Raw genomic sequence first — 56,819 nt, 5'->3', positions numbered from 1 at the left:
AAACAGTAGCAAGAACTTGGTGTCCATTTTCTAGTTCGACTTTAAACATTGCATTCGGCAAAGTTTCGACGACTGTACCTTCGACTTCAATCATATCTTCTTTTGCCACGCACAGTACCTCCTTGTACTTGTTTCGCGTTTTCACACGATAAAACGGCGGAAACTCCAGCTCCCACCTAGAAATTCTCAACTAACTTCGTTATTCATTTTGATGTCACAAAACTGTAGAAGTCGGACTGATATATTCTACCATATTTAGTTATGTTTTGGCAAGAGAAACTGAATACAACAACAGGGTTAAACTGCGGGCAATTGGAAATTAGTTTTCGTCAATGATTTTTTTCACATCAGAAAAAACAGTATCGATTTCGCGATTGCCATCGATTGTATGCATCAAGCCTTGTTCTTTATAGAAAGCCAAGATTGGTGCGCTACTTTCAATGTTGACTGCCAAACGATTTTTAACCGTTTCGGGCTTATCATCTTCTCTTTGGTAGAATTCATGTCCGCCACAGCGATCACAAGTGCCTTCAACTTTTGGCGGGTTGAATAATTTATGATACGTTGCGCCACATGTGCGACAGATGAATCGTCCAGCTAAACGCTCGATTAATACATCTTCTTCTACATGGATGTCAATGACAGCATCAATTTTTTTGTTTAATTCTTTAAGCATTGTATCTAATGCTTTTGCTTGATCCAGTGTACGTGGGAAACCATCTAATAGGAATCCTTTGTCTGTATCTGGTTCAGCAAGGCGTTCTTTAACAATTCCGTTTGTTACTTCGTCAGGAACCAGTTCACCTTTATCGATATAAGATTTCGCTTCTAGGCCCAAGGCAGTTTCATTTTTCATTGCTGCACGGAACATATCTCCAGTAGAAATATGTGGAATGCCATACGTATCAATGATTTTTTCTGCTTGGGTGCCTTTACCTGCTCCAGGTAATCCCATTAAAATGAGGTTCATATATTCTCCTCCTAATTTTAAAGACCGGCTTATGAAGCTAGCCATATGTGAGAATGGTGCTGAGGTAAAACCTCAACACTCGATTCTTACTTATTGATAAAGCCGACATATTGACGTTTCATCATTAATCCTTCTAATTGTTTCGTTGTTTCTAATGCAACCCCGATAACGATTAGTAAACTTGTTCCACCTAAACCGATTGATTGAGGTAAGTTCCAAACCATTTGCGCAATGATTGGAAGTAAAGCAACAAGTCCTAGGAAAATTGAGCCGACAACACTTAATCTCATTAACACGCCAGATACATATTCTTCTGTACCTTTACCTGGTCGCACGCTTGGAATGTAGCTTCCTTGTTTTTGTAAGTTTTCCGCTAATTTCTCAGGGTTTACTTGAACAAATGCATAGAAGAACGTAAACGCAACGATTAGGACAGTATAGATGATTGCCCCTGGAACTGTGTTATAACTGAAGATTTTTGTCATAATGTCATACCAATTTTCACCAGCGAATTTTGATGAGAAAGCTTGTAAAATGGCATTTGGTGTTGCAATTAACGAGCTGGCAAAGATAACTGGAATAACCCCAGCAGCATTTACTTTTAACGGTAAATAACTACTTGTTGGTGCACCAGAAACACGTTTTGTATATTGGATTGGAATCTTACGTTCTGCTTGTTGGAAGAACGTTACGACTGTAACAATCACCAAAATAGCAATAACTAAGATTGCAATGAAAATAACAGATTGCCAAATGCGAGAAGACTCGATATTGACGAAGTAATCTTCATAGATTTCTTTGACTGCTCCTGGCAAACGAGAAATAATCCCGGCAAAGATAATCATTGAAACACCATTTCCGATTCCTTTTTCTGTAATTTGTTCACCCATCCAAGTCACAAACATCGTCCCAGCAGTTAAAATAACTGCAATCATCACAAAGGTACCTAAGGTTGGATTGTTGACAATCCCAGTTTGACTTAAGCTATTAAAACCAGCAGTGATCCCCATCGACTGAGCCACACCCAAGACAATCGTTAGATATCTTGTAGCTTGATTTAATTTCTTACGCCCAACTTCCCCTTGTTTTGACCATTCTACAAATCTAGGTACAATATCCATTTGCAATAGTTGAATAATAATAGAGGCTGTAATGTATGGCGAAACCCCCATCGAGAAGATAGAGAAGTTTTGCATGGCACTACCACTCACCATATTCAACATATTCAAAAAGGGTAAGCTACTTAAATCAGACAATCCCTTTGCATTCACCCCGGGCACAGTAATGTGCGCACCTAGGCGAAATACAAACAAGATTAAAACTGTAAATAAGATTTTTGATCTAATGTCTTTGACTTTAAAGGCGTTCTTTAATAGCTTGAACAATTAGATCACCTCGATTGAACCACCAGCAGCTTCGATAGCTTCTTGTGCTGATTTCGAGAATTTAGCTGCTTTCACAGTTAATTTTTTCGTTAACTCACCATCTGCAAGAACTTTGATTCCCGCTTTTTCGTTTTTAACGATTCCTGCTTCTTTTAGGACAACAGGAGTTACTTCTGTTCCATCTTCAAAACGGTTTAAAGTATCTAAGTTCACAACAGCGTAATCTTTACGATTAATGTTTGTAAACCCACGTTTTGGTAAACGACGGAATAATGGAGTTTGACCCCCTTCAAATCCTAAACGAACACCACCGCCTGAACGGGCTTTTTGCCCTTTTTGTCCACGGCCAGCTGTTTTACCATTACCAGATGAAGTACCACGTCCAACACGGTTACGTACTTGGCGTGAGCCCTCAGCAGGTTTTAATTCATGAAGTTTCATAGGTTTGGCACCTCCTTAAGCAATCTTCTATTACAAATCTATAAATCTTAAACTTCTTCTACGTCCACTAAATGTGAAATAGTGTTAACCATACCTTTGATTGCTTCATTGGCAGGTTTTGTAACAGTACTATTCACTTTACCTAAACCTAACGCTTTAACTGTAGCACGTTGGTTTTGAGGACGTCCGATAACACTGCGTTTTAAAGTAATTTTTAATTCAGCCATTATTTTTGTCCTCCTTAACCGATAATTTCTTCTACAGATTTACCGCGAAGTGCTGCCACTTCTTCGGCACGTTTTAATTGTTTTAGACCTTCAACAGTTGCGCGAACAACGTTAATAGGTGTGTTTGAACCTAGTGATTTAGATGTAATATCTGCTACACCAGCTAATTCCAATACGGCACGAACTGGTCCACCAGCAGCTACCCCAGAACCTTCTACTGCAGGTTTCATAAGGATACGGCCGCCACCGAATACGCCAATTACTTCGTGCGGGATAGTAGAACCAACCATAGGCACTTCAACTAAGTTTTTCTTCGCGTCTTCGATTGCTTTACGGATAGCTTCAGGTACTTCTTGTGCTTTACCAGTACCGAAACCAACGTGTCCGTTTTTGTCACCGACAACAACTAAAGCTGCGAAACGTAAACGACGTCCACCTTTAACAACTTTTGTTACACGGTTGATCGCTACAACGCGGTCTTCTAATTCCAAATGTTTTGGATCAATATAAACCATGAATGGTGTTCCTCCTTCTCCTAAAATTCTAGTCCATTTTCACGAGCAGCTTCAGCTAAAGCTTGCACGCGGCCATGGTAAAGGTATCCACCACGGTCGAAGACTACTTTTTTGATGCCTTTTTCAGCGGCACGTTCAGCAACTAGTTTACCAACAGCTGCAGCTGTTTCTGTTTTTGTTCCACCTGAAATTTCTTTATCCAAGGCAGAGGCACTTGCTAGCGTCACACCCGCTACGTCATCAATGACTTGCGCGTAGATGTTTTTGTTAGAACGGAAAATGTTCAAGCGTGGGCACTCAGCAGTACCAGAGATTTTGTTACGTACACGACGATGTCTCTTTTGACGTGTTTTGTTTTTATCTGGTTTTGTAATCACAATTTTCACCTCTTTGATTTAATGTTTACTACTAATATTTCAAGCAGTCAGCAGATTACGGAAAAGAGAAGCTGGCAGACAAGACAAAAGCATTTTATTGGAAAAATCCCATAAAATGACAGTTGCTTGTTGTTGACTTCTGTTTTCTACACAGCTGTTATTATTTACCAGTTTTACCTTCTTTACGGCGTACAAATTCACCAACATAGCGAATCCCTTTGCCTTTATAAGGTTCTGGAGGACGAACGCCACGGATGTTAGCAGCTAATTCACCAACAACTTCTTTGTTGATGCCTTTAACGATAACTTGTGTGTTCGCAGGTACTTCAAATGTTACGCCTTCTGGTGCTGTCATTTCGACAGGATGAGAATAACCAACGTTTAAAGTTAATTTGTTGCCTTGTACTTGGGCACGGTATCCGACCCCGATAAGTTCAAGTGCTTTTTGGAAACCTTCAGAAACACCAACAACCATGTTGTTGAAGTTTGCACGAGTTGTTCCGTGGATTGTTTTCATTTCTTTTGAATCGTTTGGACGAGTGAATGTCACTTCGTTTCCTTCGATGTTCATTTTGATATCAGAAGAAAATTCGCGTGTTAATTCACCTTTAGGTCCTTTAACTGTAATGTTGTTTCCGTCTTGCTTGATTTCAACACCAGCAGGAAGAACAACAACTTTATTACCAATACGGCTCACTTAGAGACACCTCCTTGTGTATTTTTTAGAATTACCATACGTAGGCGATTACTTCGCCGCCGATATTTTTCGCTCTAGCTTCTTTGTCAGTAATTACACCCTCTGATGTAGAGATGATTGCAATTCCTAGACCGTTTAATACTTTTGGTACTTCGTCAGCTTTTACGTATGCACGTAAACCTGGTTTAGAAATACGTTTTAAGTTTGTGATAACACGTTCTTCGTTTTTACCATATTTTAGGAAAACACGGATTACGCCTTGTTTGTCATCTTCGATGTATTCTACGTCGCGGATAAATCCTTCACGTTTCAGGATTTCTGCGATATCACGTTTGATTTTTGAAGCAGGTACTTCTAAAGTTTCATGTTTAACCATGTTCGCATTACGAATGCGAGTTAGAAAATCTGCAATTGGATCTGTCATGACCATTGAACTATTTACCTCCTTTATGCGAGTTTACTTGTTTACCAGCTAGCTTTCTTCACGCCGGGAATTTGACCTTTATAGGCAAGTTCGCGGAAGCAAATACGGCAAAGATGAAATTTACGATAAACTGAATGTGGACGTCCACAACGTTCACAACGAGTATAAGCTTGTGTTGAATGTTTAGCAGGACGTTTGTTTTTAGCAATCATTGATTTTTTAGCCACGTAGTTCGCCTCCTTATATTATTTTTGGAATGGCATACCTAATTGTGCCAACAATTCGCGAGACTCTTCGTCAGTGTTCGCTGTTGTAACAATTACGATGTCCATACCGCGTACTTTATCTACTAAATCATAATCAACTTCTGGGAAGATTAATTGTTCTTTAATACCTAAAGTATAGTTACCACGACCATCGAAAGCTTTTTTGCTGACACCGTGGAAGTCACGTACACGAGGTAAAGAAACTGTTACTAATTTATCTAAAAATTCGTACATTCTTTCGCCGCGTAGCGTTACTTTCGCACCGATTGGCATTCCTTCACGTAAACGGAATCCAGCGATAGATTTTTTAGCTTTTGTGATAAGTGGTTTTTGACCAGTGATTAATGCTAATTCTTCAACAGCTTTGTCTAAGTTTTTAGCATTTGATACTGCATCACCCACACCCATGTTGATAACGATTTTATCAACTTTAGGTGTTTGCATAACTGAGCTGTAATTAAATTTTTCCACCAATGATGGTGTTACTTCTTTAATATATTTTTCTTTCAGGCGGTTCATTCAGTAAGCCCTCCTTCCGCAATTTTTATTTATCTAAAACTTCACCTGTTTTTTTAGAAACGCGGACTTTTTTGCCGTCGACTTCTTTAAACGCAACTTTAGTAGCTTCTCCGTTTGAAGGATCAATCACCATTACATTAGAAACATGAATTGGCGCTTCCACTTCAAGGATTCCACCTTGTGGGGCTGCTTGGTTTGGTTTTTGGTGTTTTTTAACGACGTTGACACCTTCAACGATAACTTTATCTTGTTTAGGAAACGCTGCTAAGACAACGCCTTCTTTGTTTTTATCTTTACCAGTGATAACTTTTACTTTATCGCCTTTTTTAACAAACATTACTGTTTCGCACCTCCTTTAACGTGGGCTCGAGATTATAATACTTCTGGTGCTAGAGAAACGATCTTCATGAAGTTGTTTTCACGTAATTCACGTGCAACTGGTCCGAAGATACGTGTTCCGCGTGGGCTTTTATCGTCACGGATAATTACCGCAGCATTTTCATCAAATTTGATGTAAGAACCGTCAGCACGACGAGCGCCAGATTTTGTACGAACGATAACGGCTTTAACTACTTCACCTTTTTTAACAACCCCACCTGGCGTTGCTTGTTTGACAGTAGCAACAATAACGTCACCGATGTTAGCAGTTTTACGACCAGATCCGCCTAGGACTTTGATCGTTAAAATTTCACGTGCGCCAGAATTGTCAGCGACTCTTAAACGACTTTCTTGTTGGATCACGATGTGTATCCCCCTTTCAGATTTTGTGCTTCAATCTATTAGGAAATTCTCGTTTTATTAGATAATAACTGCTTCTTCGACTACCTCTAGTAAACGGAAACGTTTTGTAGCTGATAATGGACGAGTTTCCATGATTTTTACGATGTCTCCAACTTTCGCTGTGTTGTTTTCATCATGCGCTTTATATTTTTTAGAATATTTCATACGTTTGCCATAGATAGGGTGGTTTTTCTTTGTTTCAACGACAACTGTGATTGTTTTATCCATTTTGTCTGATACCACGCGACCTTGGTAAACTTTACGTTGATTTCTTTCTTCAGTCATACGCGTTTGGCCTCCTTCCACTATTAGTTAGCTTGTTCACGCAATACTGTTTTGATGCGTGCAATCGATTGACGTACTTCTTTAATACGTGCAGTGTTTTCTAATTGACCTGTTGCTAATTGGAATCTTAAGTTGAACAATTCTTCTTTTAATTGTTTTTCTTTATCTAGCATTTCGGCAGTGGTTAATTCTCTGATTTCTTTAACCTTCATTCGATTCACCACCCATTTCCTCACGTTTTACGATCTTAGTTTTTACCGGCAATTTGTGAGATGCAAGACGAAGAGCTTCACGAGCTACTTCTTCAGGAACGCCTGCGATTTCAAACATGATTTTACCACGTTTAACTGGTGATACCCAGCCTTCTGGTGCCCCTTTACCTTTACCCATACGTACGCCGATAGCTTTACTTGTGTAAGACTTGTGAGGGAAAATTTTAATCCATACTTTCCCGCCACGTTTCATGTAACGAGTCATTGCAATACGGGCTGCTTCGATTTGACGGTTAGTAATCCAGTGAGATTCAGTTGCTTGTAAACCCCATTCACCAAATGCTACTTCTTTTCCGCCTTTAGCTTCACCGCGCATTTTTCCGCGGAATTCACGACGGTGTTTTACACGTTTAGGTACTAACATGATTATTTCCCTCCTTTCTCAGTGTTTTTTTTCGTTGGAAGAATTTCTCCACGATAGATCCACACTTTAACTCCTAGTTTTCCGTAAGTAGTGTCCGCTTCTTCCCATGCGTAATCAATGTCCGCACGTAATGTGTGAAGTGGTACAGTTCCTTCAGAGTATCCTTCTGAACGAGCGATATCCGCACCGTTTAGACGACCTGATACTTGAGTTTTGATTCCTTTAGCGCCAGCACGCATTGCGCGTTGGATAGCTTGTTTTTGAGCACGACGGAAAGCAACACGGTTTTCTAATTGACGTGCAATTCCTTCGCCTACTAATTTTGCATCTAAATCTGGTTTTTTGATTTCAACGATGTTGATGTGAACTCGTTTGCCAGTTAATTTGTTTAATTCTTTTCTTAGGTTTTCGACTTCAGATCCGCCTTTACCGATAACCATACCTGGTTTAGCTGTGTGAATTGAAATGTTAACACGGTTTGCAGCGCGTTCGATTTCAATTGTAGATACAGCAGCATCAGCAAGTTTTGTTGCGATAAATTTACGGATTCTTAAATCTTCGTGTAAGAATTCAGCATACTCTTTTTCAGCATACCATTTCGCATCCCAGTCGCGGATGATGCCTACACGCATTCCAATTGGATGTACTTTTTGACCCACTGATTGTCCCTCCTCTTAAATGTTTAAGCTCTGTTTTCATAAAGAAAACAGCCTATTTCATGAGACTTATTTCTCTGTTACAACTACTGTGATGTGACTAGTACGTTTGTTGATTGGTGAAGCTGAACCTTTTGCACGAGGACGGAAACGTTTCATTGTTGGTCCTTCGTTAACAAATGCTTCAGATACGACTAAGCTTTCAACGTCTAAGTCAAAGTTGTTTTCTGCGTTAGCAACTGCTGACATTAAAACTTTTTCAATGATTCCAGCAGACTTGTTCGGTGTGAATTTCAAGATTGAAATTGCATCCGCAACGCTTTTCCCTCTGATAAGATCGATTACTAAACGTGCTTTACGAGGTGAAGTGCGAACTGTTTTTGCAGTTGCTTTAGCTGATGTAATTTGTTCTGACATTTGCATATCCTCCCCTCAAAATTAGCGTTTAGTTTTTTTATCGTCAGCAACGTGGCCACGATAAGTTCTAGTTGGTGCAAATTCACCTAATTTATGTCCTACCATGTCTTCTTGAATGTAAACAGGGACATGTTTCCGTCCATCATATACAGCGATTGTGAAACCTACGAATGATGGAAAAATTGTAGAGCGGCGAGACCAAGTTTTAATTACTTTTTTCTTTTCGGCACCTTGTTGTGCTTCGACCTTTTTCATCAAATGATCATCGACGAAAGGTCCTTTTTTTAAACTACGACCCATGGTGAACCTCCTCTCAAAATGTACGACACATGGTCAAAAAAATTATTTAGTACGACGACGAACGATAAGTTTGTCTGATTTAGCTTTTTTATTACGTGTTTTGTATCCAATTGCTGGTTGACCCCATGGAGATACTGGCGCTTTACGTCCAATTGGTGTTTTACCTTCACCACCACCGTGTGGGTGATCGTTAGGGTTCATTACGCTACCACGAACAGTTGGGCGTTTACGCATCCAACGAGAGCGGCCAGCTTTACCAATGTTGATTAATTCGTGTTGTTCGTTACCAACTGAACCGATTGTTGCACGGCAAGTTGCTAAGATCATACGAACTTCGCCAGAGTTTAAGCGGATTAATACGTATTTGCCTTCTTTACCAAGTACTTGCGCGCTTGTTCCAGCTGAACGAATTAATTGTCCACCTTTACCAGGTTTCATTTCAATGTTGTGGATAACTGTACCAACTGGAATGTTTTCCAATGGTAATGCGTTACCTACTTTAATATCTGCTTCTGGACCAGATACTAGGCGCATGCCTACTTCTAATCCTTTTGGTGCTAAGATGTATGCCTTAACCCCGTCTTCGTAATGAACTAACGCGATGTTAGCAGAACGGTTTGGATCGTACTCGATCGTTTTAACAACCGCTGCGACGTTATCTTTATTACGTTTGAAGTCAATCACACGGTATTGACGTTTGTGACCGCCACCTTGGTGACGAACCGTAATGCGACCGTTGTTGTTACGACCGGCATTGTTTTTTAATGGCTGTAACAATGATTTTTCTGGTGTTGAAGTTGTGATTTCAGCGAAATCAGAACTTGTCATGTTACGACGGCCATTTGTGGTAGGTTTGTACTTTTTAATCGCCACGTCTTATTTCCCTCCTACGTTGATATTGTTCAGGACTGCTTATTCAGCAGCTTCGAATAATTGAATTTCTTTTGAATCTTCAGTTAATGTAACGATCGCTTTGCGACGTTTTTTTGTATAACCTGCATATTTACCCATGCGTTTGAATTTTGGACGCACGTTTAAGATGTTTACGTTTGCTACTTTAACATCGAATGCTGATTCAACAGCTTGTTTTACTAAAGTTTTGTTTGCGCGAGTGTCCACTTCGAAAGTATATTTCTTTTCGTCCATAGCTAACATGGATTTTTCAGTGATCACTGGGCGTTTGATTACGTCTAGTAATTCCATTATGCAAGCACCTCCTCAATTTGAGTAAGAGCTGTTTGTGTTGCCAAGACTTTGTTAGCTGACACAACATCTAACACACTAACGTTATCAGAAGTTACTACAGAAACGTTTGGTAAGTTACGAGCTGATAAAGCTGCAAAGTCGTTACCATTTTCTAAAACAACTAATACTTTAGTATCGATAGACAAGTTAGCAAGAACTTGTTTGAATTCTTTTGTTTTTGGTGCATCGAAGCTTAAACCTTCTACTGCTACCAAGTTATTTTCAGCAACTTTGTCTGATAATACAGATTTCATTGCTAAGCGACGAACTTTTTTAGGAAGTTTGTAGCTGTATGAACGCGGTGTTGGTCCAAAGACTACGCCACCTCCACGCCATTGTGGTGAACGGATTGAACCTTGACGAGCACGACCAGTTCCTTTTTGACGCCATGGTTTGCGGCCACCGCCACGAACAGCGCTACGGTTTTTAACTGCGTGTGTTCCTTGTCTTAATGAAGCACGTTGCATGATGATTGCATCATAGACAACACTTTCATTAGGTTCGATTCCGAAGATTTCTTCATTTAAAGTGATTTCACCGTTTTGAGTTCCATCTTGTTTGAATAATGCTACATTCGGCATTCCTTAGTTCCTCCTTTCCCTACACTTATTTAGCTTTCACAGCTGATTTGATTGTGATTAAAGATTTTTTCGCTCCAGGAATGTTTCCTTTGATTAAGATAACATTTCTTTCTACGTCCACTTTAACAACTTCAAGGTTTTGAATTGTTACGCGGTCGCCACCCATACGGCCGGCTAGTCGTTTATTTTTAAATACACGGTTAGGCGCTACTGGACCCATTGACCCAGGACGACGGTGATAACGAGAACCATGAGACATAGGTCCGCGGCTTTGGCCGTGACGTTTGATTGCCCCTTGGAATCCTTTACCTTTCGTAGTACCTGTAACATCAACAACGTCTCCTGCTTGGAAAACATCTACTTTGATTTCTTTACCTACTTCATATTCTCCTAGCTCAACATTCTTGAATTCTTTAATGAAGCGCTTAGGAGCCGTGTTTGCTTTTGCAACATGACCTTTCGCAGGTTTGTTTGATAAAACTTCACGTTTGTCTTGGTAACCAACTTGGATAGCTTCGTATCCGTCAGTTTCAACAGTTTTTACTTGTAAAACTACGTTTGGCGTAGCTTCAACTACTGTTACTGGAATTAATTCACCAGACTCAGTAAAGATTTGTGTCATTCCCACTTTTTTCCCTAAGATTCCTTTGGTCATGAGTACACCTCCATCTTAATTTTATAGTTTGATTTCAATATTAACACCAGACGGTAAGTCAAGCTTCATTAGAGCGTCAACTGTTTTTGGTGTTGGGTTCACAATGTCAATTAGACGTTTGTGAGTACGCATTTCGAATTGTTCGCGAGAATCTTTGTATTTATGAGTCGCACGAATAACTGTGTAAAGTGAGCGTTCTGTTGGTAATGGAATCGGACCTGATACGTCAGCTCCAGTTCTTTTTGCTGTTTCCACAATTTTATCCGCTGATTGATCTAAAATACGGTGTTCATACGCTTTTAAACGGATACGAATTTTTTGTTTTGCCATCTTGTTCCCTCCTTCGCCTATTTTAAAAGTAGACATAGCTCCACGAAAATTTATCCGGCATGCTCGTTCATGGCAAAGCGTCCGAGCGTGTCGCAACCTCTCGCTTCACAGCCGGCAAATCAAATCGTTGATCTACCAATGCTTTTTACACTCCTGTAAACAGCACCTTTTTGATTATACTATGAAAGGATAGTGTTAGCAAGGATTTTCTGCGTTTTTTTGAAAGAATTTTTTCTTGTTTTGAAAAGCATTTGTTTTGTTTTTCAATTCTTTTCATTCTATTTTTATAAAAAAAGAATTTGAGATTCCTTTTTTACCAGAATCTCAAATTCTTTCTTTTTTATTCTATTAACCAATCCGGCGCATTGGAATATCATTGTTATCTGGATGAACCAATAAATATTGAATAACATCAATATTGCTTGCTTGGAATGAGGCTGCACATGCTTGCAAATATAAGTCCCACATTCGATAGAAGCGCTCGCCTTTTTCGTCAACAATTTCTGCTTCTATATTATGGAAGTTTTTTGTCCAATGTTCCAACGTCAATTGATAATCTCTGCGCAAACTTTCCAAGTCAATCACTTGCAAGTCGTTTTCTGTCATATGGCCGACTAGCTCAGTGACACCAGGAATATAGCCACCTGGGAAAATATAACGATTAATCCAAGCATTTTTAGCCCCACCTTGTTGGCGACTGATCCCATGAATCAACGCCGTACCTTTAGGCGCTAAATTTCGTTGAACGACGTCAAAATATTCATGTAGATTTTCTGCACCGACATGTTCAAACATCCCAACACTCGTAATATGGTCAAAAGACTCTCCTTTTAAATCACGATAATCCATCAATTTGACAGTCATTCGATCTTGCAGGCCTTCTTTTTCTATAATATGGCGAATATGATGAAATTGCTCTTCACTTAATGTAATCCCAGTTGCTTTGGCTCCATATTCTTTCACCGCAGTTAAAATTAACGTGCCCCAGCCGCAGCCAATATCCAGTAAAGTGTCGCCCTCTTTGATAAACAATTTATCTAAAATATGATGCACTTTATTCACTTGCGCTTGTTCTAATGTATCTTCAGGCGTTTTAAAATAAGCACATGAATACGTCATTGTTTGGTCAAGCCATTTTTTGTAAAAATCATTTCCTAGATCGTAATGGCTGTGAATATCCTCTTGCGAACGTTTTTTTGAATGACTTTCTTTAGGAAGCCATTTAATAAATTTAGCATTGTGTAAAAAGCTATCCTTTTGGTTATACACATCATAAATCAGCGCTTGGATATCGCCTTCGATTTCAATTTTGCGATCCATGTAGGCTTCCCCTAAAGTTAACGAAGCGTTATTCAGTAAATCCTTCACAGGAATTTTTTCATTGAATACAATTTTAAAAACCGGATCCCCCGACCCTTGCCCATACTCTTTGACAGTACCATCCCAGTATGTGACTTGTGTCTTTTTTGAAAAAGACCATTTAAACAGTTGACTGTACGTTTCTTTTTCTAACATTGCATTCCCTCCATTAAATACCATTTGAAGCCAAAACAAAAAGGAGTAGCTTTCGGTAGTTCGTCAAAACAAACACCACAGTCCGTTCTAAACTGAAGCACAGAAAAGTTAACACCCCTTCTATGTTCCGCTTCTTTTTTTGCAATTACAGTTCTATTCTACTCCTCTTTTAAAAATTTGAACATTCTTTTAACGTAATACCTACTATTGTTATTCTTTATCACAAAAAAACTAGAGCCAGTCCTTGACAGACTCCTCTAGTTCTAAACATTATGCTTTCTTACGCATCCGTTGTTCCGCATGGGTGTATGCACCATGCCACACGTGCCCCACATAAGGATTAACTTGAATACCGTGTTTAATCGCCGCTGCTACAAATTTTTTTGCTAAAGTTACTGCTTCTAACACCGAATAACCTTTCGCCAAGCCAGCTGTGATTGCCGCTGAAAAAGTACAACCTGCACCATGATTATAATCAGTAGGATATAATTCATTTTCCAAAAGATGCGCGGTGTGACCATCGTAAAACAAGTCCAGTGCTTTTTCACCAGCTAAGCGATGTCCCCCTTTAACCACGACATGTTTGGCTCCCATTTGTACAATTCGTTTTGCCGCTTCTTCCATCTCCGCCACGGAAGAAATTTCGCCTAAACCAGATAAGATGCCCGCTTCAATTAAATTAGGCGTAGCAACTAATGCTAATGGCAGTAAATCGTTTTTTAGGCCTTCCACTGTTATTCTTTATCACAAAAAAACTAGAGCCAGTCCTTGACAGACTCCTCTAGTTCTAAACATTATGCTTTCTTACGCATCCGTTGTTCCGCATGGGTGTATGCACCATGCCACACGTGCCCCACATAAGGATTAACTTGAATACCGTGTTTAATCGCCGCTGCTACAAATTTTTTTGCTAAAGTTACTGCTTCTAACACCGAATAACCTTTCGCCAAGCCAGCTGTGATTGCCGCTGAAAAAGTACAACCTGCACCATGATTATAATCAGTAGGATATAATTCATTTTCCAAAAGATGCGCGGTGTGACCATCGTAAAACAAGTCCAGTGCTTTTTCACCAGCTAAGCGATGTCCCCCTTTAACCACGACATGTTTGGCTCCCATTTGTACAATTCGTTTTGCCGCTTCTTCCATCTCCGCCACGGAAGAAATTTCGCCTAAACCAGATAAGATGCCCGCTTCAATTAAATTAGGCGTAGCAACTAATGCTAATGGCAGTAAATCGTTTTTTAGGCCTTCCACACTTTTGGGTTGCAGAATTTGTGCCGTTCCCTTACAAGCAATGACTGGGTCAATCACGACTTTTTGAATTTTTTCTTGTTTAATGTATTTGCTAGCCATTTTAATATTTTGTTCATTGCCCATCATCCCTGTTTTCAAGGCCGCTACTGGACCGCCTGCAAAAACCGAAATCAATTGTTTTTCTAAGAGCGTTTCTGGCAATTCAGTTACTTCATGTGACCAGCCTGTCGTAGGATCCATCGTCACAATCGAGGTTAAACTTGAAAATCCAAAAACTCCATACTCTTCAAATGTTTTTAAATCTGCTTGAATCCCTGCCCCTCCAGTTGAATCGGAGCCTGCAATCGTCAATACTTTTTCCATTAAATCACCTAACCTTTTTCTCCAAGTATACGGAAGAAACAAGTCTGCTAAAACAGCCAATTGGCTTATTTTTTAGCCAGCCAATTCCTAAACAAAAAAAAGACCAGAGAATAAATTCTCTGGTCTTACGTCCGAATACCCCAGTTTTTCACGCTGGTTAAAACTATAGTTAAAAAGTTAATTATTTAACGATTTCAGTAACAACGCCTGAACCTACAGTACGTCCGCCTTCACGAATAGAGAAACGAGTTCCGTCTTCGATAGCGATTGGGTGAATTAATTCAACGTCCATAGCAACGTTATCACCAGGCATTACCATTTCAGTACCTTCTGGCAATTCTACAACACCAGTAACGTCTGTTGTACGGAAGTAGAATTGAGGACGGTAGTTAGTGAAGAATGGAGTGTGACGTCCGCCTTCTTCTTTTGATAATACGTATACTTCAGCTTTGAATTTTGTGTGTGGAGTGATTGTAGCTGGTTTAGCTAATACTTGTCCACGTTCGATATCTTCACGTGCTACACCACGTAATAAAGCACCGATGTTGTCGCCTGCTTCAGCGTAGTCTAATAATTTACGGAACATTTCAACACCTGTAACAGTTGTTTTAGATGTTTCGTCTTTAATACCAACGATTTCAACTTCGTCACCAACGCGAACTTCACCACGTTCAACACGGCCTGTAGCAACAGTACCACGTCCAGTGATTGAGAATACGTCTTCGACTGGCATCATGAATGGTTTGTCAGTATCACGTTCTGGAGTTGGGATATATTCGTCAACTGCAGCCATTAATTCTAAGATTTTTTCTTCATAAGACTCGTCGCCTTCTAAAGCTTTCAAAGCAGAACCTGCGATAACTGGAACATCATCGCCTGGGAAATCGTATTCTGATAATAAGTCACGAACTTCCATTTCTACTAATTCTAATAATTCTTCGTCATCAACCATATCCATTTTGTTTAAGAATACAACGATGTATGGTACACCAACGTTACGTGATAATAAGATATGTTCACGTGTTTGAGGCATAGGACCATCAGCAGCAGAAACTACTAAGATAGCTCCGTCCATTTGAGCAGCACCAGTGATCATGTTTTTAACGTAGTCCGCGTGTCCTGGGCAGTCAACGTGTGCATAGTGACGAGTTTCAGTTTCATATTCGATATGAGAAGTGTTGATTGTGATTCCACGTTCTTTTTCTTCTGGAGCGTTATCGATAGAATCGTAGCTTTGTGCTTCCCCGCCACCGTGTTTTGATAATACAGTAGCAATTGCAGCTGTTAATGTAGTTTTACCATGGTCAACGTGTCCGATAGTACCAATGTTAACATGGGATTTAGAACGGTCAAATTTTTCTTTTGCCATTTTGAATGTTCCTCCTAAAAATATAAATTTTATTGTTTGTTTTATATGTGATAGACGTTACTAAAAATCGTCTGATCATCATAAGCTATTTTACACGAAATCTTGAAAAAAGGATAGTTCTAAAAACAAACCTTTTATTCTCAAGGAAAATTATGCGTTGCCGCCGTTTTTCTTGATGATTTCTTCTTGAACAGACTTAGGTACGTCTTCATAGTGGTCAAATACCATCATAAATGTACCGCGTCCTTGTGTTGCTGAACGTAATGTTGTAGCATAACCAAACATTTCAGCTAAAGGTACCATCGCATTAACGATTTGAGAGTTACCGTGTGCTTCCATACCTTCAACACGTCCACGACGACTTGTTACGTGTCCCATGATATCACCTAAGTAATCTTCAGGAACAGTAATTGTAACTTTCATCATTGGTTCTAAAATAACTGGGTTTGCATTTTTAGCCGCAGCTTTCAATGCCATAGAAGCAGCTACACGGAAGGCCGTTTCATTTGAATCGACATCGTGGTATGAACCATCGTAAAGTTTTGCTTTGATATCAACTAATGGATAACCAGCAAGAACACCGTTGTTCATAGAGTCTTCTAACCCTTTTTCAACTGCTGGGATGTATTCACGAGGAACCACACCACCGACAATTGCGTTTTCAAACTCGAAGCCTTTACCTTCTTCATTTGGTGTAAATTCAACCCATACGTGACCGTATTGTCCTTTACCACCAGACTGACGAACGAATTTACCTTCTGCTTTAGTCGCAGCACGGAATGTTTCGCGGTAAGATACTTGAGGAGCACCTACGTTAGCTTCAACTTTGAATTCACGTTTCATACGGTCTACTAAAACGTCTAAGTGCAATTCACCCATACCAGAGATAACTGTTTCACCAGTTTCAACGTTTGTTTCAACGCGGAATGATGGATCTTCTTCAGCAAGTTTTTGTAGAGCCACGCCCATTTTATCTTGGTCAGCTTTTGATTTAGGTTCAACAGCGACTTGGATAACTGGATCAGGGAATTCAATAGATTCAAGAATAACTGGTGCATCTAATGCACATAATGTATCACCAGTTGTTGTGTCTTTTAGACCAACAGCAGCAGCGATATCACCAGAGTACACTTTGTCAATTTCTTGACGAGTGTTGGCGTGCATTTGTAGGATACGACCGATACGTTCTTTTTTGCCTTTTGAAGCGTTCAATACGTATGAACCACTTTCAAGGACACCAGAATAAACACGGAAGAAAGTTAAACGACCTACGAATGGGTCAGTCATAACTTTAAATGCTAATGAAGCGAAAGGTGCTTCGTCATCAGCTGGACGAGTTGTTTCTTCGTCTGTTTTAGTATCGATCCCTTTGATAGCATCGATATCTAATGGAGATGGTAAGTAATCAAGAACAGCGTCCAACATTAATTGAACCCCTTTATTCTTGAATGCTGAACCAGCTAATACAGGGAAGAACTCAACGTTGATTGTTGCTTGACGGATACCAGCGACTAATTCTTCTTCAGTGATTTCTTCACCTTCAAGATATTTCATCATTAAGTCTTCGTCAGTTTCAGCAACAGCTTCAACTAATTTTTCGCGCCATTCTTGCGCTTTTTCTAAATAATCTTCAGGAATATCAGTTTCTTGAATATCTGTTCCCAAATCATTTGTGTAGATTTCAGCTTTCATTTTAATCAAGTCAATGATTCCAGTGAAGTCTTCTTCAGCTCCGATTGGAATTTGAATTGGATGAGCGTTTGCTTGTAAACGATCATGTAATGATTCTACTGAATAGAAGAAGTCCGCACCGATTTTATCCATTTTGTTACAGAATACAATACGAGGAACTTTATATTCAGTCGCTTGACGCCAAACAGTTTCTGTTTGAGGTTCTACACCTGATTGAGAGTCAAGAACTGTTACCGCACCATCTAATACGCGTAGAGAACGTTGTACTTCAATTGTGAAGTCCACGTGTCCTGGAGTATCGATGATATTTACACGGTAGCCTTTCCACTGTGCAGTTGTCGCAGCGGATGTAATCGTGATACCACGTTCTTGTTCTTGTTCCATCCAGTCCATTTGTGAAGCACCTTCATGGGTTTCACCGATTTTATGGATTTTACCAGTGTAGTACAAGATACGCTCAGTTGTTGTTGTTTTACCAGCATCAACGTGGGCCATGATACCAATGTTACGAGTTTTTTCAAGTGAAAATTCTCTTGCCATTTTGTATGTTTACTCCTCTCTTTATTTAAATCGATTGTAAATTGACTTTCTGCTGCCACTTTACGCGACAGACAGAGAGGATCTTACCAACGATAATGAGCAAATGCGCGGTTTGCGTCTGCCATTTTGTGTGTGTCTTCGCGTTTTTTAACAGAAGCGCCAGTGTTGTTAGCAGCATCCATGATTTCTTTCGCTAGACGTTCTTCCATTGTGTGTTCACCACGTAGACGTGCGTAGTTAACTACCCAACGTAAACCTAAAGTTGTACGACGTTCTGGACGAACTTCAACTGGTACTTGGTAGTTAGAACCCCCAACACGACGTGCTTTAACTTCAAGAACAGGCATAACGTTTTTCATTGCTTGTTCAAAAACTTCCAATGGATCGTTACCTGTAGATTCTTTGATGATATCAAATGAATTATAGATAATGTTAGCAGCAATCCCGCGTTTACCGTCAACCATTACACGGTTGATTAAGCGAGTTACTAATTTTGAGTTATAAATTGGATCTGGTAAAACATCACGTTTTGCAACAGGACCTTTACGAGGCATCCGTAACTCCTCCTTCCGAAATATGATTTTTCAAGTTGTTATTGTCTTATTATAATTAAGCTTTAGGACGTTTTGTACCGTATTTAGAGCGGCTTTGTTTACGGTCGTTAACACCGGCAGTATCAAGCGCACCACGAACGATATGGTAACGTACCCCTGGTAAGTCTTTTACACGTCCACCACGTAATAATACCACGCTGTGTTCTTGTAAGTTGTGACCGATACCTGGGATATAAGCTGTAACTTCGATTAAGTTTGACAAACGAACACGGGCATATTTACGTAAAGCTGAGTTCGGTTTTTTAGGTGTCATCGTACCCACACGTGTACAAACTCCACGTTTTTGCGGAGAGTTAACGTTTGTTTGAGTTTTCTTAAAACTGTTATATCCTTTGTTTAAGGCTGGTGAATCAGATTTTTCTACTTTAGATTTACGAGGTTTACGTACTAATTGGTTAATTGTAGGCATTCCTTGTTCTCCTCCTTCCTTACTTCGCTTCTAGTTCCACACATCCAGGTGGTTCTTTTTTCGCGATAAAAAATAATGCAATCTCTGCACTCTTTATCAAATATGCTTTGATAGACAGTCAGCACGTCCCTATAAGGAACCTGTAGATAAAGCACCTTTGTTAGGATACCACGATAAGTATCAGCTGTCAACCCTCTTCTTTCGCCTTTCGAAAAAAAGCTTTTCCTTCTATTTAAACGCACTTTTCCTTTAAAAATTTTTATGACTTTTTCAAAAACTTTCTATCTTTTTTAGTTAATTAACGGTACAATATCTTTGACTATTGAAGGGGGCGGAAAACAGCGATGAATCTGAAACAAATGGTAGGAATCGAAGCTGCAAAATATGTAGAAGACGGCATGATTGTCGGTTTGGGTACTGGCTCAACAGCAAAATTTATGGTAGACGAAATTGGTCGTCGCGTAAAAGAAGAAGGATTGTCAATCGTAGGGGTTACTACTTCAAAAGAAACAGAGAAACAAGCCTTGGCCTTGGGCATTCCTTTAAAAAGTATTGATGAGGTTCCGTATGTGGATCTTACGATTGATGGCGCCGATGAAATCAGCGCTGATTTTCAAGGAATCAAAGGCGGTGGCGCTGCCTTACTTTTTGAAAAAATTGTGGCCACTTATTCAAAGAAATGTATTTGGATTGTGGATAAATCAAAAATGGTGGACGATTTAGGAGCTTTCCCACTTCCAGTTGAGGTTGTTCCTTATGGCAGCCGCCAACTAGTGCATTTATTTGAAGAAAAAGGCTATCACCCAACACTTCGTTTAAACGCTGCTGGCGAAACATTAATAACAGATGGAGGCCACCATATCATCGATTTGCATTTAGAAAAAATTACAGATCCAGAAGCTTTAGGTTCTTATTTAGACAACTTGGTTGGCGTCGTTGAACACGGCTTATTTTTAAATATGGTTTCTATGGTAATCGTCGGTTATGAAGCTGGACCGAAAACCTTACATGTTCCCGCACGTTAAGAATGTGTGAAAAAAGATTATTTATATAGGAAGGATAATATATGAAACGAATTGGTTATGCACGCACAACTATTATTGAAGAAGATTTAAAAAATCAACTAACCACTCTCCAATCGTTTGGTTGTGATGATATTTTCCAAGAGACATTTGATCCTCAAGCGGAGATCAGTGTCTTAGACGAAGTCGAAAAACTTCTTTCTGCTGGGGATACACTTATTGTTTGTAAATTGCACCATTTAGGTAAAACAACCCGCCAATTAACAGACTTTATGAAAATGTTAAAGGAAAAACAAGTTGATTTTGTCAGCATTTCAGAAGGAATTGATACTCACCTTCCAACAGGTGAAGCCTATTTCCAATTAATGGAGAGCTTATCTGCGATGGAATGTGCACTAATTAAAGAACGAACACTCGTCGGGCTCCACAAAGCTCGTGAAAACGGAAAAGTAGGTGGACGTCCAAAAATTGATGGACGCACCGTCCGCAAAATCCGTGCATTATATTATGAAAACAAAGAAACAATCCAATTTATTTCTAATAAGTGCGGCGTTTCGGTGGGCACTTGTTATAAGTACATCAATTTACCTGAGACAGATGTCGAGCGGCTGTATTCCTAAGAATAAAAAAGAAGTCCTTCAGATGGGGCTTCTTTTTTGATTCGATTTCACTCTAATTTTTCAGCAACTTTCACGTTTTTTTACTATTTTCCATTGGAAATCTTGCGCAAAACGGTGTACAATAAACGTGGAAATCTTATTTTCAGAAAACTAAACTCAAAGGAGAGCTTATACATGCCAAAATTAGTTTTTTCTCGTCATGGACTTAGCGAATGGAATGCCTTAAACCAATTTACTGGATGGGCTGACGTAGATTTAGCACCTGAAGGTGTTGAAGAAGCAAAAGAAGGCGGCCGTAAAATTAAAGAAGCAGGCATCGAATTCGACGTTGCTTATACTTCTGTTTTAACTCGTGCCATCAAAACTTGTAACTATTTACTAGAATACTCAGATCAATTATGGGTACCTCAAATCAAATCTTGGCGCTTAAACGAACGTCACTATGGTAAATTACAAGGACTAAACAAAAAAGAAACTGCTGAAAAATACGGAGACGAACAAGTCCACATCTGGCGTCGTTCTTACGATACTCTTCCTCCATTAATGGAAGCAACAGATGAAGGTTCTGCAGCAAACGACCGTCGTTATGCAATGTTAGACCAACGCGATATTCCTGGTGGCGAAAACTTGAAAGTTACTTTGGAACGTGCATTACCATTCTGGCAAGATGAAATTGCGCCAGCTTTAAAAGACAACAAAACTGTCTTAGTAGCGGCTCATGGTAATTCATTACGTGCTTTAGCTAAACACATCGAAGGCATTTCTGATGAAGATATTATGGATCTTGAAATCCCAACAGGTAAACCATTAGTTTATGAATTAAACGATGATTTAACTGTGAAAGAAAAATACTACTTATAAGAACTTGTTTCTTATTAACAAAAGCGGTTTGCCTTGGCAAACCGCTTTTTTATGGATTAAATAAATTGACTTTCGGTTAAACAATCTTTATAAATCGCTACTATATCCGCTGCATCCAATGGTACATAAGCCTTTTCGGCAATTGCACTATGGGCCACAGCTTGTTGTGCCATTTCTTCAAATTTATCTGCTTCGATGCCAACTTCTGGTAATGTCATTGGAATGCCACAAGCCACAAAGTAATCATATAATGCTTGAATACCTTTTTTCGCTGCTACTTCCTCTTCTTGTTCGACTATTCCCCAAACATTTCGAGCAAATTGCGCAAACTTGCCTACGGTTTGTTCAGACAAAACGTAATTCATCCAACGAGGCGTTAAAATTGCTAAGCCAATCCCATGCGTAATGTCATAAAACGCACTTAATTCATGTTCCATTGGGTGACAAGACCAAACACCTTGTTTGCCGCGCCCTGTTAAACCATTTAAGGCTAAACTACTTGCCCACATTAAATTAGCACGTGCATCATAATCTTCTGGATTTTCTAAAGCAATAGGACAATTTTTGATAACCGTTCGCATTAAGCCTTCTGACACAAAATCTTGGACGTCCGTGCCTGTCGAAATACTAAAATAGTTTTCAATCAAATGACTGAAAATATCCGCTGAGCCAGCTGCTGTTTGATTTTGAGGAACCGTAAAAGTATTCGTTGGATCCAAGAACGAAACTTTTGGAATCATATTCGGACCACCAAAGCCTAATTTTTGATTGGTTTCTAAGTTAGAAATGACAGCACCTGCGTTCATTTCACTACCTGTCGCTGCTAAAGTCAAGATGGTCACGATTGGTAAAGCAGGACCTGTATACCCTTTTCTGGCTGCAATGACTGTCCAGATATCTTCTTCCGAATAAAAGCCCGCAGCTATTGCTTTGGAACAGTCAATGGTTGAACCACCGCCAACTGCTAAAATAACATCGACTTGGTTTTCTTTACACAACTCAATTCCTTTTCTAACGGTTTCAATGCGCGGGTTTGGTTCGACACCGCTCAACTCAATCAATGTATGCCCGTTTTTTTGGGCCAAATCAGTAATTTGTTGGTACAAGCCATTACGTTTGATACTACCGCCACCATAAACAAGTAAGACATTTTTGCCAAATTGATCTAACACAGCAGGTAATTCGTCTAAACGATCTTTCCCAAAACGGATGTCTGTTGGTACATAAAAATTAAAGTTTTCCATTCTTTCATCCTCCATTCAATGCTCTTACGCATTTATCATACTATTTTTTCAAAAATCCGCCAATCAAAAAGCCGAGCAAATGACAGTTGCTTTCACAACGATCGCTTGACCCAGCTTTTGATTCTTTTTTATAACGAATCGCTTGTTTTGATTAACAAATAAAGAAAATAAGGTGCACCGATGATCGCAACAATAATCCCTGCAGGCATTTCTCCATTGCCAGGCAATAGCCGACCAATCGTATCACTAACCAATAAAAGCAAACTCCCAAACAACGCCGCCAATGGCAATACCTGTTTTTGTTGCGTAAAACCACATTTGCGAGCAATATGTGGCGCAAGTAAACCTAAAAAATTAATTCCCCCTGTAACGGAAATCGCTGATGCCGCCAGCATCACCGCTAACAGCAACGAAACGATTCGTTCTTTTTTCACAGCAATACCTACAGAAATAGCTGTTTCGTCCCCCAATTGTAAAATATCCAACAGACGATGACGCTTCATCGCAAAAAAGAACCCGATGACTAGCCAAGGCAACAAAGCGCCCACAAAGAACCAATTACTGCCCCAGATACTGCCTGCTTGCCACATTGTAACAAAACGGTACTTTTCAGTGTCAATTTTTGATGTAATTAATAAGGTGAGTGCTGAAATACCCGTACTCAAAATGACACCCGCTAAGACCATTCGAACTGGCGTCAATCCTAAACGATGATGATACGCGATTACCAAAATCCCAACAGCCGCTAGCAAGCCGCCAACTAAGGCCACGAGCGGAAGTGCAAACGTCGTGATACTTGTCGTCTCAATAAAACTAATAAACAAAATCACTGCCAAACCCGCACCCGCATTAATGCCTAAAATCCCAGTATCTGCTAACGGATTCCGAGTAATCCCTTGAAGAATAGCGCCGCTTAAGCCTAAAGCTGCGCCCGCTAGGACCGCAAGCACAATCCGTGGTAACCGAAAATCCCAAACTAACAGTTGTTTGGCCTGACTTCCCTGTCCCAAAAGAAGGGCTTTTAAATCCATGACGGAAACAGATAATTCCCCTTGCGTTAAACTGATACAAGCAGTTAGGATAATCCCAACTATTAAGATAGCCACCCAACGGGACACTTTTTTCTGTGTCATCCTAGTTGCCCTCCTTTACGAAATAAATAAAGAAAGAATGGGATGCCAATTAAGGCCGTGATAATCCCAAATGGTGTTTCAAAAGGCGGATTCACCATTCGAGCGATTAAATCTGCCACCAAAACAAGGAGTGCACCGCCTAACGCTGAGAACGGAATCAAGCGACGGTAATTTTCTCCAGAAACTGTTCGCATCACATGAGGCACCACCAAACCAACAAAACTGACCGAGCCAACCAGCGCCACAGACAATCCTGATAAAAGCAAAATCGTTATACTGGCAAACAACCGAATACGCTGCGGATTTCGCCCCAAACCAATTGTTGCATCATCGCCAAACCGTAAAATAGTCACCGACGGACTAATCAGAACTGCTAATGCAAATGCGCCCAGAAAGATAGGAACGACTATTTTTAATTGTGCCCAAGAAATAACGCTGACACCGCCAAGAAACCAAAACGTTAACTCTTGACTCAAATTGAACTGAATGGCTAAGAATTGACTAAATGATAAAAAAAGGGCACTAATACCAGCTCCCACCAAGGTCAGACGCATGGGGCTTGCTCCTCGAATTGAATGATTAGAAAGATAATAAATCAGTGCCACACTCACGCCAGCACCAAGAAAAGAAACAACTAAAAGCCACCAATAACTTGCCTGAGGGAGGAAAGCAAAAACAAGCGCTAAGCCCAAGCCAGCCCCAGCATTGATACCCAGCAAGCCAGAATCTGCCAATGGGTTTTGCGTAATCCCTTGCGCTAACGCCCCACTCACCGCTAAACTTGCCCCCACAAAAGCGGCCCCTAAAATCCGCGGCAACCGAACCGTTTGGATGACTTGATGCGCTTGATTGGTCGCATCGAAGTGCGTAAATGATTCAATAATCGTTTGAATCGAAACCGACGTCGCACCAAACATCAGCGACAGAAGCATTGTCCCCAGTAGCAAAAAAAGACAGACAAGTAACACTTGCCATTGGTGTCTATAAAATCCGCTTATGCCTTTCATCCATCCAGCTCCATTTCCATCAACTCATAAGAAAGCACTAGTGGCCGCTGTGTCTGACTATGGTAACTAATTTCTGCTTGAATAGCGAAAACATCTGCTAAGCCAGTAACAGTAATCACTTCTTGCGGTGTTCCTTCATTGATAATCTTTCCCTCTTTCATCGCAATCACGCGATCAGAAAAACGAGAAGCTAAATTAATATCATGAATCGTCATCACGATAGTTTTTTGATGTTCTTGATTAATTCGTTTTAACACATTTAAAATTTCTAGCTGATGCGCTGGATCCAAATAGGTGGTCGGTTCATCTAAAATTAAAATATCTGTATCCTGCACTAGCGCCATAGCAATCCAAACCCGTTGACGTTGTCCACCTGATAAAATTGCCACAGACTCTCTAGCTAACTCAGTTAAGCCTGTTAATTCTAATGCCCATTGTATGTACTCTTGATCTTCTGTGGTGACACTTTTCCAGCCCGATTGATATGGATACCGCCCAAAAGAGACGAGGTCAAAAACAGATAAATCGATTGTATTTTCTGGCGTTTGTGATAAGATCGCTAGTTCTTGCGCCACTTCTTTTGAAGAAAAATGTTGAAGTTCTTGGTTCTTAATGAACACCTTGCCTTTCTCAGCTGGCAAAATACGCGCAAGTGTTTTTAACAAGGTCGATTTGCCACAACCATTTGGTCCAATAATACTTGTAATAGTTCCCGCTTCAAATGAACAGTTCAGCGCTTCACTAATCACTTGACGACCATATCCTGTAGTTAAGTCCTCTGCCTCTAAATAATTCATAACCATTCCTCTTTAATTTTTCTGTCGTTATTTTACATTTATTGAGAATCGTTCTCACTCATTGTTCCTTGATTATAAAAGACCCTTCCTTAAAAAGCAATGTTTCTTCCAATCAAAAAAACGAATTATCTAAAAAATGCAACTTATTTGCTCAAAAAAGCAAGCGATGATTGACAAACGGTCGTTTTTAACTGATAATGAGAATCGTTATCAACTAAAAATAAAGGAGTTACACAATGAAACTTTTAAAAAAGACGGTCCTAATTGGTACAACCCTTCTTCTTGGTTCATTCTTACTCGCAGCTTGTGGTAATACGAATAAAGAAGCCAACAACGCTGACAAAACACATGAAGTAACAGATACCTTAGGCAATAAAGTAACCGTCCCCGCGAAACCCAAACGGATTATTGCGAGTTATTTAGAAGATTATCTAGTTGCATTAGGAGAAAAACCAGTGGCACAATGGACAGTTGGACAAGGCAGTATTCAAGATTATTTAGCGAAAGAATTGAAAGATGTCCCCACTATTTCCTATGACTTGCCATATGAAGCGGTTCTAAAATTTGAACCTGACTTATTATTAATCAGTTCATCTGCTCTAGTTGAAGGCGGTAAATACAAAGAATACAGTAAAATTGCGCCAACTTATGTAGTCAAAAACGGCGAAAATGTCACCTGGCGTGATCAATTGGAAGATATTGCCACTGTTTTAGATAAAAAAGAACAAGCGAAAAAAGTGTTAGAAGATTATGATACCTTAACCAAAGGCGTCCAAGAAGACCTTGGCAAAAAAGATGCTGGCAAATCTGCGGCAGTCTTATGGGTAACCAACAACCAAGTCTTTATGGTTAGCGATAATCGCTCAAGCGGAACCGTGCTCTATCAGGACTTAGGCCTCCAAGTTCCAAAATTAGTGGAAGAAATTTCTAAAAACGCTACTGCGGATTGGAATCAAGTTTCTTTAGAAAAATTAGCTGAGCTTGACGCAGACCACATTTTCCTTGTAAACAGCGATGAATCAGCACCTCTTTTCCAAGAAGCAATTTGGAAGAACTTACCTGCTGTGAAAAATAACCAAGTTCATACCTATGATAAAAAAAGTAGTTGGTTATACAACGGACCTATTGCGAATACTCAAATTGTTGAAGATGTAAAAAAAGCGCTCTTAAATTAAAAAAAATGCTTGGATGATTGTTTTCATCCAAGCATTTTTTTAATTAGCAATTGCCGTTTCTAAGCCAACTTCAATCATTTCATTAAACGTCGTTTGGCGTTCTTCTGCCGTTGTTTCTTCGCCTGTCACCAAGCTATCACTCACCGTCATAATCGCCAATGCTTCTACATCAAATTTTGCTGCTAAATAATATAACATTGCCGCTTCCATTTCAATCGCTAATACCCCGTATCGACCTAAACGAAAGACATCATCTAAGCTATCTTTGTAAAAAACATCATCTGACAATACGTTACCAACATGGGTAGTAAAGCCTTTTGCTTTAGCAATTTCGTAAGATTTGAGTAAAAGATCAAAGCTCGCAATTTGTGGAAAATCATATTTAGGAAAATCATTGCGAATCGCGGAAGAAGGTGTCGCTGCTGCTTGTGCGATAACTAATTCACGAACATTGACTTTTTCTGAAATAGAACCACACGTACCAACACGAATTAACTTCTTCACATCGTAAGAGTTAATTAACTCATGGGCATAAATACCTGCTGAAGGCATCCCCATCCCTGTTCCTTGGACCGAAACACGCTGTCCCTTATACGTTCCTGTGTAACCTAACATCCCACGAACTTGATTATAGCAGACAGGATTCTCTAAAAAAGTTTCCGCAATATATTTTGCTCGGAGGGGATCCCCTGGTAGTAAAATTTTATCGGCAATTTCACCTGGTTTTGCTTCGATATGCACACTCATTCTGGTTTACTCCTTTTTTTATAAAGCTGCTAGTGTTGCTTTCACTAACTCTTTGAATTGTCCTTTAACGCGTTCAGTTGTTTCAACTACTTCTGCATGATTTAAACTACTTTGCATACCAGCTGCTAAATTCGTAATACAAGAGATGCCTAGTACTTTCATGCCACTATGCACAGCTACAATGACCTCCGAAACAGTTGACATGCCAACTGCATCCGCACCCATCGTCCGTGACATCCGAATTTCTGCAGGCGTTTCATATGTCGGGCCAGAAAAGCCCATATACACGCCTTCTTTTAAATCAATATTTTGTTCCGCAGCCACTTTTTTTGCCACTTCCCGATATTCTTGCGTGTAAGCATGACTCATATCTGGAAAACGCGGCCCGATTTCTTCATCATTTTCACCAATTAACGGATTATCGCCTGTAAAATTAATGTGGTCATTGATTAACATCAAATTCCCCGGTGTATATGTTTCATTTACGCCACCAGCTGCGTTGGTTACAATCATTGAATGAATGCCTAAAGCAGCCATCACACGAACGGGATAAGTGACCGTTTGCATCGAATGTCCTTCATAATAATGAAAACGTCCTTGCATCGCCAAAACTTTTTTTCCAGAAAGCGTTCCGTAAACTAATTGTCCAGCATGTCCAACGACTGTTGAAACAGAAAAATGGGGAATTTCAGAGAAAGGAATAGCAATCGCATCGGTTATTTCATTAGCTAATTCACCTAACCCAGAACCTAAGATTAGACCGAAGTCTGCTTGTTGCACCCCTTTTTCTTTCAAAAACTCAGTTGTTTCGTTTAAATGGTTCGTTAACGTTGTCATGTGTTGCCTCCTCGAATTATTGTAATTGATTTAAAAAGCTTTGACCGTTTTCCGTTGCAGGAACTTCAAAGTTTTCAGCAATCGTTGCTGAAATATCTGAATAAAATCCTTGTGGCAAGCTGCCTTGTTTTGTCATTTTTTTACTATAAGCCAATAAAGGTACATATTCACGTGTGTGGTCTGTTCCTGGGAAAGTTGGGTCATTCCCGTGATCTGCTGTAATTAAAAGCAAATCATCTTCGGCCATAGCTGCCATAATCTCTGGCAAACGACCATCAAAATCTTCGATGGCTTTTGCATAGCCCTTTACATCACGACGGTGGCCATACAGCGCATCGAAATCCACTAAGTTAGTAAAACTTAAACCTGTGAAATCTTTGTTCATGACCGTTAATAATTGATCCACCCCATCCATATTGCTCTTCGTGCGGATAGCTTCAGTAATTCCTTGTCCATTAAAGATGTCGTTAATTTTCCCAACAGCGATCACATCATTGCCGTTTTCTTTCAACGAATCTAAAACAGTATGGCCAAAAGGATCTAAAGCATAGTCATGACGGTTACTGGTTCGAGTGAAATTACCTGGTTCACCAACATACGGGCGAGCGATAATCCGACCAATCATATAAGGTTCGTCTTTCGTAATGTCACGAACATATTGACAAATTTTATACAATTCTTCTAATGGAATAATGTCTTCATGCGCCGCAATTTGTAAAACAGGGTCCGCTGAAGTATAAACGATTAAATCCCCTGTTTTCATTTGATGTTCGCCGTAATCATCAATGACTGCTGTCCCGCTATATGGTTTGTTACAAACAACTTTTCGCCCAGAAAAATCTTCAATTTGTTTCAGTAATTCTTCAGGAAAGCCGTTTGGGAATACTCGAAAAGGTTTTTTGATGTTCAAGCCCATAATTTCCCAGTGACCGGTCATAGTATCTTTTCCAACAGAAATTTCTTCTAATTTGGTGGCATAGCCATCGTGGTCTGCCACTGCTTTGACACCTGTTAAAGGAGCAATAGTTCCCAATCCAAGTTTTTCTAAATGAGGAATGGTTAGTCCCGCTTCTTTGGCAATATGACCCAGTGTATCACTGCCGACATCTCCAAATTTTTCAGCATCTGGTGCTTCACCAATACCGACTGAATCTAGTACGATTAAATGAACACGTTTAAACACACTTGCTTCCTCCTCTAAGGTCGTAAATACGTCAAGAATGACAATTATTTTACGCTAGCCTTTTAAATAGTCTCGAGAATCAAACAGAATAATCTATTTATTCTCAGCTCTTCAATTATACCATGAATCCGCTATTATTGCCTGAAAGAGCATTAAAATTTTCACTGATTCCTTCGATTTTAGCAGGGCTTAAAAATTGAAAGAAAAAAAGTCTCCCACCGTAATTAGGAAACTTTTTTATTGTTTTTTTCGAATAGCCTGCTCTTTAAAAAGAACACGACTCTTTATACAATCGAAACTTTTAACACTCCAAGCGGTCTCCCTCTTTTGGCACATTTAAATACCAGATAACCGCTTCTGATAAAATCACACCAATGCCAATGGGCGGATAAAAATAAATACCGATATATCCGATTGCGAAAAGACAAAGATGAATGATTTTTGTTGCCTTACTATAAGATTTCGATTTTCTTAACTTAGCTGCACCTTGTGGATCTTTCACTACATTGTCTTCATAAATGATCCTTGTTAGCAAGAAGTAGGCAAAATCCCAAACCGTATACACAACAAGATAAAAATAAACAGGTGCCCGCATCCACCAAAATTCACTCACCCAAGCAGTTGCTACCGGAATGAAGGCCATGGAGAATAACCAAAAATTATTTGCCCAAAACGCTTTTTTAGAAAACCAATGAGTTACGGACATTATGTAATGATGATTGTACCAAGCGATACAGATAAAAATAAAACTGACAATAAACGATAAAAAATATGGGATATTTTCTATCAAACCTGCCAAAACACCCACTTGAGGAGTCTTAATTTCTAAAATCATGATGGTCATGATGATGGCAATGACTGCATCACTAAATGCTTCTACACGTGTTTTATTCATTGAACGTCCTCCACTTTTCCTATTCTTACTACAAACAAAAGTATAGCAGAAAAACCAACGATTTTTGAAAAAAAAGCTGCTAGACTTGTTGGTTTTTTTCAAAATTTCGACACTTCCTTCGAATTGTAAAAAACAGCCAAAAGAAAAAAGAAAAGTTACCTTTATCAACTCGCTTTTTTGCAGTGAAGCAGTACCTAATGTCGCTTGTGTTCAACTGATTATCCTAAGAAAAGAAATGGCCCCCCGTCGCTTTGACGGAGGGCCTATTTCTTTTCTTATTTCGTTTTGACGTAATTTTTCCCGTTCGCTTTTGGTCCCGATGATTTTCCGAAGAACACAACTAGGACTAAAATGGTCAATACGTATGGTGCTGCTTGTAGATAAACTTTTGGAATTTCTGAAATAATTGGTAAGTTTTCCCCAGCAATACTTAAGTTTTGTGCAAAACCAAAGAATAAGGCTGCGCCCATTGCCCCAAGTGGATTCCATTTACCAAAGATCATTGCGGCCATTGAAATAAACCCTTGTCCTGCAATTGTGGTAATCCCAAAACGACCCGCAATACTTTGAGCAAAGACAGCTCCGCCCATACCACCTAAGAAGCCGGATAGCAAGACGCCAGAATAACGCATTAAGTAGACATTAATTCCCAATGTATCTGCCGCTTGTGGATGTTCTCCCACAGAACGTAACCGTAAGCCAAAACGTGTTTTATAAATGACAAACCAAGCTAAAATCGCAATCAAAATTGCTACGAAAGCTGGCAAAGAGGTTTTTGCAAAGAATAGTTCACCAATCACTGGAATTTTTGACAATCCTGGGAAAGAAAAATAACCAAATGATTGTGTAATCATATCTGTTTGTCCTTTTTGATAAATAACTTTTACTAGGAAAACCCCTAGCGCCGGTGCCATCAAGTTAATGACAGTACCACTGATAATATGATCTGCTCGTAAGTTAATAGTTGCAACGGCATGTAAGAGAGAAAAGACAATCCCGACAACGCCTCCTACTAAACAAGCAATCCATGGTGTCGCCGCGCCAAATGTATCAGCAAACGTCAAGTTAAAAACGACCGAACTGAAAGCGCCCATTACCATAATACCTTCCAAACCAACGTTAACCACACCACTTCGTTCTGAGAACGTTCCGCCTAATGCTGTCAAGATGAGCGGAGTTGCATACACTAATGTTTGCGTGATGATTGAGGAAATTGTTGCTAAATCCATTAGATGTCTCCCCCCTCTTGATTGTTTTTGTCTGGCGCCGCTTCAATTGTTTCTACAATCGCTACTTCTTTTTTACTACCAGACGCTTTCGCTAACAAGAAACGAATTAAATAACTAATTCCCACAAAGAAAATAATTGCTGCAATAACAACATCAACTAATTCGGTTGGTACACCAGCTATCAACGGCATTCCTTGTCCACCAAGTTTTAACATTCCAAACAGTAATGCGGAAAGTAAAATCCCGATTGAGCTACCTGCTCCTAATAGAGACACGGCCATACCATCGAACCCAATGCTCAACGATGTGTTTTGAATAAAGAAGTTTTGGAAAGTCCCCAATCCTTGGACCGCACCACCTAAACCAGCCAGCGTTCCTGAAATCATCATGGATAAAATAATCGTTCGCTTGCTGCTCATTCCAGCATATTCAGAAGCAAATGGGTTTAACCCCACCGACCGAATTTCAAAACCAAGCGTTGTTTTTTTCATCAAGAACCACACAAGAATAAGGAAAATGAAGGCCAAGAAAATGCCGATGTTCAAACGAGAGCCATCACTGATACTTGTTAAAAACGGTGAGCGTAATGATGCATTCGCACCAATCATTTTGGTAATCCCTTTATTCGCCATAATACTTGGTTTCATGACATTATTAGCAATATGATTTCCTGTGTATAATAAAATATAATTCAACATAATCGTAACAATAACTTCACTCGTCCCAAAATAGGCACGCAAGAAACCTGGAATGGCTGCTGCTAAAGCTCCTGCAACTGCCCCAACAATAATCGCCACCGGCAACGCAATCATCCGGGGGGCATCAGGCATGGATAAAGCGACCCAAATACTAGCCACCCAACCACATAAGGCTTGTCCAGAAAGCCCGATATTAAAGAATCCAGCCGAATTTGCCACCGAGAATCCTAAAGCGGTAAAAATCAACGGTGCTGCGGTGACAAAAATCTCACCAATACTTTTCTTTCCTTGGAAAGCTGTTTCAAACATCGCTTGATACCCAGCCACTGGGTCATAGCCAAAGATAACCATAATAATTGCCCCTAAGAGGAAACCCATAATAACAGATAACACAGGGACTAAAATATTTCTTATTTTTTCAGAACGATTATTCAACAGTTTCACCTGCCTCTACTTTTGATAACTCAGCACGGGCTTCTTCCAATGAGTAGCCAGCCATTAACAAGCCCAATTCATTTTCTGTCGTTTCTTTCGGATCAACAATTCCGACGATTTCCCCCGCATGAATAACAGCGATACGATCAGAAACGTTTAAAATTTCGTCTAATTCAAAACTTACTAATAAAACAGCTTTATTTTTATCTCTTTGTTCAATTAGTCGACGATGAATGTATTCAATAGCTCCGACATCTAAACCGCGTGTTGGTTGAGAAACAATCAACAAATCTGGATCGCGGTCAACTTCTCGGGCAATAATCGCTTTTTGCTGATTCCCACCTGAAAGCGCCCGAGCTGGTACTAATTCATTAGGAGTCCGTACATCATATTCTTCAATTAATTCACGGGCATGTTTGTTAATCATTCGATAGTTTAAAATACCTGTTGAACTGTATGGTTTTTGGTAATACGTTTGTAGGCCAATATTTTCAGCCAATGTCATCTCTAATACCAAACCATATTTATGTCGGTCTTCAGGAACGTGGGCGACACCCATTTCCGTAATTTCCCTAGGTTTGCGATTAGTAATCTCTTTTTCATTCAAATGAATGGAGCCTTTTTCGACTTTCGTTAATCCTGCTAAGGCTTGGATTAATTCTGTTTGTCCATTGCCATCAATCCCCGCAATTCCAACAACTTCCCCTGCTCGGACATCTAAGCTAAGATTTTTCACCGCATCTAAGCCGCGGCTTTCTTTCACTACTAAATCTTTAATTGATAAAATTGTTTCTTTCGGTTGCGCTGGTTTTTTCTCTGTTTTGAAAGAAACAGAACGGCCCACCATCATATCGGCTAACTGTTGCGAAGAAACGTCTTTCACATTGACGGTGCCAATACTTTGCCCCCGGCGAATGACCGTACAACGGTCCGCCACTTTTTTAATTTCATCTAACTTATGTGTAATTAAAATGATCGATTTGCCTTCATCGGTTAGTTCTTTCAAAATAATCATTAATTCATCAATTTCTTGTGGCGTTAATACTGCGGTTGGTTCGTCAAAAATTAAAACGTTCGCCCCGCGATATAAGGTCTTTAAAATTTCAACCCGTTGTTGCATACCCACAGAAATGTCGCGAATATAGGCATTGGGATTTACATCCAACCCGTATTGCTTAGACACTTCTTCAATCTCTTTTTTCGCTTTTTTCCGGTCTAAAATACCGCCATGGGTAGGTTCACTACCTAAGATAATATTTTCAGTCACAGTAAAGGCTTCAACTAACATAAAATGCTGATGGACCATTCCGATTCCTAAACGATTGGCTGCAGTAGGACTTGTAATGTTGACTTTTTCGCCATTCATATAAATCTCACCTGAGGTCGGTTCCAATAGCCCTGATAAGATATTCATCAAGGTCGACTTGCCTGCACCATTTTCACCTAGCAGTGCGTGGATTTCACCAGGTTTTACTTGTAAATCAATTTGGTCGTTGGCTTTGAACGTCCCAAATTCTTTGGTGATTTTACGCATCTCAATTACGTTTTCTTCTTGAGACAAGGTCTATTCACTTCCTAACAAAATTATATTGGCAATACTTTAGAGGGTAATTTTGACCCTTAACTAAGTAGTTGAAGAACCTCAACTATTTAGTTAAAAATCCAAACATCATAAAGGGTTTCCTTGGCAGCCGTCGCTGCCAAGGACCACTTTATTTTTAGAAGGAACAATAATGAGCCCTTCTTTTTTCATTTAGGAGCTTAAATTATTCTGGTTTTTCTGGGACTTTTACGTCACCTGAGATTACTTTATCTTTTGCTGTTTTAACAGCTTCTTTTGTTTTGTCGTTTAAATAGCCGTCTGTTAAGTCAACGCCACCATCTTTTAATCCATAAACTAAATGTTCGCCACCAGGGAATTTGTCTTCTAACGCACGGTTGGCAATATCTTGAACCGCTGTGCCGACACCTTTAAGCGTTGAAGTTAACGTGAAGTTGTCTTCTTTGCCGTCTTTTGTTTTGTACTTGCCATCAGCATCTTGATCGCGGTCAACGCCGATTACCCAAACTTTGTCGCCAGAACCTGATTCATTCAAGTCTTTTGCTTCTTGGAAGACTCCTTGTCCAGTCGCACCAGAAGCATGGAAGATGATATCAACGCCGTTTTGGTACATTGCAGCAGCTAAAGCTTTCCCTTTGGCAGGATCAGCAAATGAAGCCGCATATTTTGTATCAACAGTAATTTCTTTACCTAATTCTTTCGCAGCATCAGCCACACCTTTTTCAAAACCAGCTTGGAAACGGTCAATTACGACCCCTTCTTCACCACCAACAAAACCGACTTTGTTCGTTTTTGTTTCGTTTGCAGCAGCAACACCGGCTAAGTAAGCTGCTTCATTATCTCTAAATGTTGCAGAAACGACATTCTTTTTGCCATCGATTTGATCATCGATTAAAACAAAGTTTGTATCAGGGTTGGCATCTGCTGCAGAAGAAATTGCATCTTTTAGCAAGTAGCCAATACCAAAGATTGTGTTGAATTTACTTGATACCGCTTGGTCAATATTTGTTGTATAGTCAGCTGCATCATTCGATTGAATATATGCATACCCTTTTGAACCTTCTGGTAAATCATGTTCTTTACCCCAAGCTTGCAATCCTTCCCAAGAAGATTGGTTGAACGACTTGTCATCCACGCCGCCTGTATCTGTAATGATTACAGCACTATGCGCTGCATCCCCTTTGCCACCGCCGCTTTCAGCGGTTTTCCCTTTGCCACCACCACATGCTGCAAGTGAAACTGATAAACCTAATGCAATCAAACTAAAACCGAATAATTTTGCTTTTTTCATTTCTGTAAAGCCTCCTAAAAATAGTTTAATGTATTTAAACAACTAAGTTGTTTCTAAGGTTGGTCTGGGACTTTTACGTCACCAGAGATGATTTGTTCTTTGGCTTCTTTAACTGCCGTTTTGGCTTGATCGCTTAGGGCTTCTGTTGTTAAATCAACACCGCCATCTTTCAATCCATAAGTTAAATGTTCGCCGCCAGGGAATTTATCTTCTAATGCAAGATCAGAGATTTTTTTCACAGCAATATTTACACCTTTAATGGTTGAAGCTAACGTTAAGTTATCATCCTTGCCATCTTTGGTTGTATATTTACCGTCTTCGTTTTGGTCACGGTCAACACCAATCACCCAAACTTTATCTTTTGAACCTGTTTCATTTAGCGCTTTGGCTTCTTGGAAGATTCCTTGTCCTGTAGTCGCCGCTGCGTGATAAATAATGTCGGCACCTGCTTGATACATAGAAGAAGCTAAGGCCCGTCCTTTTGAAGCGTCTGCAAATGTCCCTGCATAAGTAGACGTAATTTGAATATCTTTGCCTAATTTTTTGCCAGCGTCTGCTACACCTTTTTCAAAACCAGCTTGGAAACGGCCAATAACAGGTCCTTCAACCCCGCCGATAAATCCTACTTTGTTGGTTTTCGTAGTGTTAGCTGCTGCCACACCTGCTAAATACGCAGATTCATTATCTCTAAATGTTGCAGAAGCGACGTTGTTTTTCCCATTAACTGTATCGTCGATTAGAACGAAATTCGTTTCTGGGTTGGCGTCCGCTGCATCTACTACTGCATTTTTTAGTAAATAGCCAATGCCAAAAATCGTTTTAAATTGACTTGAAATGGCTTGGTCAATGTTTGATGTATAATCAGATGCTTCATTTGATTGAATATACGCATACCCTTGAGGTCCTTCTGGAAGTTTGTGCTCTTTGCCCCACTCTTGCATTCCTTCCCACGCAGATTGGTTAAAAGATTTGTCATCAATGCCGGCTGTATCTGTGACCATTACGACACTATGTTGTGGATCACCTTTTGTGTTGGCGTTCTTTTTGCTATTGCCACCACATGCAGCTAACCCAATGGTTAAGGCAACTGCCGCCAATCCTAGACCTAAAAATTTTGCTTGTTTCACTTTCCGAAAAGCCCCCTACTATTTTATCTATTATTTCATTCGCATTTATGCTATTGAAATCTACTTTGAGCCCAACGAAACCTTATGTCCTTTTTTTAAAAATCTTTATCTGTAAATGAATAGGGCAATAATGCCTCAACTGTCATTGTTTTAGTCGCGCCATCTTTACCAACTAGCGTGACTGGCATTTGTGGATCAAAGAATTCAGCCATTACTTGACGACAAGCGCCACATGGAGAAATGGGTGCCTCTGTATTACCTGCTACAACTAAATGTTGGAAGGTCCGTTCATCTTCTGAAATGGCTTTAAAAATCGCCGTTCTTTCTGCACAATTTGTTAAACCAAAGGAGGCATTTTCAATGTTGACTCCTTGATACATTTTCCCGTCTGCAGTCACTAAGCAAGCGCCCACAGGAAAGTTAGAATACGGTACATAGGCGTGTGCCAATGCTTCTACGGCACAATCAAGCCATTCTTGTTTTACTGTCATCTTTTTCGCCACACCTTCGTTTAATTTGAAATACGAATTAATACCCTTCGCCAGTTGCGCCAGAAACAATTGCTACACCCGTACTTGCACCGATACGTGTTGCCCCCGCTTCAATCATTGCTAGCGCTTCTTCTGCATTATGCACGCCACCAGAAGCCTTAACGCCCATGTCAGGACCAACTGTCTCACGCATTAAACGAATATCTGCTACTTTAGCGCCGCCTGTTGAGAAGCCAGTAGATGTTTTAACGAAATCGGCACCTGCTTCTTTGGCTAATTCACAAGCTTTAACTTTTTCTTCGTCTGTTAATAATGCTGTTTCAATAATCACTTTGACTAACGCTTTTCCTTTGGCTGCATCTACTACGCCTTGAATGTCTTGACGTACGTGATCGTATTGTTGTGATTTTAATGCACCAATATTAATCACCATATCCACTTCATTCGCACCATTTTTAATCGCATCAGCTGCTTCGTATGCTTTAACTTCTGGTGTATTTGCCCCCAAAGGAAAGCCAATAACGGTACACACAGCGACGTCGGTATCTGCTAATTGCTCGCTAGCAAAAGCGACCCAACAAGGATTGATACATACAGAGAAGAAGTTGTACTCCTTAGCTTCATCAATAATTTTTTGGACAGCGGCTTCTGTCGCTTCTGGTTTCAAAATAGTGTGGTCAATCATGCGGTTTAATTCCATGATGAGAATTCCTCTTTTCTTTTTGTTTTATTCCGTAATAATATCGTGAATCAAAATAGGCTCTTCGCCGGTTGGTCCAATTTCAATGTTTTTATAAAGCAATTGTTCGACTTCTGTCACGTCTTCACGATTGGCATAAATAGTTAGTAATGATTCGCCTTTTTCAACTGGGCTCCCTACTTTTTTGTGAAGTTTCAAGCCAACTGCAAAATCAATCGTATCTTCTTTCGTAGCACGACCAGCGCCCAGCAACATTGCGGCAACACCAATTTCATTGGCAACGATTTTTTGTACCACGCCTGTTTCTTTGGCAGGTAAATCAAATTGATAAGTTGCGGTTAATAATTTTTCTGGCTGGTCAACAACGGAACTGTCGCCGCCTTGATTTTCAATCATTTCTTTAAATTTTGCGAGTGCTCGACCGCTTGTTAATGCTTCTTCTAATAAAGCCCTTGCTTCGTCTAACGTCTCGGCTTTTTTAGCTAAAACGACCATCTGACTTCCTAAGACATAGCACATCTCCACTAAATCTTCTGGTCCATTTCCTTGCAAGGTCTCGATTGCTTCAACGATTTCTAAACTGTTTCCGATGGCCTCCCCTAAAGGTTGTGACATGTCTGAAATCACTGCCATCGTTTGGCGATTTGCCAGTTTCCCAATGCGAACCATTGTTTCCGCTAATCGACGAGCACTTGCTAGGTCTTTCATAAAGGCCCCTTCACCAGTAGTCACGTCTAAGACAATCGCATCTGCCCCTGCGGCAATTTTTTTACTCATAATGGAACTTGCAATTAATGGAATTGAGTCAACAGTGGCGGTCACATCACGTAACGCATAAAGTTTTTTGTCTGCTGGTGCTAGATCACCTGACTGACCAATTACTGCCACTTTTGTATCGTTCACCAATTGAATAAAACGTTCTTCTGTCAATTCAACTTTAAAACCAGGAATCGCTTCTAATTTATCCAACGTACCGCCCGTGTAGCCTAAGCCACGACCAGACATTTTTGCTACATTGACCCCGACACTAGCAACTAATGGCGCTAAAATAAGCGTCGTAGTGTCGCCTACGCCACCTGTAGAATGCTTGTCGACTTTGATTCCTTCTATAGAAGAAAGATCCACAATTTCGCCTGAATGGACCATTGCTAACGTCATTTGTGTAATTTCTTCGTCTGTCATATCTTGGTAAAAAACAGCCATTAAAAAGGCACTTACCTGATAATCTGGAATTGAACCATCTGTGTATCCGTTGATAATAAATTGAATTTCTTCGCTTGTTAGTTGATGCCCGTCACGTTTCTTTTCAATAATGTCTACCATTCTCATGAATTCGTTCCCTCCGATTTCCCGATAATGTATTATACAACAAAATCGTTCAGCTTTAAACCATTTAGTAAACCAGTTTACTATTATTTTTTTCTTGTGAAAACGCAAACAACACGAACATTCTATTTCTAAGCTGTTTTTTAAATCGGTTTTGTGCTTTTTCTAGCAATAAACGTTGCATCAAAAACTTTATTTGGAACTTTCCCTGTTGGATCTGCAATAGCTTCCACCAAAAATTTTGCTGCATAATAGCCAATATCAAAACTCGGCTGATAGACGGTTGTTAAACTCGGCACCAAATATTCGGAAATTTCCAAGCCATCAAAACCAACCACCGAAATATCGTCAGGAATTTTCTTGCCCGCTTCTTCAATGGCTTGATAAGCTCCCATCGCCATTTCATCATTGCCACAAAAAATTGCTGTGATTTCTTCATTTTTCAAAACTTCTTTTGCCGCAGCATAGCCGCCATGCAAGTTCAATTCCCCAGCACAAACATAATGCGGACGAAAAGGTAAATTGTTGTCCTGTAACGCATGCTGATACGCCGTCACTCGTTCCGTTAAACGATAATAGCCGGCACTTTCACGCAACATGCCAATATGCTGATGACCTTGTTGGATCAAATGATGGACCGCTTGATAAGCACCTTCGTACTCTTTAACGATTAGTCGTCCGCTATCTCGTGGATTAATCCCACGATCGACAAGAATGACAGGAATCGGATGTTCTCGTCGGTCTTTTAAAATATGATTTTCTGGCAAAACATTCGGCGTGGCAAAAATAATGCCATCCACCGACCGATGAATCAGCTCGCTAACATATTGCATCGCTTGTTCGGAATCATGCTTTGAATTGCATAACAAAATCATGTAGCCTAACGAATTTAAATATGTTTCCACACCTTCAATCACTTTTGAGAAAAAGAAATCCGTCACATCTGGCACAATCATACCAATGGTTTTGGAATGACGGTTGATTACATTCGAAGCAAAGTAATCTGGCTTGTAATGATTTTCAGCGACTACCGCCAACACCTTGTTACGGGTTTTTTCACTGAAACGACTCCCTTTATTATTCAGAATTTGTGAGACGGTTGTGACAGAAACACCAGCCATATCAGCAATTTCTTTAATCGTTAGTTTCATCGCGCCCCTCCCAACGTCTCCTTTTGCATTGACAGACATTTGTAGACATGTTACAGTCTTCAAAATACTTATCGAATCTTTTACATTTTAACAAAAAAAAGACAAAAGAAATAGACTAAAAAGATTAAAAAACAAAAGAAAATGGAGGCTATTTTTTTCATGGAAGAATCCCGTGTCCGTCAATTACCAAAAATCGAGCTGCACTGTCACTTAGATGGGTCGATTCGACCAACCACTTTACGCACCATTGCTGAAAAACAAAACATTCCATTACCCCAAGACGAACAAGCCTTGAAAGAGTTAGTGGTTGCCCCTGAAAAATGCACCGATTTGAATGATTATTTAACTCGGTTTGACTTCGTGCTCACCTGTCTACAAACAGCTGAAGCTTTGCAAGCAGCGGCGTATGACGTGATTAGCCAAGCTGCCGAAGATGGCGTGGCATACATAGAGGTGCGTTTTGCGCCTTCCCAACATACAGAAAAAGGCTTACGGTTACCTGAAATCGTGACTGCTGTTTTAACTGGCTTAAAACAAGGCGAAGAAGATTTTGGTGTAAAAAGCAATGCACTGTTATGCGGCATGCGGCATGATCAACAACAAGCCATAGAAAAAATCGTTCACTTAGCGCATGATTTCAGAGAGACAGGCGTTGTCGGCTTTGATTTAGCTGGCAATGAAGTCGATTTTCCTCCCTACACATTTGAAGACGTATTAGCTTTAGCCAACCAATTGTCAATTCCATTAACACTCCACGCTGGGGAATGCGGCTGTGGCAAAAATGTCGCTGATGCTGTCACTTTAGGTGCTACTCGGATTGGCCACGGTATTGCTTTGAAAGATACACCCGAATACTTGGCGCTCTTAAAAGAAAAAAAGGTTCTTTTAGAAATGTGTCCAACTAGCAACTTCCAAACAGGCACCGTCAAAACATTGGCTGAATACCCTTTTCAACAATTTATAGAGGCTGGCTTAGCCGTCTGCATCAATACCGATAATCGCACTGTTTCAGATACTACGTTAACGAAAGAATTCATGAAATTGGCCACTTGGTATCAATTAAGTTATGACGAAATGAAGCAACTCACTAAAAATGCGCTTGCAGGTGCTTTTTTATCGCCAGACGAAAAAAAACTGTTGAACCAAAAAATTGATCAAGCATATCTATTCTAAAAAAGAACCTCCACTAAAGTGGAGGTTCTTTTTTACTCTGCTTCTTTAACACTTCGTAAAATATAATAGCCTTTGTCTTTTGTCACAATTTCAACATTGCCAAATACTTCAGCCATTTTCTTTTCTGCACTAGGTGCACCTTGTTTCTTTTGAATAACTACCGTTAGTGTGCCACCAACTTTCAACAACGGAAAAGCCCCTGTTAAAATGCCATGGACAACTTTTTTGCCTGCACGAATGGGCGGATTGCTAACAATCGCCGCGTAGGTCGTTTCGTTTAAGGTTTCATACACATTGGAAGAATGGATATCCACAGTAGTAATTTGGTTGCGTTGGGCGTTCATTTGAGCTAGCCCAACTGCCCGTTGGTTGACATCCACCATTTCCACCAGTCGACCAGTCGCCGCTGCTAAGGACAACCCAATTGGTCCATAGCCACAACCAACATCTAACAAACGGCCTGCTGGTAAATTTTCCCATTCAAAGGCATCAATCAACACACGAGAACCATAATCCACTGTTCCTCTTGAGAAGACCCCACTATCGGTCGTAAACTGAAAGGTCCGACCACGTAATGGAAAAGACCAGCTTTCTAAATCATGTGCTAATTCTGGATTTTCTGTATAATAATGATTCGCCATTTTGTTCTTCCTATCTATGCTTGTTTTGGTTTTAGTCTACCTTTTATTTCTCGAACAATCAAGGCACCTAATAATTCATAGCCCACTTGTGAAAAATGCAAACCATCCGCTTGTAAAAATTCATCCGTTCCGGGATAAACAGTCATTGCTTTATACAAATCAATAACTGGTAGGTTATGTGCCGCTCCGACTTCTTGTGCAACCTTGACCAATTCCTTGATACGCGTTTGTGGCCGTTCTGGACGTCTGCCACTATCCGCATATGGTGGCGTAATTAAAATCACCTTTTCTGAACCAATTTCGTGAATCATTGTTTCAAGGTTTTCTCTAAACGTGGCTACTGTTATATTTCGATCCAGTGACGCATCATTGGCGCCAAAGAAAATCACCACTTCATCAGGTTTCTCAATTAGTACTTCTTTATTTAATCGTTTTAAACCATCCTCTGTTGTATCGCCAGGCATTCCAGCATTAATAACAGCCACTTCTTCTAGACCCATCGCAGCAATATCCCGTTTCACTAAGTCAACAAGAACAGGTGAGACGGCTTCGTCTAAATAACCAGCAGTAATGCTATCACCAAATAATACAATTTTTCTCATGGCTTTTCCCCTCTTTTCTAACAGTTTTCTCTTTTCATGATACCATTTTCATCATAAATTGGCGAAGAAGGGAATTCTTTTGTAAAATCCTGTGTTTCCCTTGTGAAATTATGGTAAAATGTACAAAGATTGAACAGGGTTTGGTGGAGGAACAATGGACGATAAAATGAATTACTACCCAATTTCCAGAGAAGAATGGCATGGGTTTTATCATGACGGCAAAGCACCGTTAACCGAAGCAGAATTGGATAACATTAAAAGTGTGAACGACCAAATTTCACTAAAAGATGTACAAGAAATTTATGTACCCTTAACGCATCTTATTCATTTATACATGAAAGAATTTGAATCGCTAACACTTAGCAAAGGATTATTCCTACATGAATATGTCTCTGTACCACCATTCATCATTGGAATTGCCGGCAGTGTCGCCGTTGGTAAAAGCACCACCGCTCGTCTTTTGCAAAGAATTCTGGCCCGAACGTTTAAACGAAGAAACGTTCAACTCATTACAACGGATGGATTTTTGTATCCCAATAAAGTGTTAGAAGAACAAGGAATGATGGACCGAAAAGGGTTTCCTGAAAGTTATGACATGGAGAAGCTAATTAATTTCTTAAACGAAGTCAAAAGCGGCAAAGACGAAATTAAAGCACCCGTCTATTCTCACAGTGTCTACGATGTTATCGAAGGCGAATATGAGTTGATTCAACAACCAGATATTTTGATTGTTGAAGGCATTAACACATTACAGTTACCCGCCAATCAACAAATTTATGTGAGTGATTTTTTTGATTTTTCTATTTTTGTGGATGCCGATCCAGCCTTAATTGAAAAATGGTACCTAGAACGTTTTGGGGCCTTATTAGATACGGCTTTCTTAGATCCTAATAATTATTATTACCAATATGCAATTGGCAAACGAGAAGATGCTTTCGCCATGGCACGGAATGTTTGGAAAACCGTGAACTTACCGAACTTGGAGGAATATATCTTGCCAACGCGCGGACGTGCGGACATTATTTTGCATAAAACGGAAAATCATTTGATTGACCAAATCTATCTACGTAAATATTAAGGGTTGACGAGCTAAGAAATATCCTGTATCTTTTGTAGAAATATCCTTGAAAATTTTCAGCAGAATGCATGACTTTCAAGGAGTAAAATGTTTTAATAAGTATAGCTAGACAAAGAAGAGTACGGAACAAAAGTGAACCACTTTTTAATCGCCTGATTCTCGGCTGTTTAAAAGTAGCCCCTGCGGAATTAAGCCAAAATTTTCTAAAAATCGTAAAACAATTTTTGAAAATCCTTTCTTAATTCTTGGTGCTGACCACTTTTTAACCGCCTTTTCTTTAGATAAATTTAAATGGATAAGGGGTAATAGACGTGACTAACGTTGCCGATTTGACATCTGTCGAAAAAATTATTGTTTTAGACTTTGGTAGTCAGTTTAACCAATTGATTACTCGTCGTATTCGTGAATTTGGCGTATTCTCTGAGTTATTAAGCCACCGAACTACGGCAGAAGAAATTCGCAAAATCGCGCCTAAAGGAATCATCTTCTCAGGTGGACCAAACAGCGTGTATGACAAAGATGCTTTTAGCATTGATCCAGAAATTTATGAGTTAGGAATTCCCATTCTTGGCATCTGCTACGGTATGCAATTAATGACTCATAACTTAGGCGGAAAAGTAGAACCTGCCGCAAACCGTGAATACGGAAAAGCAGAATTAGAAATCCTTGGTGATGCGACATTATTCCAAGGAACACCTGCGAAACAAACCGTTTGGATGAGCCACGGTGATTTAGTAACAGAAATCGCTCCTGGATTCGAAAAAGTTGGGACAAGCAATGATTGTCCAATCGCTTCTATCGAAGATGCCAACCGCAAATTCTACGGCGTACAATTTCACCCAGAAGTTCGTCATTCAGAATATGGTAACGACTTATTACGTCACTTTGCTTTTGATGTTTGTGGCTGTACTGGTGACTGGAGCATGGAAAACTTCATCGATATGGAAGTCGCTAAAATCCGTGAACAAGTAGGCGATAAAAAAGTCTTACTTGGTTTATCAGGTGGCGTTGACTCAAGTGTTGTCGGCGTACTTTTACAAAAAGCCATTGGCGACCAATTAACTTGTATCTTCGTTGACCATGGATTATTACGTAAAGGTGAAGCAGAGCAAGTAATGGAAAGTTTAGGCGGTAAATTTGGCTTAAACATTATTAAAGTAGATGCGAAAGAACGCTTCTTAAGCAAATTAGCAGGCGTTTCTGACCCTGAACAAAAACGTAAAATCATCGGTAACGAATTTGTGTATGTTTTTGATGACGAAGCAACTAAACTTGCTGGGGAAGAAGGCGTTTCATTCCTAGCACAAGGAACTCTTTACACAGACGTCATCGAATCTGGTACAGAAACTGCGCAAACAATTAAATCACATCACAACGTTGGTGGTCTTCCTGAAGACATGCAATTTGAATTAATTGAACCTTTAAATACATTATTCAAAGACGAAGTTCGTGCCTTAGGAACTGAACTTGGCATGCCTGATGCAATCGTTTGGCGCCAACCATTCCCAGGACCAGGATTAGGTATTCGTGTGCTTGGTGAAATTACAGAAGATAAATTACAAATCGTTCGTGATTCAGATGCTATCCTACGTGAAGAAATCGCAGCAGCTGGCTTAGATCGTGACATTTGGCAGTACTTTACTGTCTTACCTGGCATCCGCTCAGTAGGCGTTATGGGCGATGGCCGTACCTACGATTACACAGTCGGTATCCGTGCTGTGACTTCTATCGACGGCATGACCGCTGACTTTGCCCGTATCCCTTGGGATGTTTTACAAAAAATCTCTGTGCGCATCGTGAACGAAGTTGCACATGTAAACCGTATCGTGTACGATATTACTTCAAAACCACCTGCAACTGTGGAGTGGGAATAACAATCAACCCGCTAGAAAACCTATTTTATAGGTGTTTCTAGCGGGTTTTCTTTTGTGTTATCACACTTTCCTCCCACCATTCTCCGTTTTTCCTTTGCTCCACCGCCCTCAAAGTCCTATAATTTAATCATAAGAATAGTGGCTATTAATAAAATTCATCAATTAAAAGGAAGCGATTTCAACATGTCAAAAGCAACTTTTCTTAAGTATGGTTTTGTTGTCCTCTTCATAGGAATTTTTTTACTTCGTGCCCAAAAATTTATTTCTGAGCCCCTTTCGTACCTTTTTTCGGGTATTCTTTTGCTTATTGTTGCGTATTTAATACTCGTGAAAAAAATGAACTTTTTCTCAAGTTTGCTCACTGTTACCGATCAACCTTCTTCTACCCAACAACGATTGGGTCAAATCTCTGGTTTTGTCAGTTTATTGATTGGTTTACTTCTGGTAATTCTTAGCTTCATTTTCTTTCTCCAACTTTGATTCCCCCTTGACTCTCCCTTCACTCTTGGCTATGATTACCTTAGCAAGTACAATGGTGTACTATGAACAGTCGAGCAACGGCGCTCAAAAAGATTGGCTTTCGTGCATTCTTTTTGAGGGCTTTTTATTTTTAGAAAGTAGGGAAATTGAATGGAAAAAATGTACCGCAGTCCGTATGAAGCGTACCCGTATCTATCTTCTAAACCAGAAGATTTACGATGTGATTTTGAATTAATGACTGATGAATTGGCCTCGATGACAGGTCTTCTACGAGGATATGTGCAACAATTAGACGTCCCTGAACAGCCTGCACTAACAGAAGAACTAGCCAAAATTTGCGAGTTAATCTACCATGTCAATCCAACGACCCGAACAAAATTAACAGTCACAGAGGAAGAAATAGCCTGGCTTTTGGAACGTGTCAATGCTATGAATGAACTGACATACGAAGAAAATCGTCCTTTTGTTTTACCGATGGGCACAATCTGTTCCTCTTATGCACACATTTTAAGAGCCAAAGCCAAAGATATTGTTCGTTTGCTTTATCGCATGGACTATGGTGGTAAAAAAATTGATCCGCAGCTGTATGATGTAGTCAACTTACTCTCAGGTTACTTTTTCATGTTAGCTTTGTACCTAAATCAGCTCGAAAATGGTGAAGAAGTTCCCTTTGTTTCTCGCAACTATTCTATTTAATTTGGAGGAAGATGATGAATTCATTACCAATACTTGAAAAAGCAGTGGGCGCGATCACCCTGCTTTCCGAAGAAAAACAAAATGCCGAATATGAAGGCTTTTTATGTCAAGTTAATGAATCGCAACAACTTATCCGCAGTCGCTTAGCCAAAAAAACGCCGAAAAAAGAAGGCTATTTTGTAGCCTTCTGGGAAAAAAATCAACAAAATCAGAACGAAGCCTTTGATGCAACGGAAGCCCCTGAAATGTTAGCAATTGTCATTGACGATCAGGAAAAGCAAGGTCTCTTTCTTCTGCCGAAAGAATGTTTAATCCAACAAAAAATTCTCAAAACGCATCAACAAAAAGGCAAAATGGCGGCCCGTTTTTATCCTTCTTGGTGCCAAAACCTTAATCAAACCGCCAAAAAAACACAAAAATGGCAATTAACTTACTTTACTGATTTATCTAAATACTAAAAACGTCAGTTGGCTTCTGAAGCCAGCTGACGTTTGTTTATTTTACTGTTTAGCCAATTGGTGGCGTACCTTCTGCGTTCCCAGCAATCGCTTCGATTTGAATCTGGGCACCTTTTGGTAAATCCGTCACACCAATCACTCTTCTGGCAGGCGTGCCTTCAGGGAAGTACGTTTGGTAGACGTCATCTACTGCCGCCAGCTCTTCAATCTCTTTCACAAAAATATTCACTTTCACCAGATCAGCTAAGCTGTGATCCACACTTTCAATAATCGCTTTGATGTTTTCTAAGCATTGCGTCGTTTGTTCCTTGATTCCGCCAGCGACTAACGCATTTGTTTTAGGGTCCAATGGTAGCTGAGCTGATAGATGGTTGTAATGAGAAAAAGCAACAGTTTGTGTCGAAAATGGACACTTCGGTGCGTGATCTGTATTATTTGCTTCAATAATTAATCCATGTCGATCTTCAATCGCTTGTGGTGGCGTACCATCCCCATGAGAAACCACCGCTTCTACTTGCACCGCCGCGCCCATTGGTAAATCAGCAACAGCAATCACTGTTCGTGCTGGCATGTAATTGACCGTACGCGCAATTCCTGAATCCGGGAAAAAAGCGGCATATACTTGATTGACAGCTTCCAGCTTAGATAAATCTTTTAAATAAATGTTGACCTTCACAATATCATCAAAAGGCACATCAATACTGGTTAAAATGGCTTTTATGTTTTTCAAACATTGTTTTGTTTGCGTTTTAACACAGCCAGCCACAACTCTGCCCGTTTGAGGATCTATAGGCAATTGTGCAGACAGATTGTTATAGTGAGAAAACGCGACCGTTTGACTGGCTAGAGCATCAATTGGTGCCTGAACAGTCTGATTTGTTAATTTAATTAAATCCCCAGCTTGAGGTGCATTAGGGATAGTTCCTTCCCCATTTGAAACAAGTGCCTCCATTTGAACAGAAGCGCCTAACGGCAAATCTGCGACGGCGACCACTGTTTTAGCTGGATAATAATGGGTAAAAAAGGCCGCATAGACCTCCTCAACTGCGGCAGCATCCCGCATATCTTTGACAAAAATGGTCATTCTGACAATGTCACTCATCACATGGTTGATACTTTCAACAACCGCTTGGATATTTTTCAAACATTGTGTCGCTTGGGCCCGAATGCCACCTTCTACCAATTGTCCAGAGGTTGGCTCAATAGGTAACTGTGCCGACAAATGATTATAGTGGGAAAATGCGACTGTTTGGGCTGCGAGAGGATGCTTTGGTGCACGCTCTGTATTTCTTGCTAAGACGATATTTTCATTACTCATAACTCTACTCCCTTTTTTAGCATTCCAACAAAAATGATTCCGCTTACATTTTCAAGCGTTAAACTTCCAACAAGATCCTTTTTATTTTCCTGCTTTTCTATTAATGGTGATAGCTTTCCACCACCACTTCTTTCAGTCTACAATAAGAACAGGAACATTTCAATAAGGCATTCCTAAATTGATTGTTGGCCCTCAAACAAATCTTCTTCCGTTAAAGAAGGCTGAGGTCGGGAAAGAACCGTTTAGCTCCGAGAAATAAGAAGAAATTTCCGAAAATTGCTCTTTAATTTTTGGAGAATTTCGGCTTATTTCCGAAGGAGTTGGTTCTGTTCCCGCCGTTTATCAGGTTTTGATCCTGGGACAAAAATCCAAAGTGATTTTTGTCCCAGGATCAGTCTTTATAGATAACTCGTTAGCTTTAACTAGTTTTATTTAACCACCATATACTCACGATAATTTTCCGAGAACGTATCCATTAGCGTATAAATTCGTTCAAAATCATAGTCACGACTAGGGTCATCATACCAAACACATTGAATACTTCCAATAATTGGAAGATTTGGGCTGCCTGCTGGCACATCTGTAAATGCTTTTTTCGACATATTTGCTAAAGCATCGTCATATTGATAAATGCCAGAATCAACATTGCCAGCGACCCAATACCACGCATCATTGGTATTAAAAATTTTGTGTCCTTTTTGAACAAAGTACTCAGGTTTGGCTACGTCATATCCGCTCCAACCGGCTGTCCAATAAGAAATAATAATCTCTGGGTCAAATGTACCGAAAGAATCGTCGCTGTTGTAATAAATGCCATCATTGAAGCTCATTGGCTGCATGCCCGCATCTTTAATTATTTTAGCTAAATCATTCGCATAAGCGACAAAATCCTTGTAGCGCCCAGAAGATTGCAGTTTTGCCCAACCGCCTGTGTCGACATCATTTGCATACTCATCGCCACCAAAATTGAAAATTTCACTATGCGCGGAAAAATAAGCCACGTACTTACTGATAATCGCCTTTGTGAAATTCACTGCCTTTTGGTTCCCTAAATCTACTGTTCGTTTTGAGCCATCAAAAGCGGGATTTTTAATCGCTAGTTTTTCCATGGCCACTAACAAGGCATCCATATGTCCTGGACTGTTAATCACGGGAATGATGTTGATGTTGCGCTCTTTCGCAAAAGCCAACAACCGATCCATTTCTTTTTGTGTTAACGCGTTGCCATTAGGATCATTGTAATACGCGTTGTTGCCTCGTTGGATTGCTTTTGAAACCCGGTTGTGGTTGTATTTTTTACCATTCACATTGACCGACATATCATCCAAAATAAACCGTAAGCCATCATTTCCTAAAATTAATTGGACATCTGTGTACCCATTTTGACTGGCTTTGGCCACTAATTCTTCCAGTTGCTCCACGGAAAAATATTTTCTTCCCGCATCAATGGAAAAGACACTTTTTAAAGGTTGTGTTTGTTTCTCTTTTAAATTATCCAAAGCTGTTTGGACCTCCGTTTGCCAAGTAGTCACTTGCGCGGCTGTATACGTTTTTCCCGCAAGTTCTGTTGCGACTGTCTCTTTTGTTGTTTGTAGTGCTTGAATCGTTTCTGGTGTATAGCTTTCTGACTTTTCAATGGCTGTAACTGCTTGATCCAACACACGATATAAAGTGGTTAAGTCAATGGCTAACAGGCCTTTTTCTAATTCAGCATCATAGGTGTTTGAAATCCCTTGGCCATAATCGCCACCTAAAATAGCTTTATTCACATCATAAAGCGTCGTTGCTTGTGTCACTGCTTCTGCGGCTTTATTTTGTGCTTCAAGGTCTGTGTTGGCGTAGCTAATTCGTTTTAAATAGTGCTGCGCAGCCGCTTGCATCTCTGCAAGAGAAACGCCTTTACTCTCTGCAATGGCCGTTTTTGTCCAAAGTAAATTAGAAGGTTTTATCTGATTTAAATCGTCTTCATTATAGGTGCGACCATCGCGATCTAAGGCATAGAGGAACATGCCCCCTAAATTATTTTCATAAGAATAACGAGCTACTTTATACATGTTACTTTCCATATACGGCTCTTTTGTGTCATACCAGCGGTTGCGATCTTGCTCTTCTGGGAAAGTTAATCCTGGAACAAATCGTTCCCCATTGAGAACCGGACTTAAATTATTTAATGCTCGTTGCGTGCGTTGGTCATCGCTACCATACTGTTGATACGCGAGAAAATCGAAACAGTCACTGACATCTTGTAAAGGTGGTAAATATTCTGCATTGGTATCATACAAAAATGGACGATCCGTTCCCGACTTTGGTCCAATGTATTTTGATAATGCACGAATGACACCATTAGATAGCACAATATCTTTTTCACTTGGACGAGTTTCCATGTCAATATCTAACCCATCAATTCCTAAATCATCGACAAATTTGGTTAACAGCTCTTTCGCATAAGCATCAAATTCTGCTTCTGTAGGCGTTGTTCCTGCGTAAGGAACTTTTAATAGCTCGCTGTAATCAATCCCACGAACTAAACGAACACCTCGTGCATGTAATGCTGGCGCATACTCATTTTTTAACGTATCATAAAATGGCTGTGCAAGTGCTTCTTGTCCTTTTGGCACATAACTAAAGACATTCACAATGTCAATACCATAAGGAATATCGTGCATCGTTAGCCAATTTTCATCTGGCAATGTTGTATTAACTCCTTGCATCGTTTTGTCACGCCAAGCCCGATAGTAAACCATAAAATGTTTCTCTTGGTCCGGTTCATTGGCTTGGCTGACCATTGGTTGATGAAACAGACTAAATAAGATAAACGCCAAGCCAACCAATAACGAAAGACCTAGCCAACTGACAATTGTTTCTCTGTTTTCTCCTCTTCTTGTCGATAAATTGTTCCCCACTTTGAACACCATTCCTTTCTGCACTCCGTTCATTTTGGTGTATCCACCTAAAAAGAAAGCGCATACACAACCATCAATAGAATAACAAAAAATAACGAATTTGCAAAATAGAAACTGGAAAAATGAGGATTTTCTATAAAAATCTTTTCCCGCCTAAAATCACTTTTGTTAGACGGCGTTTAAATGTAAATTTTGAGACATGCAAGAAAAATGGGCCTATTTTTCTTGCAAGTTTCCTTTATTTAGTCGTGATTAACCAATAAATAATCACTGTTTGAATTTTTTGGGATCTACTCGTTTGAAATTTATCTCATCATCAATAACTGCTCTATGCTTTAAATCTAAATGATATCGCATATCATGATTTATATTTGAATTTTTTTTCAGATTATCATTATATGTTTCTAAAAATAATTTTAAAACTTTTTCAGGTTGCCTTATACCTAATACTTTTCTTGATATTTCTAAACCATTTACCTTTTTTATAAACCATTTTTGATTGTATTTCATTATAGATGACAAATTAAAATAAGCTTGGAATACAGCTCCCGCATCTTTAATTTGAGTATTTTTTTTCAATTCATTGTATTCATTCAATAAATTCTTTAGCTCTTCATAATTGTAAAAACTGAACATTCCATTCTTAACTTCTGTCATCATTTTATTCTGCCTAGTCCAAGATCCCATGCATACAGAAACTAACTCAACTAAGGGAATTTTGTTATTCTCTATATGTAAATCTTTTAACTTTTTGTATTCTTCATTTCCTAAAATTACGTATTTATTAATATAGTCTATTACCCGCCACTTACATGCTGTATTATTTATTTTAATAATGTCATTCATTTCTTTGTTTACGGAAACATAGTATGGCACGGGTAAGCCATATTTTCTTGCAATACTATATCTATGTTGCCCATCGATGATCTGCATTGTGGAGTTTACTATAATGGGTCGAATAATTCCTTTTTGTAGAATAGAATTTTCCAATTTCTTGTTCAGTGTAACTTCACGATTACTTCTTAAAAAGCTGAACATTTCATATTCTTCCGTTATATAAATATCACTCATTTCTCTATCCATTTTTTATCTCCTTTATTAAAAACATACTTTGAATATCTCTTATTACTGGCTTCCCATCAATTTCGATTTCATATTTAATTGCTTTGTTTGAATTTCTATGCAATTTATAATTATATGCTTTCAAAAACTCTTCCAAAACGACTCCTTGGTGAAAAATTCCTTCTATAACATTTTTAGTTTTTATTTTAAATCCATTAATTAACCTATAATAATCGAAATCTTTTACAATAAATAATTCTACATAAGCAAAAAATGTTTGCTGTGAACTTCTCAAGTTCAACTCTTCACAAAAGTTTCCGTAAGAATCTAATAATCTTATAAATTCCTTGTAGTTATAAAATGAAAATTGACCTGTTTTTACTAATTCTTGTGAATTACCATCATAGTGTTTATTTCCCATAGCCAAAGATATTAAAGAAGAGGGTGAGATATTTTTATACTTCTTTACAATAAACTGTAGTTTTTTATATTCGTTCATACCATCCATCGAATATTTTCGTATGAAATCTCCAATTTTCCATGTCTTAATTGTCGAATTAAGCTCAATTACATCATCTAAGTTCAGACCTTTCGAAATAATATAAGGAATGGACTTATTCAATTTTCTGGCTATCAAAAAACGAGTTTGTCCATCAATAATTTCAAATTTCTCATTTACATCTATAGGAACTAAAATACCTGATTTTTCTATAGATTCTATTAAACTACGCTTTTCTTGAATTGCTCTATTTCCCTTTAAAAATTTAAATTTTGAATAATCCTTAGTTTCATACAATTTACCAATCAACTTTCCCATATTCTTCACTCCTTATAAAATATATTTTTAATTTATATATTTTATAATATCGTCTAAAAAAAAGAAATGCAATTCTTTTTTAATCAATACAACACCAACAACACATTAAAATAACATTTTGGTTAACCATCCATGTTTATTAATTCGGCGATTTTCACAACAATTTTCCCTTGCGCTCGTCCTGTCAGTGAATAGTCCACCGCTTCTTGAATTTGGCTAAAAGGTATGACTCGGTCAATTATCGGCTGTAATTTTCCCTGTTCAATAAACTCAGTGAGTAAAGCTAATTGCTCGCCATCTGGACGCATAAACAAAAAATGATAACTAACATCTGTGGCTTGCTCCAATCGATGAATCTTGCGGGTAGCTATTTTAAAGGCCCATTGTTTCCAAAGCGGCAAGCCATACTCTTTAGCAAAACGTTCGTTGGGAATGCCTGACAATGTAACGACTTTTCCCTGAGGTTTAACCACTGAGAAAGCTTTTTCTAAGATTGTCCCCCCCATTGTATCAAACACATAATCGTAGTCGGATAAAACTTCTTCAAAATTTTGTGTCCGATAGTCAATCACTTCATCTGCTCCCAACGCTTGAACCCATTCTTTATTTTTACTACTCGTTGTGGTGGCAACGTAAGCGCCCGCTAGTTTTGCTAATTGAATCGCAATGGTTCCAATCCCTCCTGAACCTGCTTGAATCAGGACTTTCTGGCCTGGCTGTACATTCATAATATCATGTAGCGCTTGATAACTTGTCAAACCGACTAACGGAATGGCCGCAGCTTCTTCAAACGTTAAATTTTTAGGCTTCATAGCTACAGCTGCTTGATCCACTGCAATATATTCAGCAAAAGTTCCCACGCGATTTTTGGGTACTCGCCCGTAAACTGCATCGCCCAGCCTAAAATTTTGAACTTTTTTTCCAACAGAGACAACAATCCCAGCAAAATCACTGCCTAAAATCAGTGGCATTTGATAATCTAAAAGCATCTTTACTTTGCCATCTTTTGTTTTTAAATCAATCGGGTTGATACTGGCAGCGATAATTTTGACCAAAACATCATTGTCATGAATGGTGGGTAAGGGCACCTCCTCGATTGCTAATTCTTTTTGTCCGTATTTATGAATTAAAGCGGCTTTCATCATTGAATCTTTCCTCTCTTTCTATCCCTTTTATCGGTTTAAAAGTTTAAACCTTTAATCAATTAGTATCTTAACGAAGAATGGGATCCACGTCAAGTTTCAGCCCTCAGCGTATTTTATTGACAAAAAACACGAAAAATGGTTTAATCGTTTAAAAATACGAACCAAAGAGGCGAAAGAATATGAAAGAATTAGAAGAAATTCAAACAGAATTTACTGCGCTTAGTGATTTTTTAATCGCATTGGGTGATGAAAAACGCCAAGCAATTATTATTGCACTGTTAGAAGACCAAGCCTGTGTTGGCCGTCGTGTCACTGAGTTAACAGAGGCGACACAGCTCTCACGCCCCGCTGTTTCTCACCACTTAAAAATTTTGAAACAAGCCAAATTAATTGATTGTCGCAGTGAAGGAACTAAAAATTATTACTCACTTTCTCACGATACCACCAAAATTGAGCAACTCCAACAACTATTGACCCACATTACGTCGATTATGCCAGGGAGGAAGCAAGCATGAAAAAAATTCTCGTGGTCCTCACAAACGTCTCCCGTTATCACGGCACCGAAGAACCAACGGGCCTCTGGCTAGGTGAAGCCACGGAGTTCGTGGAAGAAGTAACCAAAGCAGGATTTTCAGTTGACTATGTTAGTCCCCAAGGAGGCTATGTCCCTTTGGATCCCCGGAGTATGAAATATGTAGATTCATCCATTATGGCAGTTTATGAAAGTGCTGATTTTCAAGAACGAGCGCTAGCACATTCCCTCTCTCTTGAAGAAATTGAGCCAGATGAATACGCAGCAATTTACTTTACAGGAGGCCATGGCGTTATGTGGGACTTTCCTGATAATCCTCAGTTGCAAGCAATCACTCGTAGCCTTTACGAACAGGGCAAATACCTAACTTCTGTTTGTCACGGAATTGCTGGCCTTTTAAATGTCAAAGATGCGTCAGGAAATTATTTGATTGCAGATAAAACCATTACTGGCTTCACTACTGCAGAAGAAATTTTAGCCATGAAAAAAGCAGTTGTTCCTTTCTTAAACGAAACAATTGCCAAAGAACATGGTGCTACTTTTGCGAAAAAGCGTCCTTATAAAGAATTTGCGTATCAAGATGGCCGTATAATCACTGGGCAAAATCCTTTTTCTGTCCGCGCTGTCGCAAAATTGTTAATTCAACAATTATCAAAATGAAACAACAGCGACTACTTTTAGGTAGTCGCTGTTGTTTCATTGCTTCTTCTTTTTTCCGAAAGCCGAAGCCCTAACATAAAAAATTTTTGATTAGCTAAAGAGTAACATCGCGCCAATTAAGATAATTAGGTTAATTAAGCCTAAGACAATCATTGGTTTGGCCATGAATTTTGTCCAAGTGGCATATTGAACTTTGGAAATTTCCAAACCACCCATTACGACACCAGATGTTGGCGTGATCAAATTAATCAAGCCACAACCTGAAGCAAAAATCATAACCATCACTTCTGGACTTAAACCAATGTTTTTAGCTAACGCACCCATTACAGGAATAGAAACGTACGCTAAACCAGAAGTTGAAGGAATTAGGAAAGATAAACCTAAGT

67 protein-coding genes and 1 pseudogene (2 of these 68 running past the window's edge) are annotated in these 56,819 nt (G+C 39.5%); 12 read left to right on the top strand and 56 right to left on the bottom strand.

What is annotated here, in order from left to right:
* The 31 genes and pseudogenes from infA to rpsL form a co-directional block, all read right to left on the bottom strand.
* Window positions 1-109, bottom strand: partial view of a translation initiation factor IF-1 gene (infA, locus tag IGL86_RS00845; RefSeq protein ID WP_002356224.1) — the beginning only. It extends 110 nt beyond the left edge of the window; the window shows 109 of its 219 coding nt (coding positions 1-109); the start codon lies at window positions 107-109; its stop codon lies off the left edge, out of view.
* A 210-nt stretch (window positions 110-319) separates the two neighbouring features.
* Window positions 320-970, bottom strand: coding sequence for an adenylate kinase (locus IGL86_RS00840; protein ID WP_002356223.1), 651 nt, complete (start codon window positions 968-970; stop codon window positions 320-322).
* Between the two features lie 86 nt (window positions 971-1,056).
* A complete protein-coding gene (secY, locus tag IGL86_RS00835; RefSeq protein WP_002359350.1) occupies window positions 1,057-2,355 on the bottom strand; it encodes a preprotein translocase subunit SecY in 1,299 nt (432 codons plus the stop codon).
* Window positions 2,356-2,796: a 50S ribosomal protein L15 gene (gene rplO / locus IGL86_RS00830; protein ID WP_002356221.1), complete on the bottom strand. Its 441-nt coding sequence runs from the start codon at window positions 2,794-2,796 to the stop codon at window positions 2,356-2,358.
* Between the two features lie 47 nt (window positions 2,797-2,843).
* Window positions 2,844-3,023, bottom strand: coding sequence for a 50S ribosomal protein L30 (rpmD, locus tag IGL86_RS00825; RefSeq protein ID WP_002356220.1), 180 nt, complete (start codon window positions 3,021-3,023; stop codon window positions 2,844-2,846).
* Between the two features lie 14 nt (window positions 3,024-3,037).
* Window positions 3,038-3,538 (bottom strand): 30S ribosomal protein S5, encoded by a 501-nt coding sequence (gene rpsE, locus IGL86_RS00820; RefSeq protein WP_002356219.1) that lies wholly within the window; start codon window positions 3,536-3,538, stop codon window positions 3,038-3,040.
* 20 nt (window positions 3,539-3,558) lie between these two features.
* Window positions 3,559-3,915: a 50S ribosomal protein L18 gene (rplR, locus tag IGL86_RS00815; protein ID WP_002356218.1), complete on the bottom strand. Its 357-nt coding sequence runs from the start codon at window positions 3,913-3,915 to the stop codon at window positions 3,559-3,561.
* A gap of 160 nt (window positions 3,916-4,075) precedes the next feature.
* A complete protein-coding gene (rplF, locus tag IGL86_RS00810) occupies window positions 4,076-4,612 on the bottom strand; it encodes a 50S ribosomal protein L6 (protein ID WP_002356217.1) in 537 nt (178 codons plus the stop codon).
* 31 nt (window positions 4,613-4,643) lie between these two features.
* Window positions 4,644-5,042, bottom strand: a complete 399-nt coding sequence (gene rpsH / locus IGL86_RS00805) for a 30S ribosomal protein S8 (RefSeq protein ID WP_002356215.1) — start codon at window positions 5,040-5,042, stop codon at window positions 4,644-4,646.
* Window positions 5,043-5,077: 35 nt separating this feature from the next.
* The gene (locus IGL86_RS00800) at window positions 5,078-5,263 is read right to left on the bottom strand and encodes a type Z 30S ribosomal protein S14 (protein ID WP_002356214.1); all 186 of its coding nucleotides are present in this window, start codon (window positions 5,261-5,263) and stop codon (window positions 5,078-5,080) included.
* Window positions 5,264-5,281: 18 nt separating this feature from the next.
* Window positions 5,282-5,821 carry a 50S ribosomal protein L5 gene (rplE, locus tag IGL86_RS00795; RefSeq protein WP_002356213.1) on the bottom strand — a complete coding sequence of 180 codons (540 nt, stop codon included), beginning with the start codon at window positions 5,819-5,821 and terminating at the stop codon, window positions 5,282-5,284.
* Between the two features lie 25 nt (window positions 5,822-5,846).
* Complete coding sequence (gene rplX / locus IGL86_RS00790) at window positions 5,847-6,158, bottom strand: 50S ribosomal protein L24 (protein WP_002356212.1); 312 nt, start codon at window positions 6,156-6,158, stop codon at window positions 5,847-5,849.
* A gap of 35 nt (window positions 6,159-6,193) precedes the next feature.
* Window positions 6,194-6,562, bottom strand: a complete 369-nt coding sequence (gene rplN / locus IGL86_RS00785; protein ID WP_002356211.1) for a 50S ribosomal protein L14 — start codon at window positions 6,560-6,562, stop codon at window positions 6,194-6,196.
* Window positions 6,563-6,619: 57 nt separating this feature from the next.
* Window positions 6,620-6,886 (bottom strand): 30S ribosomal protein S17, encoded by a 267-nt coding sequence (gene rpsQ / locus IGL86_RS00780; RefSeq protein ID WP_002359348.1) that lies wholly within the window; start codon window positions 6,884-6,886, stop codon window positions 6,620-6,622.
* Window positions 6,887-6,909: 23 nt separating this feature from the next.
* Entirely contained in the window at window positions 6,910-7,098 is a 189-nt protein-coding gene (gene rpmC, locus IGL86_RS00775) for a 50S ribosomal protein L29 (protein ID WP_002383858.1), read from the bottom strand.
* Window positions 7,088-7,522: a 50S ribosomal protein L16 gene (rplP, locus tag IGL86_RS00770; protein ID WP_002356208.1), complete on the bottom strand. Its 435-nt coding sequence runs from the start codon at window positions 7,520-7,522 to the stop codon at window positions 7,088-7,090. Before rplP ends, rpmC begins: the two co-directional genes overlap by 11 nt.
* A gap of 2 nt (window positions 7,523-7,524) precedes the next feature.
* Window positions 7,525-8,181 carry a 30S ribosomal protein S3 gene (gene rpsC, locus IGL86_RS00765; protein ID WP_002356207.1) on the bottom strand — a complete coding sequence of 219 codons (657 nt, stop codon included), beginning with the start codon at window positions 8,179-8,181 and terminating at the stop codon, window positions 7,525-7,527.
* A gap of 66 nt (window positions 8,182-8,247) precedes the next feature.
* Window positions 8,248-8,595: a 50S ribosomal protein L22 gene (gene rplV / locus IGL86_RS00760; RefSeq protein ID WP_002356206.1), complete on the bottom strand. Its 348-nt coding sequence runs from the start codon at window positions 8,593-8,595 to the stop codon at window positions 8,248-8,250.
* Between the two features lie 21 nt (window positions 8,596-8,616).
* Window positions 8,617-8,895 (bottom strand): 30S ribosomal protein S19, encoded by a 279-nt coding sequence (gene rpsS, locus IGL86_RS00755; RefSeq protein ID WP_002356205.1) that lies wholly within the window; start codon window positions 8,893-8,895, stop codon window positions 8,617-8,619.
* Window positions 8,896-8,937: 42 nt separating this feature from the next.
* Complete coding sequence (rplB, locus tag IGL86_RS00750) at window positions 8,938-9,768, bottom strand: 50S ribosomal protein L2 (protein WP_002356204.1); 831 nt, start codon at window positions 9,766-9,768, stop codon at window positions 8,938-8,940.
* Window positions 9,769-9,807: 39 nt separating this feature from the next.
* Complete coding sequence (locus tag IGL86_RS00745; RefSeq protein WP_002356203.1) at window positions 9,808-10,098, bottom strand: 50S ribosomal protein L23; 291 nt, start codon at window positions 10,096-10,098, stop codon at window positions 9,808-9,810.
* Window positions 10,098-10,721, bottom strand: coding sequence for a 50S ribosomal protein L4 (gene rplD / locus IGL86_RS00740; RefSeq protein ID WP_002356200.1), 624 nt, complete (start codon window positions 10,719-10,721; stop codon window positions 10,098-10,100). Before rplD ends, IGL86_RS00745 begins: the two co-directional genes overlap by 1 nt.
* Window positions 10,722-10,746: 25 nt before the next feature.
* Window positions 10,747-11,376: a 50S ribosomal protein L3 gene (rplC, locus tag IGL86_RS00735; protein WP_002356199.1), complete on the bottom strand. Its 630-nt coding sequence runs from the start codon at window positions 11,374-11,376 to the stop codon at window positions 10,747-10,749.
* A 21-nt stretch (window positions 11,377-11,397) separates the two neighbouring features.
* Entirely contained in the window at window positions 11,398-11,706 is a 309-nt protein-coding gene (gene rpsJ / locus IGL86_RS00730) for a 30S ribosomal protein S10 (RefSeq protein WP_002389727.1), read from the bottom strand.
* A gap of 348 nt (window positions 11,707-12,054) precedes the next feature.
* Window positions 12,055-13,221 (bottom strand): SAM-dependent methyltransferase, encoded by a 1,167-nt coding sequence (locus tag IGL86_RS00725; protein WP_002391607.1) that lies wholly within the window; start codon window positions 13,219-13,221, stop codon window positions 12,055-12,057.
* A 270-nt stretch (window positions 13,222-13,491) separates the two neighbouring features.
* Window positions 13,492-13,956 (bottom strand): annotated as a pseudogene (gene thiD, locus IGL86_RS00720) (bifunctional hydroxymethylpyrimidine kinase/phosphomethylpyrimidine kinase); the annotation flags it as partial.
* Between the two features lie 59 nt (window positions 13,957-14,015).
* Window positions 14,016-14,840 (bottom strand): bifunctional hydroxymethylpyrimidine kinase/phosphomethylpyrimidine kinase, encoded by an 825-nt coding sequence (gene thiD / locus IGL86_RS00715; RefSeq protein WP_002364530.1) that lies wholly within the window; start codon window positions 14,838-14,840, stop codon window positions 14,016-14,018.
* 181 nt (window positions 14,841-15,021) lie between these two features.
* Window positions 15,022-16,209 (bottom strand): elongation factor Tu, encoded by a 1,188-nt coding sequence (tuf, locus tag IGL86_RS00710; protein WP_002356194.1) that lies wholly within the window; start codon window positions 16,207-16,209, stop codon window positions 15,022-15,024.
* A 150-nt stretch (window positions 16,210-16,359) separates the two neighbouring features.
* Window positions 16,360-18,441, bottom strand: a complete 2,082-nt coding sequence (fusA, locus tag IGL86_RS00705; protein WP_002356192.1) for an elongation factor G — start codon at window positions 18,439-18,441, stop codon at window positions 16,360-16,362.
* 83 nt (window positions 18,442-18,524) lie between these two features.
* Window positions 18,525-18,995 (bottom strand): 30S ribosomal protein S7, encoded by a 471-nt coding sequence (gene rpsG, locus IGL86_RS00700; protein ID WP_002356191.1) that lies wholly within the window; start codon window positions 18,993-18,995, stop codon window positions 18,525-18,527.
* Window positions 18,996-19,050: 55 nt separating this feature from the next.
* Window positions 19,051-19,464: a 30S ribosomal protein S12 gene (gene rpsL / locus IGL86_RS00695; RefSeq protein ID WP_002356190.1), complete on the bottom strand. Its 414-nt coding sequence runs from the start codon at window positions 19,462-19,464 to the stop codon at window positions 19,051-19,053.
* A gap of 344 nt (window positions 19,465-19,808) precedes the next feature.
* On the opposite strand from rpsL, the gene rpiA reads away from it, so the two are divergent.
* The 3 genes from rpiA to gpmA all read left to right on the top strand — a co-directional run bounded on the left by rpiA (window position 19,809) and on the right by gpmA (window position 21,967).
* Window positions 19,809-20,489, top strand: coding sequence for a ribose-5-phosphate isomerase RpiA (rpiA, locus tag IGL86_RS00690; RefSeq protein ID WP_010713620.1), 681 nt, complete (start codon window positions 19,809-19,811; stop codon window positions 20,487-20,489).
* A 41-nt stretch (window positions 20,490-20,530) separates the two neighbouring features.
* On the top strand, window positions 20,531-21,106 hold the full coding sequence (locus IGL86_RS00685) for a recombinase family protein (RefSeq protein ID WP_002419404.1): 576 nt from the start codon (window positions 20,531-20,533) through the stop codon (window positions 21,104-21,106).
* Between the two features lie 174 nt (window positions 21,107-21,280).
* On the top strand, window positions 21,281-21,967 hold the full coding sequence (gene gpmA / locus IGL86_RS00680) for a 2,3-diphosphoglycerate-dependent phosphoglycerate mutase (protein WP_002359343.1): 687 nt from the start codon (window positions 21,281-21,283) through the stop codon (window positions 21,965-21,967).
* 56 nt (window positions 21,968-22,023) lie between these two features.
* On the opposite strand, the gene IGL86_RS00675 is transcribed toward gpmA, so the two are convergent.
* The 4 genes from IGL86_RS00675 to IGL86_RS00660 form a co-directional block, all read right to left on the bottom strand.
* Window positions 22,024-23,226, bottom strand: a complete 1,203-nt coding sequence (locus IGL86_RS00675) for an iron-containing alcohol dehydrogenase (RefSeq protein ID WP_002408242.1) — start codon at window positions 23,224-23,226, stop codon at window positions 22,024-22,026.
* Window positions 23,227-23,339: 113 nt separating this feature from the next.
* Window positions 23,340-24,344 carry a FecCD family ABC transporter permease gene (locus tag IGL86_RS00670; RefSeq protein WP_033625618.1) on the bottom strand — a complete coding sequence of 335 codons (1,005 nt, stop codon included), beginning with the start codon at window positions 24,342-24,344 and terminating at the stop codon, window positions 23,340-23,342.
* Complete coding sequence (locus tag IGL86_RS00665) at window positions 24,341-25,351, bottom strand: FecCD family ABC transporter permease (protein WP_002373822.1); 1,011 nt, start codon at window positions 25,349-25,351, stop codon at window positions 24,341-24,343. Before IGL86_RS00665 ends, IGL86_RS00670 begins: the two co-directional genes overlap by 4 nt.
* Window positions 25,348-26,154, bottom strand: a complete 807-nt coding sequence (locus IGL86_RS00660) for an ABC transporter ATP-binding protein (RefSeq protein WP_002356183.1) — start codon at window positions 26,152-26,154, stop codon at window positions 25,348-25,350. Before IGL86_RS00660 ends, IGL86_RS00665 begins: the two co-directional genes overlap by 4 nt.
* A 230-nt stretch (window positions 26,155-26,384) precedes the next feature.
* Between IGL86_RS00660 and IGL86_RS00655 the strand changes: the two genes are divergently transcribed.
* A complete protein-coding gene (locus IGL86_RS00655) occupies window positions 26,385-27,323 on the top strand; it encodes an iron-hydroxamate ABC transporter substrate-binding protein (RefSeq protein ID WP_002361532.1) in 939 nt (312 codons plus the stop codon).
* A 39-nt stretch (window positions 27,324-27,362) separates the two neighbouring features.
* Here IGL86_RS00655 and deoD read toward each other — a convergent pair whose 3' ends face one another.
* From deoD to IGL86_RS00590, 13 genes are all read right to left on the bottom strand, one after another.
* Window positions 27,363-28,070, bottom strand: coding sequence for a purine-nucleoside phosphorylase (gene deoD / locus IGL86_RS00650; RefSeq protein WP_002359338.1), 708 nt, complete (start codon window positions 28,068-28,070; stop codon window positions 27,363-27,365).
* 18 nt (window positions 28,071-28,088) lie between these two features.
* Window positions 28,089-28,907, bottom strand: coding sequence for a purine-nucleoside phosphorylase (locus IGL86_RS00645; protein ID WP_002356180.1), 819 nt, complete (start codon window positions 28,905-28,907; stop codon window positions 28,089-28,091).
* 16 nt (window positions 28,908-28,923) lie between these two features.
* Complete coding sequence (deoB, locus tag IGL86_RS00640; protein ID WP_002356179.1) at window positions 28,924-30,090, bottom strand: phosphopentomutase; 1,167 nt, start codon at window positions 30,088-30,090, stop codon at window positions 28,924-28,926.
* Window positions 30,091-30,391: 301 nt separating this feature from the next.
* The gene (locus IGL86_RS00635) at window positions 30,392-30,985 is read right to left on the bottom strand and encodes a TMEM175 family protein (protein WP_002367631.1); all 594 of its coding nucleotides are present in this window, start codon (window positions 30,983-30,985) and stop codon (window positions 30,392-30,394) included.
* Window positions 30,986-31,260: 275 nt separating this feature from the next.
* Window positions 31,261-32,214 (bottom strand): ABC transporter permease, encoded by a 954-nt coding sequence (locus IGL86_RS00630; protein ID WP_002356172.1) that lies wholly within the window; start codon window positions 32,212-32,214, stop codon window positions 31,261-31,263.
* Complete coding sequence (locus IGL86_RS00625; protein WP_002356171.1) at window positions 32,214-33,347, bottom strand: ABC transporter permease; 1,134 nt, start codon at window positions 33,345-33,347, stop codon at window positions 32,214-32,216. The genes IGL86_RS00630 and IGL86_RS00625 overlap by 1 nt, the downstream gene beginning before the upstream one ends.
* Complete coding sequence (locus IGL86_RS00620; RefSeq protein ID WP_002383844.1) at window positions 33,340-34,908, bottom strand: ABC transporter ATP-binding protein; 1,569 nt, start codon at window positions 34,906-34,908, stop codon at window positions 33,340-33,342. Before IGL86_RS00620 ends, IGL86_RS00625 begins: the two co-directional genes overlap by 8 nt.
* Window positions 34,909-35,113: 205 nt before the next feature.
* Entirely contained in the window at window positions 35,114-36,199 is a 1,086-nt protein-coding gene (locus tag IGL86_RS00615; protein WP_002356169.1) for a BMP family lipoprotein, read from the bottom strand.
* 53 nt (window positions 36,200-36,252) lie between these two features.
* The gene (locus IGL86_RS00610; RefSeq protein ID WP_002356168.1) at window positions 36,253-37,326 is read right to left on the bottom strand and encodes a BMP family lipoprotein; all 1,074 of its coding nucleotides are present in this window, start codon (window positions 37,324-37,326) and stop codon (window positions 36,253-36,255) included.
* A gap of 95 nt (window positions 37,327-37,421) precedes the next feature.
* A complete protein-coding gene (locus IGL86_RS00605; protein ID WP_002387503.1) occupies window positions 37,422-37,886 on the bottom strand; it encodes a cytidine deaminase in 465 nt (154 codons plus the stop codon).
* Window positions 37,855-38,517 carry a deoxyribose-phosphate aldolase gene (gene deoC, locus IGL86_RS00600; protein ID WP_002359333.1) on the bottom strand — a complete coding sequence of 221 codons (663 nt, stop codon included), beginning with the start codon at window positions 38,515-38,517 and terminating at the stop codon, window positions 37,855-37,857. The genes IGL86_RS00605 and deoC overlap by 32 nt, the downstream gene beginning before the upstream one ends.
* Before the next feature lie 27 nt (window positions 38,518-38,544).
* Window positions 38,545-39,846, bottom strand: coding sequence for a pyrimidine-nucleoside phosphorylase (locus IGL86_RS00595; protein WP_002356165.1), 1,302 nt, complete (start codon window positions 39,844-39,846; stop codon window positions 38,545-38,547).
* 140 nt (window positions 39,847-39,986) lie between these two features.
* Complete coding sequence (locus tag IGL86_RS00590) at window positions 39,987-40,994, bottom strand: substrate-binding domain-containing protein (protein WP_002356164.1); 1,008 nt, start codon at window positions 40,992-40,994, stop codon at window positions 39,987-39,989.
* Between the two features lie 141 nt (window positions 40,995-41,135).
* On the opposite strand from IGL86_RS00590, the gene add reads away from it, so the two are divergent.
* Complete coding sequence (add, locus tag IGL86_RS00585) at window positions 41,136-42,167, top strand: adenosine deaminase (RefSeq protein ID WP_002356163.1); 1,032 nt, start codon at window positions 41,136-41,138, stop codon at window positions 42,165-42,167.
* Window positions 42,168-42,199: 32 nt separating this feature from the next.
* On the opposite strand, the gene IGL86_RS00580 is transcribed toward add, so the two are convergent.
* The gene (locus IGL86_RS00580; protein ID WP_002356162.1) at window positions 42,200-42,808 is read right to left on the bottom strand and encodes a class I SAM-dependent methyltransferase; all 609 of its coding nucleotides are present in this window, start codon (window positions 42,806-42,808) and stop codon (window positions 42,200-42,202) included.
* Window positions 42,809-42,822: 14 nt separating this feature from the next.
* Window positions 42,823-43,410 carry an SGNH/GDSL hydrolase family protein gene (locus tag IGL86_RS00575; RefSeq protein WP_002356161.1) on the bottom strand — a complete coding sequence of 196 codons (588 nt, stop codon included), beginning with the start codon at window positions 43,408-43,410 and terminating at the stop codon, window positions 42,823-42,825.
* 154 nt (window positions 43,411-43,564) lie between these two features.
* Between IGL86_RS00575 and coaA the strand changes: the two genes are divergently transcribed.
* The 5 genes from coaA (at window position 43,565) to IGL86_RS00550 (ending at window position 47,996) form a co-directional block, all read left to right on the top strand.
* The gene (gene coaA, locus IGL86_RS00570) at window positions 43,565-44,488 is read left to right on the top strand and encodes a type I pantothenate kinase (protein WP_002361524.1); all 924 of its coding nucleotides are present in this window, start codon (window positions 43,565-43,567) and stop codon (window positions 44,486-44,488) included.
* 311 nt (window positions 44,489-44,799) lie between these two features.
* A complete protein-coding gene (gene guaA / locus IGL86_RS00565; protein ID WP_002356158.1) occupies window positions 44,800-46,362 on the top strand; it encodes a glutamine-hydrolyzing GMP synthase in 1,563 nt (520 codons plus the stop codon).
* A 138-nt stretch (window positions 46,363-46,500) separates the two neighbouring features.
* Complete coding sequence (locus IGL86_RS00560) at window positions 46,501-46,842, top strand: hypothetical protein (RefSeq protein ID WP_002383834.1); 342 nt, start codon at window positions 46,501-46,503, stop codon at window positions 46,840-46,842.
* A 150-nt stretch (window positions 46,843-46,992) separates the two neighbouring features.
* Entirely contained in the window at window positions 46,993-47,538 is a 546-nt protein-coding gene (locus IGL86_RS00555; protein WP_002385445.1) for an ATP:cob(I)alamin adenosyltransferase, read from the top strand.
* Between the two features lie 14 nt (window positions 47,539-47,552).
* On the top strand, window positions 47,553-47,996 hold the full coding sequence (locus IGL86_RS00550; protein ID WP_010707963.1) for a MepB family protein: 444 nt from the start codon (window positions 47,553-47,555) through the stop codon (window positions 47,994-47,996).
* Window positions 47,997-48,045: 49 nt separating this feature from the next.
* Here the strand turns inward: IGL86_RS00550 and IGL86_RS00545 are convergent, their stop codons facing one another.
* The 5 genes from IGL86_RS00545 to IGL86_RS00525 all read right to left on the bottom strand — a co-directional run bounded on the left by IGL86_RS00545 (window position 48,046) and on the right by IGL86_RS00525 (window position 55,241).
* Entirely contained in the window at window positions 48,046-49,314 is a 1,269-nt protein-coding gene (locus IGL86_RS00545; protein WP_002367615.1) for a RidA family protein, read from the bottom strand.
* A 428-nt stretch (window positions 49,315-49,742) separates the two neighbouring features.
* Window positions 49,743-52,250, bottom strand: coding sequence for an EndoS/ChiA family endoglycosidase (locus tag IGL86_RS00540; RefSeq protein ID WP_010823365.1), 2,508 nt, complete (start codon window positions 52,248-52,250; stop codon window positions 49,743-49,745).
* Window positions 52,251-52,484: 234 nt separating this feature from the next.
* Window positions 52,485-53,300 (bottom strand): ParB N-terminal domain-containing protein, encoded by an 816-nt coding sequence (locus IGL86_RS00535; RefSeq protein WP_002373786.1) that lies wholly within the window; start codon window positions 53,298-53,300, stop codon window positions 52,485-52,487.
* The gene (locus tag IGL86_RS00530; protein ID WP_016630582.1) at window positions 53,293-54,096 is read right to left on the bottom strand and encodes a ParB N-terminal domain-containing protein; all 804 of its coding nucleotides are present in this window, start codon (window positions 54,094-54,096) and stop codon (window positions 53,293-53,295) included. Before IGL86_RS00530 ends, IGL86_RS00535 begins: the two co-directional genes overlap by 8 nt.
* A gap of 122 nt (window positions 54,097-54,218) precedes the next feature.
* The gene (locus IGL86_RS00525; RefSeq protein WP_033625716.1) at window positions 54,219-55,241 is read right to left on the bottom strand and encodes an NADP-dependent oxidoreductase; all 1,023 of its coding nucleotides are present in this window, start codon (window positions 55,239-55,241) and stop codon (window positions 54,219-54,221) included.
* 179 nt (window positions 55,242-55,420) lie between these two features.
* On the opposite strand from IGL86_RS00525, the gene IGL86_RS00520 reads away from it, so the two are divergent.
* Both IGL86_RS00520 and IGL86_RS00515 read left to right on the top strand, forming a co-directional pair.
* Window positions 55,421-55,756: an ArsR/SmtB family transcription factor gene (locus IGL86_RS00520; protein ID WP_002356136.1), complete on the top strand. Its 336-nt coding sequence runs from the start codon at window positions 55,421-55,423 to the stop codon at window positions 55,754-55,756.
* A complete protein-coding gene (locus IGL86_RS00515; RefSeq protein ID WP_002414088.1) occupies window positions 55,753-56,433 on the top strand; it encodes a type 1 glutamine amidotransferase domain-containing protein in 681 nt (226 codons plus the stop codon). The genes IGL86_RS00520 and IGL86_RS00515 overlap by 4 nt, the downstream gene beginning before the upstream one ends.
* 90 nt (window positions 56,434-56,523) lie before the next feature.
* Here IGL86_RS00515 and IGL86_RS00510 read toward each other — a convergent pair whose 3' ends face one another.
* Window positions 56,524-56,819 carry the 3' portion of a YfcC family protein gene (locus IGL86_RS00510; protein ID WP_002383451.1) on the bottom strand. The gene runs 1,156 nt beyond the window's last position, so only the last 296 of its 1,452 coding nucleotides appear in the window; its start codon lies beyond the right edge, outside the window; the stop codon is at window positions 56,524-56,526.

The organism is Enterococcus sp. DIV0774 (genome assembly GCF_050539095.1).
Classification (GTDB): domain Bacteria; phylum Bacillota; class Bacilli; order Lactobacillales; family Enterococcaceae; genus Enterococcus; species Enterococcus faecalis.
The sequence above is the reverse complement of the archived record's forward strand: the minus strand, read 5'-3'. Positions and strand labels throughout refer to the sequence as shown.

Bases quoted from the DNA above. Each gene is read 5' to 3' on its own strand.
- IGL86_RS00840 (WP_002356223.1), bottom strand. From the start codon at position 970: ATGAACCTCATTTTAATGGGATTACCTGGAGCAGGTAAAGGCACCCAA.
- IGL86_RS00530 (WP_016630582.1), bottom strand. From the start codon at position 54,096: ATGGGAAAGTTGATTGGTAAATTGTATGAAACTAAGGATTATTCAAAA.
- IGL86_RS00670 (WP_033625618.1), bottom strand. From the start codon at position 24,344: ATGACACAGAAAAAAGTGTCCCGTTGGGTGGCTATCTTAATAGTTGGG.
- IGL86_RS00635 (WP_002367631.1), bottom strand. From the start codon at position 30,985: ATGAATAAAACACGTGTAGAAGCATTTAGTGATGCAGTCATTGCCATC.
- tuf (WP_002356194.1), bottom strand. From the start codon at position 16,209: ATGGCAAAAGAAAAATTTGACCGTTCTAAATCCCATGTTAACATTGGT.
- IGL86_RS00645 (WP_002356180.1), bottom strand. From the start codon at position 28,907: ATGACAACGTTAACGAACCATTTAAACGAAACAACTGAGTTTTTGAAA.
- rpiA (WP_010713620.1), top strand. From the start codon at position 19,809: ATGAATCTGAAACAAATGGTAGGAATCGAAGCTGCAAAATATGTAGAA.
- IGL86_RS00745 (WP_002356203.1), bottom strand. From the start codon at position 10,098: ATGGAATTACTAGACGTAATCAAACGCCCAGTGATCACTGAAAAATCC.
- rplE (WP_002356213.1), bottom strand. From the start codon at position 5,821: ATGAACCGCCTGAAAGAAAAATATATTAAAGAAGTAACACCATCATTG.
- IGL86_RS00685 (WP_002419404.1), top strand. From the start codon at position 20,531: ATGAAACGAATTGGTTATGCACGCACAACTATTATTGAAGAAGATTTA.
- rpsQ (WP_002359348.1), bottom strand. From the start codon at position 6,886: ATGACTGAAGAAAGAAATCAACGTAAAGTTTACCAAGGTCGCGTGGTA.
- deoC (WP_002359333.1), bottom strand. From the start codon at position 38,517: ATGGAATTAAACCGCATGATTGACCACACTATTTTGAAACCAGAAGCG.
- deoD (WP_002359338.1), bottom strand. From the start codon at position 28,070: ATGAGTGTGCATATCGAAGCAAAACCAGGTGAAATTGCCGATAAAATT.
- add (WP_002356163.1), top strand. From the start codon at position 41,136: ATGGAGGCTATTTTTTTCATGGAAGAATCCCGTGTCCGTCAATTACCA.
- IGL86_RS00675 (WP_002408242.1), bottom strand. From the start codon at position 23,226: ATGGAGGATGAAAGAATGGAAAACTTTAATTTTTATGTACCAACAGAC.
- IGL86_RS00535 (WP_002373786.1), bottom strand. From the start codon at position 53,300: ATGGATAGAGAAATGAGTGATATTTATATAACGGAAGAATATGAAATG.
- IGL86_RS00655 (WP_002361532.1), top strand. From the start codon at position 26,385: ATGAAACTTTTAAAAAAGACGGTCCTAATTGGTACAACCCTTCTTCTT.
- rplX (WP_002356212.1), bottom strand. From the start codon at position 6,158: ATGTTTGTTAAAAAAGGCGATAAAGTAAAAGTTATCACTGGTAAAGAT.
- IGL86_RS00550 (WP_010707963.1), top strand. From the start codon at position 47,553: ATGAATTCATTACCAATACTTGAAAAAGCAGTGGGCGCGATCACCCTG.
- IGL86_RS00630 (WP_002356172.1), bottom strand. From the start codon at position 32,214: ATGGATTTAGCAACAATTTCCTCAATCATCACGCAAACATTAGTGTAT.
- rplO (WP_002356221.1), bottom strand. From the start codon at position 2,796: ATGAAACTTCATGAATTAAAACCTGCTGAGGGCTCACGCCAAGTACGT.
- rpsE (WP_002356219.1), bottom strand. From the start codon at position 3,538: ATGGTTTATATTGATCCAAAACATTTGGAATTAGAAGACCGCGTTGTA.
- rpsH (WP_002356215.1), bottom strand. From the start codon at position 5,042: ATGGTCATGACAGATCCAATTGCAGATTTTCTAACTCGCATTCGTAAT.
- rpsJ (WP_002389727.1), bottom strand. From the start codon at position 11,706: ATGGCAAAACAAAAAATTCGTATCCGTTTAAAAGCGTATGAACACCGT.
- rpmD (WP_002356220.1), bottom strand. From the start codon at position 3,023: ATGGCTGAATTAAAAATTACTTTAAAACGCAGTGTTATCGGACGTCCT.
- rplC (WP_002356199.1), bottom strand. From the start codon at position 11,376: ATGACCAAAGGAATCTTAGGGAAAAAAGTGGGAATGACACAAATCTTT.
- rplD (WP_002356200.1), bottom strand. From the start codon at position 10,721: ATGCCGAATGTAGCATTATTCAAACAAGATGGAACTCAAAACGGTGAA.
- IGL86_RS00575 (WP_002356161.1), bottom strand. From the start codon at position 43,410: ATGAGAAAAATTGTATTATTTGGTGATAGCATTACTGCTGGTTATTTA.
- IGL86_RS00540 (WP_010823365.1), bottom strand. From the start codon at position 52,250: ATGAACGGAGTGCAGAAAGGAATGGTGTTCAAAGTGGGGAACAATTTA.
- rpsG (WP_002356191.1), bottom strand. From the start codon at position 18,995: ATGCCTCGTAAAGGTCCTGTTGCAAAACGTGATGTTTTACCAGATCCA.
- IGL86_RS00725 (WP_002391607.1), bottom strand. From the start codon at position 13,221: ATGTTAGAAAAAGAAACGTACAGTCAACTGTTTAAATGGTCTTTTTCA.
- rpmC (WP_002383858.1), bottom strand. From the start codon at position 7,098: ATGAAGGTTAAAGAAATCAGAGAATTAACCACTGCCGAAATGCTAGAT.
- IGL86_RS00580 (WP_002356162.1), bottom strand. From the start codon at position 42,808: ATGGCGAATCATTATTATACAGAAAATCCAGAATTAGCACATGATTTA.
- IGL86_RS00525 (WP_033625716.1), bottom strand. From the start codon at position 55,241: ATGATGAAAGCCGCTTTAATTCATAAATACGGACAAAAAGAATTAGCA.
- coaA (WP_002361524.1), top strand. From the start codon at position 43,565: ATGGACGATAAAATGAATTACTACCCAATTTCCAGAGAAGAATGGCAT.
- thiD (WP_002364530.1), bottom strand. From the start codon at position 14,840: ATGGAAAAAGTATTGACGATTGCAGGCTCCGATTCAACTGGAGGGGCA.
- rplV (WP_002356206.1), bottom strand. From the start codon at position 8,595: ATGTCAGAACAAATTACATCAGCTAAAGCAACTGCAAAAACAGTTCGC.
- rpsL (WP_002356190.1), bottom strand. From the start codon at position 19,464: ATGCCTACAATTAACCAATTAGTACGTAAACCTCGTAAATCTAAAGTA.
- IGL86_RS00615 (WP_002356169.1), bottom strand. From the start codon at position 36,199: ATGAAAAAAGCAAAATTATTCGGTTTTAGTTTGATTGCATTAGGTTTA.
- IGL86_RS00665 (WP_002373822.1), bottom strand. From the start codon at position 25,351: ATGAAAGGCATAAGCGGATTTTATAGACACCAATGGCAAGTGTTACTT.
- rplP (WP_002356208.1), bottom strand. From the start codon at position 7,522: ATGTTAGTACCTAAACGTGTAAAACACCGTCGTGAATTCCGCGGAAAA.
- IGL86_RS00545 (WP_002367615.1), bottom strand. From the start codon at position 49,314: ATGAGTAATGAAAATATCGTCTTAGCAAGAAATACAGAGCGTGCACCA.
- fusA (WP_002356192.1), bottom strand. From the start codon at position 18,441: ATGGCAAGAGAATTTTCACTTGAAAAAACTCGTAACATTGGTATCATG.
- IGL86_RS00520 (WP_002356136.1), top strand. From the start codon at position 55,421: ATGAAAGAATTAGAAGAAATTCAAACAGAATTTACTGCGCTTAGTGAT.
- IGL86_RS00515 (WP_002414088.1), top strand. From the start codon at position 55,753: ATGAAAAAAATTCTCGTGGTCCTCACAAACGTCTCCCGTTATCACGGC.
- gpmA (WP_002359343.1), top strand. From the start codon at position 21,281: ATGCCAAAATTAGTTTTTTCTCGTCATGGACTTAGCGAATGGAATGCC.
- IGL86_RS00555 (WP_002385445.1), top strand. From the start codon at position 46,993: ATGGAAAAAATGTACCGCAGTCCGTATGAAGCGTACCCGTATCTATCT.
- IGL86_RS00660 (WP_002356183.1), bottom strand. From the start codon at position 26,154: ATGGTTATGAATTATTTAGAGGCAGAGGACTTAACTACAGGATATGGT.
- IGL86_RS00595 (WP_002356165.1), bottom strand. From the start codon at position 39,846: ATGAGAATGGTAGACATTATTGAAAAGAAACGTGACGGGCATCAACTA.
- rpsS (WP_002356205.1), bottom strand. From the start codon at position 8,895: ATGGGTCGTAGTTTAAAAAAAGGACCTTTCGTCGATGATCATTTGATG.
- IGL86_RS00590 (WP_002356164.1), bottom strand. From the start codon at position 40,994: ATGAAACTAACGATTAAAGAAATTGCTGATATGGCTGGTGTTTCTGTC.